General features: G+C 40.9%; 44 protein-coding genes (2 of these 44 only partly in view). 34 read left to right on the top strand and 10 right to left on the bottom strand.

Annotated features, from left to right (window positions below; all coding sequences use genetic code 11):
- From PQ461_RS15895 to PQ461_RS15870, 6 genes are all read right to left on the bottom strand, one after another.
- A protein-coding gene (locus tag PQ461_RS15895; RefSeq protein ID WP_274206518.1) for a RagB/SusD family nutrient uptake outer membrane protein crosses the window boundary here: on the bottom strand, window positions 1-1,109 show its 5' portion. 409 nt of this gene lie to the left of the window's left edge; 1,109 of the gene's 1,518 nt are visible here — the first part of the coding sequence; its start codon is at window positions 1,107-1,109; the stop codon falls past the left edge of the window.
- Between the two features lie 18 nt (window positions 1,110-1,127).
- Entirely contained in the window at window positions 1,128-4,586 is a 3,459-nt protein-coding gene (locus tag PQ461_RS15890; RefSeq protein WP_274206517.1) for a TonB-dependent receptor, read from the bottom strand.
- A 256-nt stretch (window positions 4,587-4,842) separates the two neighbouring features.
- The gene (locus PQ461_RS15885; RefSeq protein ID WP_274206516.1) at window positions 4,843-5,859 is read right to left on the bottom strand and encodes a FecR family protein; all 1,017 of its coding nucleotides are present in this window, start codon (window positions 5,857-5,859) and stop codon (window positions 4,843-4,845) included.
- Between the two features lie 76 nt (window positions 5,860-5,935).
- Window positions 5,936-6,481: an RNA polymerase sigma-70 factor gene (locus PQ461_RS15880; RefSeq protein WP_274206515.1), complete on the bottom strand. Its 546-nt coding sequence runs from the start codon at window positions 6,479-6,481 to the stop codon at window positions 5,936-5,938.
- 305 nt (window positions 6,482-6,786) lie between these two features.
- On the bottom strand, window positions 6,787-7,950 hold the full coding sequence (locus PQ461_RS15875; protein WP_274206514.1) for an aminotransferase class I/II-fold pyridoxal phosphate-dependent enzyme: 1,164 nt from the start codon (window positions 7,948-7,950) through the stop codon (window positions 6,787-6,789).
- A complete protein-coding gene (locus PQ461_RS15870; protein WP_274206513.1) occupies window positions 7,951-9,285 on the bottom strand; it encodes an APC family permease in 1,335 nt (444 codons plus the stop codon).
- Between the two features lie 185 nt (window positions 9,286-9,470).
- Here PQ461_RS15870 and PQ461_RS15865 point away from each other — a divergent pair, with 185 nt between their 5' ends.
- The 14 genes from PQ461_RS15865 to PQ461_RS15800 all read left to right on the top strand — a co-directional run bounded on the left by PQ461_RS15865 (window position 9,471) and on the right by PQ461_RS15800 (window position 33,126).
- Window positions 9,471-10,499 carry a LacI family DNA-binding transcriptional regulator gene (locus PQ461_RS15865; RefSeq protein ID WP_274206512.1) on the top strand — a complete coding sequence of 343 codons (1,029 nt, stop codon included), beginning with the start codon at window positions 9,471-9,473 and terminating at the stop codon, window positions 10,497-10,499.
- Window positions 10,500-10,674: 175 nt separating this feature from the next.
- On the top strand, window positions 10,675-11,343 hold the full coding sequence (locus PQ461_RS15860; protein WP_274206511.1) for a basic secretory protein-like protein: 669 nt from the start codon (window positions 10,675-10,677) through the stop codon (window positions 11,341-11,343).
- A gap of 233 nt (window positions 11,344-11,576) precedes the next feature.
- Window positions 11,577-14,690, top strand: coding sequence for a SusC/RagA family TonB-linked outer membrane protein (locus tag PQ461_RS15855; RefSeq protein ID WP_274206510.1), 3,114 nt, complete (start codon window positions 11,577-11,579; stop codon window positions 14,688-14,690).
- A gap of 11 nt (window positions 14,691-14,701) precedes the next feature.
- A complete protein-coding gene (locus tag PQ461_RS15850) occupies window positions 14,702-16,276 on the top strand; it encodes a SusD/RagB family nutrient-binding outer membrane lipoprotein (protein WP_274206509.1) in 1,575 nt (524 codons plus the stop codon).
- A 16-nt stretch (window positions 16,277-16,292) separates the two neighbouring features.
- Window positions 16,293-17,195, top strand: coding sequence for a DUF1735 domain-containing protein (locus PQ461_RS15845; protein ID WP_274206508.1), 903 nt, complete (start codon window positions 16,293-16,295; stop codon window positions 17,193-17,195).
- Between the two features lie 259 nt (window positions 17,196-17,454).
- Window positions 17,455-23,043 (top strand): MG2 domain-containing protein, encoded by a 5,589-nt coding sequence (locus tag PQ461_RS15840; RefSeq protein WP_274206507.1) that lies wholly within the window; start codon window positions 17,455-17,457, stop codon window positions 23,041-23,043.
- Window positions 23,044-23,047: 4 nt separating this feature from the next.
- Complete coding sequence (gene pbpC / locus PQ461_RS15835; protein WP_274206506.1) at window positions 23,048-25,444, top strand: penicillin-binding protein 1C; 2,397 nt, start codon at window positions 23,048-23,050, stop codon at window positions 25,442-25,444.
- A 106-nt stretch (window positions 25,445-25,550) separates the two neighbouring features.
- Window positions 25,551-26,567 carry a hypothetical protein gene (locus PQ461_RS15830; RefSeq protein WP_274206505.1) on the top strand — a complete coding sequence of 339 codons (1,017 nt, stop codon included), beginning with the start codon at window positions 25,551-25,553 and terminating at the stop codon, window positions 26,565-26,567.
- 59 nt (window positions 26,568-26,626) lie between these two features.
- Window positions 26,627-27,103: a DUF4280 domain-containing protein gene (locus PQ461_RS15825; RefSeq protein WP_274206504.1), complete on the top strand. Its 477-nt coding sequence runs from the start codon at window positions 26,627-26,629 to the stop codon at window positions 27,101-27,103.
- A 4-nt stretch (window positions 27,104-27,107) separates the two neighbouring features.
- On the top strand, window positions 27,108-29,294 hold the full coding sequence (locus PQ461_RS15820) for a hypothetical protein (RefSeq protein WP_274206503.1): 2,187 nt from the start codon (window positions 27,108-27,110) through the stop codon (window positions 29,292-29,294).
- 61 nt (window positions 29,295-29,355) lie between these two features.
- Entirely contained in the window at window positions 29,356-29,853 is a 498-nt protein-coding gene (locus PQ461_RS15815) for a hypothetical protein (RefSeq protein ID WP_274206502.1), read from the top strand.
- Between the two features lie 9 nt (window positions 29,854-29,862).
- On the top strand, window positions 29,863-30,648 hold the full coding sequence (locus PQ461_RS15810; RefSeq protein ID WP_274206501.1) for a hypothetical protein: 786 nt from the start codon (window positions 29,863-29,865) through the stop codon (window positions 30,646-30,648).
- 30 nt (window positions 30,649-30,678) lie between these two features.
- Entirely contained in the window at window positions 30,679-31,233 is a 555-nt protein-coding gene (locus tag PQ461_RS15805; RefSeq protein WP_274206500.1) for a LemA family protein, read from the top strand.
- A gap of 6 nt (window positions 31,234-31,239) precedes the next feature.
- A complete protein-coding gene (locus tag PQ461_RS15800; RefSeq protein ID WP_274206499.1) occupies window positions 31,240-33,126 on the top strand; it encodes a DUF2207 domain-containing protein in 1,887 nt (628 codons plus the stop codon).
- A gap of 71 nt (window positions 33,127-33,197) precedes the next feature.
- Here PQ461_RS15800 and PQ461_RS15795 read toward each other — a convergent pair whose 3' ends face one another.
- Together PQ461_RS15795 and PQ461_RS15790 are read right to left on the bottom strand one after the other, a co-directional pair.
- A complete protein-coding gene (locus tag PQ461_RS15795) occupies window positions 33,198-34,343 on the bottom strand; it encodes a hypothetical protein (RefSeq protein ID WP_274206498.1) in 1,146 nt (381 codons plus the stop codon).
- A gap of 16 nt (window positions 34,344-34,359) precedes the next feature.
- Entirely contained in the window at window positions 34,360-35,253 is an 894-nt protein-coding gene (locus PQ461_RS15790) for a TssN family type VI secretion system protein (protein WP_274206497.1), read from the bottom strand.
- Between the two features lie 110 nt (window positions 35,254-35,363).
- On the opposite strand from PQ461_RS15790, the gene PQ461_RS15785 reads away from it, so the two are divergent.
- The gene (locus PQ461_RS15785; protein ID WP_274206496.1) at window positions 35,364-36,302 is read left to right on the top strand and encodes a type VI secretion system baseplate subunit TssG; all 939 of its coding nucleotides are present in this window, start codon (window positions 35,364-35,366) and stop codon (window positions 36,300-36,302) included.
- Here PQ461_RS15785 and PQ461_RS15780 read toward each other — a convergent pair.
- Both PQ461_RS15780 and PQ461_RS15775 read right to left on the bottom strand, forming a co-directional pair.
- On the bottom strand, window positions 36,291-38,156 hold the full coding sequence (locus PQ461_RS15780; RefSeq protein ID WP_274206495.1) for a type VI secretion system baseplate subunit TssF: 1,866 nt from the start codon (window positions 38,154-38,156) through the stop codon (window positions 36,291-36,293). The two genes, PQ461_RS15785 and PQ461_RS15780, sit on opposite strands and share 12 nt — an antisense overlap.
- A 7-nt stretch (window positions 38,157-38,163) precedes the next feature.
- On the bottom strand, window positions 38,164-38,598 hold the full coding sequence (locus PQ461_RS15775) for a GPW/gp25 family protein (protein ID WP_274206494.1): 435 nt from the start codon (window positions 38,596-38,598) through the stop codon (window positions 38,164-38,166).
- A 206-nt stretch (window positions 38,599-38,804) separates the two neighbouring features.
- On the opposite strand from PQ461_RS15775, the gene PQ461_RS15770 reads away from it, so the two are divergent.
- The 19 genes from PQ461_RS15770 to PQ461_RS15680 form a co-directional block, all read left to right on the top strand.
- A complete protein-coding gene (locus PQ461_RS15770) occupies window positions 38,805-39,320 on the top strand; it encodes a hypothetical protein (protein ID WP_274206493.1) in 516 nt (171 codons plus the stop codon).
- Window positions 39,321-39,326: 6 nt separating this feature from the next.
- Window positions 39,327-39,815, top strand: coding sequence for a type VI secretion system TssO (gene tssO / locus PQ461_RS15765; protein WP_274206492.1), 489 nt, complete (start codon window positions 39,327-39,329; stop codon window positions 39,813-39,815).
- Between the two features lie 30 nt (window positions 39,816-39,845).
- The gene (locus PQ461_RS15760) at window positions 39,846-40,808 is read left to right on the top strand and encodes a PKD domain-containing protein (RefSeq protein ID WP_274206491.1); all 963 of its coding nucleotides are present in this window, start codon (window positions 39,846-39,848) and stop codon (window positions 40,806-40,808) included.
- A 24-nt stretch (window positions 40,809-40,832) separates the two neighbouring features.
- Entirely contained in the window at window positions 40,833-43,208 is a 2,376-nt protein-coding gene (gene tssR, locus PQ461_RS15755; protein ID WP_274206490.1) for a type VI secretion system protein TssR domain-containing protein, read from the top strand.
- Window position 43,209: 1 nt separating this feature from the next.
- Window positions 43,210-45,681, top strand: coding sequence for an ATP-dependent Clp protease ATP-binding subunit (locus tag PQ461_RS15750; protein ID WP_274206489.1), 2,472 nt, complete (start codon window positions 43,210-43,212; stop codon window positions 45,679-45,681).
- A 92-nt stretch (window positions 45,682-45,773) separates the two neighbouring features.
- Entirely contained in the window at window positions 45,774-46,214 is a 441-nt protein-coding gene (locus tag PQ461_RS15745; RefSeq protein WP_274206488.1) for a type VI secretion system contractile sheath small subunit, read from the top strand.
- A gap of 21 nt (window positions 46,215-46,235) precedes the next feature.
- A complete protein-coding gene (locus tag PQ461_RS15740) occupies window positions 46,236-47,618 on the top strand; it encodes a DUF5458 family protein (protein ID WP_274206487.1) in 1,383 nt (460 codons plus the stop codon).
- A gap of 119 nt (window positions 47,619-47,737) precedes the next feature.
- On the top strand, window positions 47,738-48,295 hold the full coding sequence (locus PQ461_RS15735; RefSeq protein ID WP_274206486.1) for an NAD(P)H-dependent oxidoreductase: 558 nt from the start codon (window positions 47,738-47,740) through the stop codon (window positions 48,293-48,295).
- Between the two features lie 127 nt (window positions 48,296-48,422).
- The gene (gene tssD, locus PQ461_RS15730; protein ID WP_274205572.1) at window positions 48,423-48,824 is read left to right on the top strand and encodes a type VI secretion system tube protein TssD; all 402 of its coding nucleotides are present in this window, start codon (window positions 48,423-48,425) and stop codon (window positions 48,822-48,824) included.
- A gap of 51 nt (window positions 48,825-48,875) precedes the next feature.
- Window positions 48,876-49,268, top strand: a complete 393-nt coding sequence (gene tssD / locus PQ461_RS15725; protein WP_274205573.1) for a type VI secretion system tube protein TssD — start codon at window positions 48,876-48,878, stop codon at window positions 49,266-49,268.
- Between the two features lie 28 nt (window positions 49,269-49,296).
- Entirely contained in the window at window positions 49,297-50,238 is a 942-nt protein-coding gene (locus PQ461_RS15720; protein WP_274206485.1) for a hypothetical protein, read from the top strand.
- Window positions 50,239-50,241: 3 nt separating this feature from the next.
- A complete protein-coding gene (locus tag PQ461_RS15715; protein WP_274206484.1) occupies window positions 50,242-50,832 on the top strand; it encodes a hypothetical protein in 591 nt (196 codons plus the stop codon).
- 61 nt (window positions 50,833-50,893) lie between these two features.
- Entirely contained in the window at window positions 50,894-51,448 is a 555-nt protein-coding gene (locus PQ461_RS15710) for a hypothetical protein (protein ID WP_274206483.1), read from the top strand.
- 15 nt (window positions 51,449-51,463) lie between these two features.
- Entirely contained in the window at window positions 51,464-53,203 is a 1,740-nt protein-coding gene (locus tag PQ461_RS15705; RefSeq protein WP_274206482.1) for a type VI secretion system Vgr family protein, read from the top strand.
- Between the two features lie 11 nt (window positions 53,204-53,214).
- Window positions 53,215-54,168, top strand: a complete 954-nt coding sequence (locus PQ461_RS15700; protein WP_274206481.1) for a hypothetical protein — start codon at window positions 53,215-53,217, stop codon at window positions 54,166-54,168.
- Window positions 54,169-54,176: 8 nt separating this feature from the next.
- On the top strand, window positions 54,177-55,619 hold the full coding sequence (locus tag PQ461_RS15695; RefSeq protein WP_274206480.1) for a hypothetical protein: 1,443 nt from the start codon (window positions 54,177-54,179) through the stop codon (window positions 55,617-55,619).
- 6 nt (window positions 55,620-55,625) lie between these two features.
- Window positions 55,626-56,714 carry an Imm5 family immunity protein gene (locus tag PQ461_RS15690; RefSeq protein WP_274206479.1) on the top strand — a complete coding sequence of 363 codons (1,089 nt, stop codon included), beginning with the start codon at window positions 55,626-55,628 and terminating at the stop codon, window positions 56,712-56,714.
- 37 nt (window positions 56,715-56,751) lie between these two features.
- Window positions 56,752-57,468: a PoNi-like cognate immunity protein gene (locus PQ461_RS15685; RefSeq protein WP_274206478.1), complete on the top strand. Its 717-nt coding sequence runs from the start codon at window positions 56,752-56,754 to the stop codon at window positions 57,466-57,468.
- 45 nt (window positions 57,469-57,513) lie between these two features.
- Window positions 57,514-57,671, top strand: partial view of a PoNe immunity protein domain-containing protein gene (locus PQ461_RS15680; protein ID WP_274206477.1) — the 5' end (the start) only. 550 nt of this gene lie beyond the right edge of the window; 158 of the gene's 708 nt are visible here — the first part of the coding sequence; it begins with the start codon at window positions 57,514-57,516; its stop codon lies beyond the right edge, outside the window.

Here is a 57,671-nt window from a genome sequence, read left to right as displayed (position 1 = left end):
TATCCAGTGCCCTGATAGCTTTGCTGATAAGAAGCATTGTTAGCTTTCGCGATGCTGTCGATATTAGCTATGGTGTAAGGGTAACGTGGATCGCCTTTCATGGCAGCAACCAGTTGAGGCGTAATCGGGTTGAAGCCGTAACCACCACCGTAATATAATGGGCCGGTATAGCTTCTTGGGCCAACCATTTGCACATAAATGTTTGATTTAAACTGGTTCCAGTTGCTCCAGGTATAGTTTTGATCGCCGGTGTGTACAATCTCGAAAATTGATTCACTGTTGAACTTCTTAGTCGGATCAAAAATATCACCGTATTTAGCCATCAATTTGTAGCCATAAGTGCTGGTACCGCCTGGTGTGCCGTTTACATCTGCAAACATGGCAGCAGCTTCAGCCCATTTTTTCTCATACAGGTAAACTTTACCTAAAAGGGCTTTAGCAGCACCTTGTGTAGCACGGCCATATTCGGCTGCAGATACCGTTACAGGTAAGTTTGGAATAGCAGCGATCAAGTCGGTTTCTACTTGTTTGTAAACTGCTTCTGGAGCAGCTTGCGGCTGATTGTAAACTTCTGATGTTTGAAGCGGTTTTAAGATCAATGGTACGTTTTTGAAAATACGTACTAAATCAAAGTAATAATGCGCACGCAAAAACTGGCCTTCAGCAGTATAGCGTTTCAAAAGATCAGCGCTTAATCCTGGTACGCTCGGTAATTTTTGCAGCAATACATCTGTACGGTTTACACCTTGAAAGTTTACTGCCCAAAAACCACCCTGAGGACCTTGAGCCGGTGACATGGTGTAATTGTTGATGGCTTGCCAAAGGGGCATATCTGATGAGCTGCCGCCGCCAGCAAAACAATCGTCAGATGCTGCGTTTAATGCACCCAGTGGGTCAGTATAGGTATTATCGATACCGCCGGTTTCAGTAACCAACGGATCATAAGCAGCTACCACGCCGGTTAAAGCCTGGTCGGCATTGGCGTAATAGTTTGATTCTAAAAATTCGCCTTTAGGCTGATTTTCAAGAAATGATTTTTTACATGAAGCAGCTACACCCATTATTCCGATAAGGGAAAACGCTGTATACTTTATATATTTTCTGTTCATCTTCTTAACTAATTAAAATTATAATGTTATATCAAGCCCAACCATAAGTGTACGCGCTTGTGGGTAAACACCCATATCGATACCACCTATGCCAACTGAACCATTGCTGTTAGCGCCGATCTCCGGATCGAAGCCTTTGTAACCGGTAATGGTAAGCAGGTTATTGCTGCTTAAGAATACACGTACTTTTTGTATATCAGCTGCTTTTAACCAGTTTTTAGGAATAGTGTATCCAACCTGCAAAGTTTTAATGCGGAAGTAAGCACCGCTTTGCAGATAGAAGTTTGATGGGTTTTTAAAGTTATTGTTCGGATCTGCGTCAGACAGGCGAGGGTAGTTGCTGCTTGCGTTTGATGGAGACCATGCATTAAGTGCAGCAAGCGGATAGTTAGCTGTATTTAAATCTAAACGACGGTAAGCCTGGTAAATTTTATTACCCCATGCACCCTGACCAAATAACAAGAAATCAAATTGTTTATAGCTGCCTGATAAGTTAACACCATAAGTGAATGTTGGCAGTGGATTGCCTAACCAGGTACGGTCATTAGCATCAATTTTACCATCGCCATTAGTATCCACCCATTTAAAGTCACCCGGTTTAGCGTTTGGTTGTATCAAAGCACCGCTTGCATTGGTGTATGAGTTGATCTCGGCTTGTGACTTAAATGTACCAACCTCCTGGAAGCCATAGAAAGCACCTACCGGGTGTCCAACTTGTGTACGGCCAATCTCGTAAGCTGTACTTTGTACGTTACCTACAGTAAAGTAGTTGATCTGTGTACCAAGGTAAGTTACTTCGTTATGATTGTAAGCAAGGTTACCGCCTACGTTATATTTAAAGTCGCCAATGCGGTTGTTGTATGAAAGGCTAACCTCGATACCTTTGTTTTCCATGTCGCCAATGTTGGCAGATGGCTGTCCGGCAAAACCGGCATAAGCAGGTAACTGAACCTGTTGCAGCATACCTTTGGTTTTTTTCTGATATACGTCTAAGTTAACGCTTAAGTTGTTGAATAAAGTCAGATCTAAACCAATGTCAGCTGTATGGGTTTCTTCCCATTTCAAATCCGGGTTTGAAGGAGCGTTAGGGCTATAACCTACATATAAAGTGTTCGGATTACCAAATACATAGTTACGGCCGCTACCAATGGTTGATAGGTACTGGAATGGGTTAAGCGACATTTCGTTACCCACTACACCATAAGATCCACGGATCTTTAAGAAGTCGATAAATGTATTTTTAGGGAACCAATCTTCACGGGTCATTACGTAACCAATTTCTCCTGAAGGGAAGGTACCGTAAACGTTGTTGCTACCAAATTTCGATGAGCCGTCACGGCGGATAATACCAGTGAATAAATATTTCTGGTCGTAATCGTAAGTAATACGGGCGAATGTTGAAGCCAGTGAATATGGCTGGTTATCATAACCGTTTGCAATTTTGTTAGCATTAACAAGTGCAAAGTTTGGAGAAGCCTCATTAAAAGTATTAACAGGTTCGCCAAGGAAAGTGCCATTTAAGCCAAAACCGCTCTGGCGTTGTGCACTGAAACCAACTAATGCGCTTACATTATGCAGGCCGAATGAGCGTGTATATGAAGCTGTATTATCTAAGTTCCAGGTCAGGTTACTTTCGCTGTCAAGATATTGTGAAGTAGCCGACAGGTTACTTGAGCTGCCGTTTAAATAATAAAGCGGGGTGAATGATTTGCTGCCATAAAATGCTTCTTTTCCACTGATCTGTGAACGTATTTTTAAACCTGCAATAGGTGTAACCTCAACAAATGCGCTACCTAAAAGGTTATGCGAATAGCCAAAGTTGCCAGCTTGATTTTGTGCATAAGCTAACGGGTTAGTGATCTCGTTCTGTACATAGTTAGAGATACCGTAAGGCTGGCCTAAAGCATTTCTTAAAATGTATTTCGCATTTGAAGTGTAAACGCTGGCATTAGGCTGAGCGTTGATATCTGTTACTACAGTTGGCGTAAGCGGGTCAAGGTTTAATGCTGAGCTAAGCGGGCCACCAAATACGCTGTTGGTATTACCTATGCCTTGGTTGCGGGTATAAGTATAGGTGAAGTTTTCACCAACAGTTAACCATTTTTTCAGCTTAAAGCTGGTATTAGTAGTAAAGTTAAACCTTTTGTAGTTCGAAATTTGTGGTAAAACGATACCATCCTGATCTAAGTAACCAAAAGAAGTGTAATAACTTGCATTATCATTTGCACCACTAATGCTTAAGTTATGATTTTGGATAAATGCATTGTTAGCGAAAATAACATCCTGCCAGTTGGTACCTGTACCATATTGAGCAGGATTAGCAAACGGAGCAGTACCGCCATCATTAGTTACCGCCTGGTTTCTTAAAGTAGCGTACTGTGTAGCATTAGCCAGGTCAACCTTTTTTACTGGTGACTGCCAGCCTGTATAGCCATTGTAAGAAATTTTAGCAGGGCCTGTTTTACCTTTTTTAGTGGTTATCAGGATAACGCCGTTTGATGCACGTGAACCGTAGATAGCAGCTGATGCATCTTTCAGTACGTCCATTGACTCGATATCGTTAGGATTGATGTTATCAATACCACCGTTGGTCACAATAACACCATCAATTACGTAAAGAGGGTCGCTATTGTTGATAGAGGTGATACCACGTACACGTACGGTAGGGGCAGCACCCGGAGCACCAGAGCTTTGAACAACGTTTACACCCGGGGTACGGCCTTTTAAGGCATCATCAACACGGGTAATCTGCTGGTTTTCCAGATCAGAAGCCTTAACGCTGCTGATAGCACCTGTTACTGTAGTTCTTTTTTGTGTACCATAACCTACAACTACTACCTCGTTAAGGGTTTTGTTGTCTGCACGCAGGGTAACGTTAATTACTGTTTGGCTGCCTACCGGAATTTCTTGTGAAGCATAGCCTAAAAACGAAACAACAAGCACCGAGTTAGTGCTGTTTACGTTAAGTTTATAAGAACCGTCCACGCCTACAGAAACGCCGTTGGTTGTGCCTTTTTCTACAACCGTTGCACCAATTACAGGTTGGCCTGTTTCGTCGACAATTTTACCGCTTACAGGAATAACTGCGTTGTTAGTAGCAGAACCTTCAGCAGTTAAGTCGATTGTGTTGCCATTTGATTCAGTTGCTGTAGCTGCACCTTTTTTACCTAAGATGATCCTGTCTTTTAATACGGTATAGTCGATGCCGTTATTGGTTAAGACATTATCAAGTACCTTTTTCAAAGGTTGATCTTTGAAATTTACAGATACTTTTTTCGTGACATCTATTGTGTTTGCGCTGTAGATAAACTTTACGTTATCAGCTTTTTGTAAATAGTTAAGTACATCCTGTACGCTGATGCTCTCAACAGACAGATCAACTTTTTTATCAAGGATGTTTTGCGCTTTCAGCGGACTTGCATACGTAACACCGCTAATCATTGCGGTTACAAGTACCTGACTTAGGGTAATCTTCATGATTTTACTCCAGGGAATAGACCTTCGTAAATGAATTTTCATATATTTATATGTTTCTATTTAAAAATGAGACAATTAAAAGCCCTTCACCCTCGGGTGTTCTTTGCTTAGAAGGGACTTTGATTTTATGGCTTAGGAGTGCTGGAACACTTCTAAGCTTTTTTATTTTAAGAGATATGGCTGCATGGCCACACATTGATCATTAGGTTTGTAATTTATTTTTCATTCGGCGTTTATCATTTGGTTAATAATTGATTTATACTAATTGGATTTCATTTTGCTTCATCTCATAATTCACATTCAGCGATTTCTTTAAAGCCTCCAATACTTCGGGCAGGTTAAAGCCCGAAAGGTCGGCAGTAAGCACATACTGATTGAATTTTGCATTTGACACGGTAATGTGTACATGAAACTTTGAATTAAGCACAGGTATAATGGCGCTTAAAGGCTTATTATCGAAAGAAAGATTAACCCTATTCCAGATCTGTAAAGCTGGTTCGTTGCTTTTTGCAAGCGGTTTTAAGGTGTGCTGGGCAGCAAGGTAAACCACCTTTTGATGAGGATAGATCATCACCTCGTCTTTATTGATTTTAAGGTCAGTAAGATTGCCGGTTACTTTATCCTTAATACTTACAGATACTTTGCCGGTAAGTACCGAAACATCAGCCGATGGCTTGTCGTCTCTGTCGCGGATCAAAAAGCTGGTACCCCAAACCTTTGTAATTATTGAACGGCTGCTGATAACAAATGGCTTTTGCGGGTTTTTGGTCACCTCAAAAAAGCATTCGCCCGCCATGGATACCATCCGTGCACTTGTGCTGAAAATTTTAGGGAACGAAAGCTTTGAATGCGGTTTAATCCACACGGCGCTATGGTCTGGCAATACTGATTTGTAAATCTGGTTGGTGTTATTGGTAATCACTACCATGTCTGAATTAACCAGAGCCTGTTGCTTATCAGCAGCATGTTTCTGCTTCAAAGTGATAAACGTTGCGGTACATGCAATAATAACCGCTGCCGCTGCCGAAATTTTGTACCACTTACTTAAACTGCGTACCTTTTGTTCTTTATGATCAGCCGCTTCAATCTTGTCAAGAATGTTTTGATACATCCTTTCTTTAAGTTCGCTCTCTTCATGCACATCAAGGGCCGAGGCATGATCATAATCATGCCCGAATGATTTGTACCATTGCTTAACCAATAGTATTTCATCATCAGAACAGCGTCCGCTGATATACTTTTCCAGTAATTCTACAGGTAAAGATTTATTCATGAAAAGAGAAAATAATTATGGTTTATAAAATACATGACGTGCAAGGCAGGCTTATCCCCTAAATAAAAATGAAAATTTATTTAAGCACCAGTACAACCAGGATCACGAGGTAATGGCTAAGGCCATGGCGCAACCTTTTGATAGCGTTAGTGAGGTGATTTTCAACAGTTTTTTCTGAAATAGAAAGTTGTGCCGAGATCTCTTTATTGGTTTTGTATTGCTTGCGGCTAAGTTCAAATACCGAACGGCATTTTTCAGGTAGCAGGTTTATTTGCGAGTCAATGTTGTAAGTAAGTTCACGATACGCAATTTCATGCTCTGTGGTGTTATCAATTTCGGTATGCCCGGTTTTAAAGCGCTCTGCATACTTTTGCCTTACCGATTCTTTACGGTATAAGTCAATTACAAGATAAGTTAATGAATTATTAAGGTAGCCGCCTATAGTTGATGTAATATTGATCTGATGCCTTTTTAACCAGAAGTTAGCAAAAACATCCTGTACAGCTTCTTCTGCAAGGTCTGTATCTTTCAACCTTTTATAAGCCTCACTGTAAAGCTTTTTCCAATATTGATTATAGATATGGCGGAATGCTTCAAGCTCATCCTTACGGAGCATGTCCATAAGTTCATTTTCAGAAAGCTTGATAAAACCATTCACCATATTAGGCAGATGAAAACTAAATGTTAATTACCTGTTAATGCTATAAGCGAGTGTAAAATTATGGATATTATAATATGCTTAGTGTAACATTTACAATTTTGTAAAAATGAAACGTAAAGTGCTTGTTTTTTAACTATTACATTTATTTATAACCGTTTTTTTGATACAATAACATTAATAATCGGAAGTAACCTATTGGTGTTATTGTGACACATTAACCTATAAAAGAGGTATAAGTAAGCATTATAAAACAAGTAAACCTGTAACTATATCAGGCTTGAAAGTGCCTGGTTAATATCTTGAATTAAGTAAGCAGGTTCTTCAAGGCCAACATACATGCGAATCAACTGGTGCCTGTTGTTGTTAAGGTCATAATCTTTAGCTTTAATACTACAAATGGCCGGTATTACCAAACTTTCGTGCCCTCCCCATGAAACTGCAAGTAAGATATGTTTAAGGTTATTGCAAAAGCTTTCAATCTTATTCAGGTTTGAATCTTTGAGCGTGAAACTGAAAAGTCCCCCACAACCTTTCATCTGCTCTTGTGCAAGTGTCAGCTGCGGAAAGGATGATGAAAATGGCCATGTTATTGATGCTATACCGCTGTGCTCGCTAAGCCATTTTGTAATGACTTTAGTAGTTTCAAAGCTACGGTTCAGCCTTAAGGGTAAGGTGCGCAGGCCGCGTAATAATAACCAGGCCGACTGGGGGGATATGGCTGGCCCCAGATTCATAAATTCGTTTTCAAATATCTTTTTGATCAGCGCTTTACTGCCGGTAAGTACACCCGCCATTACATCAGAGTGGCCGCCGATATATTTTGTGGCAGACTGCGCAACAAGGTCAATCCCGGCCAAAATAGGTTGCTGAAAGAGCGGGCTGCAATAACTGTTATCAATAATGGTGATAATGTTTTTGGATTGAGCTAAATGTGCTATTTTCTTTATATCCTGCAGCTCATAGCTTAAGGTATTAGGGCTTTCCAGAAATATAATGCGGGTTTGCTGTTGTATCGCAGTTTCAAAGTCAGCTGTTTCTGACCCGTTAATTAAAGTTACCTCAACACCAAATCGGGGCAAAAAGTCTTTGAAAAACTTATCAGACCAGCTATAGCTGTTTTCAACCGCCACTATATGGTCTCCTTTTTTTAAGAGCGCAAGCATTGGGACGGTAATAGCCGCAATGCCGCTGCTGAACAGTAAGGCATCCTCGGCACCGTCAAGCGCTGCCAGTTTCTTTCTCAGTATATCAACTGTTGGGTTATTGCCTCGCGAATACAAGTTATTCTCAAACTCATCGGCCATGGCGTTTCTGAGGTCACTTACGGTATTAAAAGCAAAGTTGCTTGATTGAATGATGGGTGGGGATACGGCATTGAAGTATCTGTGTCTGTCTTCTCCTAATTCGTTCAGTATGTATGATAAGTCCATCTAATTATGAAGTGTAATAACCTTTTGGTTGCGTTTGGTAAAATAGTAAATAATCAGCCCGACAAGAAATGATGAAAGGCAGATCAATGCTCCAACGGGGTGTTCAATAAAAATAACCACAGTAACTGCCCAGTAGCATATAATAAATATTAATGGTACCAGCGGGTACCACTTTATACGGAAAACACCTGGAATGTTATCGCTATTTTTTTGTTTTGCTCTTAAAATGAAGATACATAAAGCAGATAAAGAAAGGCCGATTGTATCAAAAAACATCACATAGCTGAGTACTTTTTTAAAAGAGTCAATAAATATCAGCACCAGGATGATAGCAAATACAAAAAAGCTGAGGCCAAATTCCTGTACCTGTGTGCGTTTATTAATCCGTTTAAAAATGTTGGGCAAAATACCGTCTTCGGCCATGGCGTAATAAACCCTGGGGTTGGCCAGTATATTTACATTTACGTAAGCAAGTACCGAGGTGAACATAAGCACCGATACAATTTTATAGCCTGCGCTACCAAGCAGCACTCCGGCCATTGTAGCGGCTAAGGCAGGTTTAAGTTTAAGGTTCTCTATACCTAACACAGAAATGTAGGCATAATTGATGATCATGTACAGGGCAATTACCACCAGCATACCGGTGAAAATTGCTTTGGGCAAATTTTGCCGGGCGTTAATAACATCCCCTCCAAAATTGATAGTTTGCTGGTAACCTCCGTAAGCAAAGAAAATAGCTACCATACTTAACCCTAATGAATTTATCGGGTTTAACTGATTAAGGCTTTGTGCAGGCGCGGTTATATGAACATCTGTTTTAAAAACAGCTAATGAAATAACCAGTATTAAGGCAATCTTGAAAACAGTAAGTACGTTTTGTGTTTTAGCGCTTGCTTTAATGCCTTTTAAGTTAAGCAGATACAGGGCCAGTACAGATGTGATGGTTATAAGGCGTATACCGGTATTATATGCAATATGATGAGGTATTACAAACGGGCTAATATATTGCGCACCGATAATGGTTATGGCTGCCACCGACATAGCATTGCTTATAACAAGTATCCAGTTGATCATGAAAGCAAAGGCAGGGTGAAAACAAAAAGAAAATACTTTATAAAAACCACCTGTGCTGGGATATGCCGAGCCTATTTCTGCAAAAGTTAAGGCTCCGCAAAAACTGACCACACCACCTATAAACCATGCAGCAAAATAAGTATAAGGCTGGTTTAAATAACCGGCAACCTCGGCAGGTGTTGCAAATATACCCATGCCAATCACCAGGCTGATCATGATCATGGACATATCAAGGCGGGTAAGTTTTGGAGAGATATTCATTATTTTACCCGATAATAATAAAAATTGCTGCAACCCAGGTTAACATATTAAATATTACTTAAATATTCATCTGTTATTCGTTTATTAGCGTTCTTAATTATAATAATTTGCCTGTTGGTTAGATTTTAAAATATTTTTTGTGAAAATACGTTTTAAAGCCTGACCTAATATATCCAGATCCCACAATGACTCCGAAAAAAATATCAATTAAAGATATTGCCAAATTAACCAATACTTCCATCACGACTGTCTCTTTCGTGCTTAACGGTAAAGGTAGAACCAGTAAAGAACTTTCGCAGAAAATATTAGAGGTTGCCGCCGAGAACGGTTATGAACCTAACCGTATGGCTGTAGGCTTACGTACAGGCGAATCAAAAGTAATTGGTTTGCTTGTTGAAAATATAGGCGGCCCGTTTTTTGGCGAAGTAGCAAAAGTGATAGAGGAGGAGGCCGAGCGCCGTGGATATGGTATTATTTATTGTAGTACCAATAACAGTATACAAAAAGGTAAAGATGTTATTAAAATGCTGTCGAACCAGTTAGTGGATGGCTATATTATTACTCCACTCAAAGGTTTGGAAAAAGAAGTGCAGGATATAGTAACCACAGGCAGGCCTGTGGTGCTGATCGACGGATATTTTCCTGATCTTGATATTCCGCATGTATTGGTTGATAATATGGGAAGTGTATACCAGGGTGTTGACACATTGATTAAAGGCGGTTACAGTAAAATAGGTTTTGTGACTATTGATTTTGACCTAGTCCAGTTACAAGACCGTTTAAGAGGTTATAAAGAAGCGCTGTCTGACGCCAAAATCAAGTTTGATAAAAAACGTGTACTTACCTTGCCTGCATTAAAGGGGAAAGATGAACAGTTGGCAGCAATTAAAAAGTTCTTAAACGAAACTGGGCTCGATGCTATATTTTTTGCAACCAATTATCTTGGTATAATGGGTTTGCAATGCTTTAAAGAGCTATCAATTAGTGTACCGGAAGACATAGCCGTTGTAACCTTTGATGACGACGAAATCTTTAACCTTTACCCACCAGGTATTACTACGGTGCAACAGCCTGTACAAGAAATTGCTAAATCTGCGGTAGATATTCTCATGGCGCAATTGGAAGACAGAGAGCTAAACCTGGAGCAGGTTAACTTGCAAATACCTTCAAAAATTATAGAAAGGGCTTCTTCTACTCCTAAAAAGAATGGTTAAATAATTATTTTATCAATTCAGCGGCATAAACGGGGATTATTACTGTTGAATTTTGAAAAATTACTTAATTGCAAAAGTTTTTTTATGTTTTTTGGTAAATCGTTTTATCTTTACAAAAAGATAATGTTGATTTTATGCTGAATAAGCAACAACAGCGTCGATACTACTAATAAACATGAAGAAAGTATTTTACCTGCTACTATTAAGCGTGGCATTTGCTCATTTTGCCAAAGCTCAAGACCCCGAAGTGATTAAAAAGAAGGGCTATACATTAACTGTAATTAATCAGGATCCAAATTTCAGCCAGGACTTAAAGGACAAACTAATCAGTACATTCTGGATTGTGTATCCAAAGCTGGCGAAAGCGTATAACTCAAAAACTTCTAAGCATGTTACCTTTATAATAGATACCACTTATAATGGGGTAGCTGCAACCGCAAATGACCGCGTAACTTTCAGTGCAAAATACATGACTGCCCATCCGCAGGATATTGACGTTGTTACGCACGAAGTAATGCACATTGTACAGGCCTACGGCGATACAAACGGCCCTAGCTGGTTAACCGAAGGCATAGCAGATTATGCACGCTATAAGTTCGGCGTAAATAATGCAGCTGCCAAATGGGCTTTGCCGCCATATAAATCTACTCAAAGCTATGAAAACAGTTACCGCATTACGGCGCGTTTCCTGGCCTGGATTGAAGCCAAAATAAAGCCGGGGGCAGTGAAGGCGCTGGATAGCAAAATGCGTGATCGTGCTTTTACAGATGGCACCTGGACAGAGGTGACCGGCAAGTCTTTAGGTGAACTTTGGTCGGCTTACACAGCAGATCCTGCTTTATAATAGTATTTCTGAATTGTAAGGGTGCCTGGCACCCACTTATCACATCTTATAAGTTGAATCGTTAAGTTAAAATTGATAAAACGTTTAATCATTTGAAATGAATGATTGTTGGTTTACTGCCATCAAATTGTTAAAAATCATTAGATAAAACGTTTTATTTTAAAAAGGAGGTCTAATGTAAATATCTAATCGCTTCAAATATTTCTTTCTAACTATTAACTAAACTCACTATAATGAATAAATTTTTACGAAAATGCTTATGGTTTCTGGGCTTTATTTCGGCAGCTGCCAATGCCCAGAACGTACGTATTACCGGTAAGGTAATAGCCAGGGAAGATGGCTCTGCACTTCCTGGCGTAACAGTTGCTGTAAGAGGAACAAGTACAGGTACTGTTACAAATGCTCAAGGTATATATTCCCTAAATGTACCTTCAAAAAATACCACTGTTTCATTTAGCTTTATTGGCTATATCAGAAAAGATACCACCGCAGCACATGGTAACAATCTTAATGTTACTCTTTCTCCGGATAGCAAACAACTGCAGGAAGTTGTTGTAACCACAGCTTTAGGTATTAAGCGTAAAGCAAAAGAGCTTGGTTATGCCACTCAAACAGTTAGCGCAAAAGATTTGACACTCAGTAAGCCAACTAACGTTGCTCAGGGTTTATCTGGTAAGGTGGCTGGTTTGCAAATTACACAAGCTAATAACCAGATTGATGCGGGCGACCAGATCCGCGTTGTTTTGCGTGGTAACCGTTCTTTTGTTGGTAACAACCAGGCACTATTAGTTGTTGATGGTGTTACCACATCTCTGAATTACCTTAACTCATTAAACCCTAATGATGTAGAGAGCGTTAACGTATTAAAAGGTGCCACTGCGGCGGCATTATATGGTTCAGAAGCTTCAAATGGTGTAATCATTGTAACTACTAAAAGAGGAAACACTGATGGTGGGGGTTCTTTTACCTTTACCAATACTACGATGTTAAACAAACTATCGTACTTTCCTAAGTTACAGTCTACATTTGGCGGTGGTACTAACCAGGATGCTTTTGGTTTCCCGCAATTTACTCCATATGAAAACCAGAACTTTGGTGACCGGTTTGACGGTAGCACCAGGGCTATTGGCCGTCCGTTAGCTGATGGAACCAGCCAGATGGTCGTATACCAAAATCTGCCAGATGAAAAGAAAAAATTCTTTGATACTGGTTTGGATGTTCAAAATGATGTTACTTATTCAGGTGGCGACAAAAACGGATCATTGTTTGCAAACGTCCAGCACCTTGATTCTAAAGGCACCACACCTGGTGATAAGGCCAACAGGACTTCTATCCGTTTAAACGGCATGCGTAATTATAAAGACGTATTAACGATTAATTTCAATTTCGATTATACTCAACGTAATTACGATAAGTCTTACAACCAGGTTTATAACAACGTTATTAATACACCTGCTGAAATTCCATTAACCCAGTATAAAGACCTGAATTCGCTTTGGGGTAATCCAAATAACTTTTATAATGATTATTACCAAAGCCCTTACTTTGGTTTGCAAGATCAAAGACAAAAAGAGCGTAAAGACCAGGTATTAGGTAATTTATCATTAGGCTACAAAGCTACTTCATGGTTAGATTTATTGGTACGTGGTGGTATAAGTACAACTTACCAGTATGATAAATATACACAAGCGGCATTTACTTATTCAGATTTTGCAAAAGCAAGCGGTAAGTCTATTGCAGTAAATGATATTCTTTCGTCAACAAGTGCCAACAACCAGTACCTTACACGTTACAACGGTGATTTCCTGGCTACATTCCATAAAAATGTTAAAGATTTCAGCCTTAGAGCTATTGCTGGTGCGCAGTTAATTGATGACCAGAAGCAATACATGAGTGTTGGTGCCGGCACCTTGGTTATCCCTAACTTTTACAATGTAGGTAACGTTTCAGGTATACCTTCTGCTGGTGAAAGTATGTTACGTTACCGAACCTTCGGTTTATTTGGCGACTTAACTGTAGGATATAAAGATTGGTTATTCTTACATGGTTCAGGCCGCCAGGATAAAGACTCAAGGTTAGCACGTGGTAACAGGCAATTCTTTTACCCGGCTGTAGATGCATCTTTTGTTTTTACAGATGCTATCCCTGCACTTAAAAACAATCACATCCTGTCATCTGGTAAGTTAAGAGCAGGTATCTCTAAAGTATACACTGTACAGTTAGACCCATATCAGCTACAGTCAACATTTGGTGTAGGCGGTGGTTTCCCTTATGGTAATGTGGCAGGTTTCTCTGTAGGAAATACAGTTTATGACCCAACTTTAAAGCCTGAAAAATCGATACAAAAAGAGATTGGTTTAGATTTAGGCTTCCTGGATAACCGCATCACTTTAGAAACGTCTGCCTATACAGGTGTAACTTCAGATCAGGAGATCAAAACAGGTATTAACATATCAAACACTACAGGCTTTAGTTCTGCAGTAATTAATACAGGCTCTGGCCGTACAAGTGGTATAGAGGTTGCAATTGCTGCATCTCCGGTTATCTCACTTAGCAACGGTTTCCGTTGGAATGTAAGCGTTAACTATTCTTATAATACTAACAAAGTACTTTCGGTTTACCAGGGACTTGACCGTATCAGCATTGGTAACTTCAACTACATTGTGCAAGGCTTACCTTATCCTCAGTTAGTGGGTAGCGATTATGCAAGAGACCCGCAAGGCCGTGTGATTGTAAGTCCTGTAACAGGTTTACCAAGTCAGGCTAATACAAACGTTATATTCGGACAGTCTAACCCTAAAAACATTTTAGGTCTAACTACCAGTTTCCAATTTAAAGGCTTCACGTTGGCCGGTACTGCCGAGCTACGTTCAGGTGCATATTTTTATAACGATTTTGCCGGTACACTTGATTTCTCTGGTATTAGCTATACTTCTGCAGAAACTGGCCGTCAACGCTTTGTATATCCAAATTCAGTTATTCAAACAGCACCAGGCGTGTATGTTCCCAATACCAATATTACTACTAACAGCGGTAGCGGCGATTTTTGGGCTAATGCTATCCGCACTGGTATTAACTCAAACTATGTTACCAGTGCAGATTTTATTAAGATCCGTGAATTGTCATTATCATATGACGTACCTGCAAGATATTTGAGAGGCCAGAAAGTTATCAAAAAAGCAAGCATTGGCTTAGTTGGCCGTAACCTGTTTATGTTCAGGCCTAAATCAAACATTTATACAGACCCTGAGATAAATGCCCAAACAGACAATGCGCAAGGTGTGAGCAACCTTAATCAAACTCCGCCAACACGTCTATATGGTTTCACCGCAAGCATTGGATTTTAATTAAGAGCAAAATGAGAAAATTATATACATTATCAGCCTTAGCGCTAACGTTGGCGTTGGGAGCTTGTAAGAAGGATTATTTCGATATCAATACCAATCCAAATAATGCGACAAGTGCAACGCCGGGATTAGTATTAACTAACGCATTAAATACCACAGCCAGGGTTACCACCGGTTCTTACGACTTTTATCGCTTTGCGGGTCCGTGGCTTGGTTATTGGAACTTTAGCGGTGCGTATTCTGGTTTCCTTGAAGAGCGCAGCTATAATATCACTTCAAACTACGCAGGAGCAACAAGCCCATGGGCAAACCTTTATGATAATCTTGAAGATTACAATTACCTTGAGCAACAAGGCAAAGCTTTAGGCAAACCATACTTTGTAGCTTTTGCTAAAACGATGAAGGCATTTGACTATGCTTACCTGGTTGATTTTTTCAATGATGTGCCATACACACAAGCATTACAGTCAACTAAAATAATTCGTCCGCAGTATGATAAGGGCCAGGCTATATATGAAGATCTGTCAAAACAGTTAGATAGTGCTGTCGTGCTACTTAAGTCGTCAACTGTTGCAAGTTCTGATAAGGCTTATGATATTATTTATGGATCAGATTTAACCAAGTGGGGTAAATTAGCCAATACCATCAGGTTAAGGTTATTACTTCGCCAAAGTGAAATGCCGGGCCGTGAAGCTTATATTAAAGCTGAAGTTGCAAAGATTATTGCAAATGGTTACGGGTTTATAGGCGCAGGCGAAACAGCTAATGTACAGCCAGGTTATTCAAATACTGATGGCAAACAGAATCCGTTTTATGCCAACTTCGGTTATAATGCTTCAGGAAATCAACAAGGCGGACATCAATATTACCTTGCAGCACAATACGGGTTATATTTTTATATAAACAACGGTGACCCGCGTTATACAAGATTTTACACAACTATTAACGATGGGGCTGGCACTACTTATGAAGCTCATCCTTTTGGCCCTACAGCTACCGATGCGGAAAAGCCACAATTTATTTCAGCAATTGGCCCGGCACTTACGTTAAATCCAGATTCTACAAAAGGGCAGGATCTTTTTGGTGCAAGCAAGCCGCAGCCATTAATAACAGATTTTGAAAGTTTGTTTTTACAAGCCGAAGCTGCTCAACGTGGCTGGATAACTGGAACGGCAGAAACTTTTTATGCTGCTGCTGTAACACAATCTTTTATAAAAGTTGGCCTTACTGCTGCTGATGCAACTACTTATATGACCGAACAACCTGTTGCAAACTGGAATGATCCGGATAATGTTGGTACAGGTGTAAGTGCCGAAGGAACGTCTTATGATAAAAAGTTAATTCTAATTATCAGACAGAAATGGGCTGCTTTAAATGGCTTTAATGATATTGAAGCATGGTCAGATTACCGCCGTTTAGGTTTACCGGCTGACATTCCTATTTCAAACAACCCGGCTGCTACAACACGTAAAATTCCGGTTAGAATGCCGTATCCACAAAGCGAGTATAATTACAATTCACAAAATGTAATTGCTGAAGGTACAATCAACCAGTTTACTTCAAGGGTTTTCTGGGATGTTAAATAATTCAAAAGTTTTAATCATGACAAAGAAGAAATTATTAATAGGAACTGTGCCATTTCTGCTGGCCCTGGCGTTGGTATCCTGCAAAGACAGGTACGTGCAGCCTGATTTTACCAAAGTTCCGCCAATTATAGAGTTGCCTGTAGCAAGCCTTGCTGGTGATGGCAGTGGTAATTCAATGAATTTTGGTTTAACCATAGGGCCAAGTGTAGATAGCTATATCTATGTTAACTATGCTGCACCAAACCCTAACACCAGCGATGTTACAGTTACTATGGCTGTTGACGACGCTGTATTGAAAAAATACAATTCAGTTCGCGACAGTGATAACCAAATCAGCTCTCTTCCTGCGGGATCGTACACAGCTCCAACAAAAATTACAATACCGGCAGGTGCAGGTAAGGTTCAATATCATGTGAAATTTAACACTACCTTATTTGATCCTGCTAAAACTTACGGCTTGCCGTTAAAAATTGTTGACGGTGGCGGAAACACAGTAAGCGGTAATTATGGTACGCTGGTAATGGTTGTTAATGCTAAAAACATTTACGATGGGACTTACACTATGAAAGGAACCATTACACGTAACTCTGCAACCGGGCCGGATACCAATTTAGGTGGTGTCATTAAATCGGGCGTTACTACACAACTTGCCACACTTTCTGCAACTGCCAACTCTTTCAGCCAGTATTGGAGAGATGGAAGCAGTGTTGGAGGTATTGACGGATTAAGATTATCGGTAGATCCAACAACAAATAAAGTGACCGTATCATCAACAGGCAATGCTACTCTGAAAAATACTCCGGGTTACAACAGCCATTATGATCCGGCTACTAAAACATTCTATTTAGCTTTTGATTGGGGTACTGCTCCAAGCACAAGGTTAGCGGTAGATACATTGGTATACTCTGGTTCAAGATAACAATCAAAGAGGCTGCCTCAAAAGGGCAGCCTTTTCTTAAACCTTAGTGTATAAATTCTTTGCGTTTTGTTTAATATGCGAGTGCCGGGTCAGTGAATAGTTAAAAATAAATCATCGTTCTTTAATCCACCGGCCTCGTTTTTTAATTCTACTTAGTTTTCGGTATATGTAATAAAGTTTAAAACATATTTAAAGTATTTTACTTTACATCGTTTAAAGTTTCATACTTTTAAATAGTTTATTAAAACTTTACCTACCTATGCAATCCTCTTCCTCATTTATCAACCGGCGCAATATTGTTATTGCCGCAGTGGTTGTTGCAATTGCCATTACCGCTATTTTCATTCTTTCAAGGCACAAAAAGAAAAACTACGATCGCGATTTTAGCAAATACATCCAATCTTACACGGCTGGTGTAATTTCGCGCGCAGGTACCATCCGCATCAAATTTGCCGACCAGGTACAGGTAACACATTCGCAAAATGAAGAAATCAAGAAAAGTCTTTTTGATATTTCACCATCTGTAAATGGGAAGGCGTATTGGATAGATGCGCAAACCATCGAGTTCAGGCCGGAGAAGGAACTTGAGCCCGACAAAAAATACGAAGTTGATTTTGCCTTAGGCGACCTGGTTAAAGTAGATGACAAGCTGGAGCATTTTACCTTTGGCCTGCAAACTATAAAACCGGACTTTACCGTGAGCTTTGATGGCTTGCAATCTGCCACCGCAACTTCGCTTGATAAAATGAAATTTACCGGCAGTGTACAAACCGCTGATGTTGAAGATGCAAAGAAAGTTGAAAAAATGCTTTCAGCTAATTATACATCGCCTGTAAGCGTAACCTGGCATCATAATAAAATAAATAAAACCCACCAGTTTGTTATTAATAATCTTAAGCGTGCAAATGGCGCTGCATCAAAGTTGCAGGTCAAATGGGATGGGGATGCGATTGATGTAGATAAGAAGGGGGCTGAAGATATTGATGTGCCTGCTGTAGGCGATTTTAAATTGTTGCAGATAAAAGCGGTACAAGATCAGGATCAGTACGTGCTTTACCAGTTCTCGAACCCGATAAAAGTTGGACAGGAACTGCGCGGCCTTATTGGCTTGAATAATGTAAATGACCTTGCTTATACTATTGAAGGCAGCCAGATCAAAATGTATGGCCCCGAGCATTTGGAAGGCAATTACACAGCCGTTGCTAATGAAGGTATAGAAGATATTGTTAACAAAAAGATAACAAAGACCTATACCGCAAATGTGTTTTTTGAAAACCGCCTGCCTAAGGTAACTATACCGGGCAAAGGGGTGATCTTGCCTGATTCGGGCAAGCTGATGATGCCCTTTGAGGCAACTAACCTTAGTGCTGTTGACGTAACTATTATAAAGGTTTATGAAAATAATGTGCCGCAGTATTTTCAAAATAACGGTTTCGATGGCGAGAACCAGTTAAGGCAGGTAGGCAGGCCGGTAGTGCAGAAAACCATTCGCCTTGATGACGACAAGGGGCTTAACCTGAAAAAGAAAAACCGATTTATGCTGGATATTGACCACCTGATGCGCACCGAACCTGGGGCAATCTACAGGGTGGTGATAGGTTTCAGGAAATCATACTCTTTATATAATTGCAGCGCCGGAGGTGGTACAACAGGCAATAGTAATAGCGACAGTGAGTATTACGACGATGAAGGCGGTAGTTCAGGTAATGCAACAGGCATAGACGAAGATGATGAGTTTTGGCAGCGGTATGACAATTATTATCCGGACGGCTACAATTGGTCTGAACGTGATGATGTTTGTTCAGAATCATACTACACCAAAGATAAATGGGCAACCCGTAATATTATAGCGTCAAACATAGGCCTTATTACCAAGCGTGGTAACGATAACAGCATGCTGATTGCTGTTACCAATATATTGGATGCACAGCCGATGAGCGGCGTTACACTGCAACTGCTCGATTATCAGAAACAGGTGTTGTGGCAAGGTACCTCTGACGGTGACGGTTTTGCAAAACTGGTATTAAAGAGAAAGCCATATTTACTGATCGCTAAAAAAGACGACGAACGCGGCTACCTGAAACTGGATGATGGAAGCGCACTGCCTTTGTCGCGTTTTGATGTAGGCGGCGAGCAAATTCAAAATGGGCTGAAGGGCTTTATTTATGGAGAAAGAGGCGTGTGGCGTCCCGGCGACTCCATTTTCGTTTCGTTTATTCTTGAAGATAAACTGAAAACCTTACCGCCAGATCATCCGGTCGAGTTTGAGTTTTATAATCCACAGGGGCAGTTATACAAAAAAATGGTGCGCACCACCTCTGTTGATGGCTTTTACTCATTCCGCACGGCTACCACTACCAGCGCCCCAACCGGTAACTGGAATGTGAAAATAAAAGTAGGCGGAGCGATATTTGAAAAAGGCATTAAGGTAGAAACCATTATGCCAAACCGGCTTAAATTAAGTCTGAACTTTGGCAACCAGACAGAACTTACCAAAGGGCATACCACAGGTTTGTTAAATGCAAAATGGCTGTTCGGTGGTACGGCTCAAAATTTAAAGGCAAAGGTAGATGCTTTCCTTTCGCCGCAGACAACTGCTTTTAAAGGCTTTGATGGCTATGTGTTTGATGATCCTACACAATCTTTCGGTACACAAACGCAAAATGTATTTGATGGTAAGCTGGATGAAAATGGTAATGCCAATATTGATGCGGACATCAATCTTGAAAAACAGGCGCCGGGACAGTTACGCGCTAACTTCCTGGTAAAGGTATTTGAGCCGGGCGGAAATTTCAGCATTAACCAGGTATCAATGCCTTATAATATCTTCAATGGTTATGTAGGTATAAAGGTTCCGCAGGGAAGTGCATTAAGCGGGATGCTAACCACAGATGCCGATCACATCATTGATATAGCAGATGTAAATACCAAAGGCCAGTTATTTGGCGGTAGCCGTAAGGTTAATGTGGAGCTATATAAAGTGCAATGGCGCTGGTGGTGGGATGAAACCGGTAATGAGCTAAGCAACTTCACCCAAAACCAGTATAATAAGCTGATCACCACTGAAACGGTACAGCTAAATAATGGCCGAGGCAAGTGGAAGCTACGTGTTCCGCAGGCAGACTGGGGGCGGTACCTGATCAGGGTGACCGATCCGGAAACCGGGCACACCACCGGCAAACTAATCTATATCGACTGGCCAAACTGGGCCGAACGCCTGCAGCAGGATAACCCTACCGAAGCAGCCATGCTTTCTTTTACATCAGATAAAAAGAGCTACAAGGTTGGCGAAGAAGGAACACTTACCATACCAACAAGCAGCAACGGCAGAGCTTTGGTAAGCTTTGAAAATGGTAGCAAGATTGTTAAAACGGTTTGGATAGATACCCGCAAAGGTCAAACACAATATAAGTTTAAGGTAGATGAAGATATGGCGCCAAACGTTTTTATTAACGTTACGCTGCTGCAGCACCATAACCAAACCGTGAATGACCTGCCGATAAGGATGTATGGTGCTATACCGATAACCGTTGAAAATCCGGAGACCGTGCTTAAACCGGTAATCAGTATGCCGGATAAGATCCGTCCGGAAACTACGTCATCAATTACGGTTTCCGAAGCATCCGGAAAGGAAATGACCTACACCATTGCCATTGTTGACGAAGGTATACTTGATCTTACCAATTTTAAAACGCCAGACCCGCACGAGGCATTTTATGCCCGCGAAGCTTTGGGCGTTAAAACCTGGGATTTGTTTGATTATGTGATCGGTGCATTTGGCGGCGGTTTAGAGCGTATTCTTAGTATTGGCGGCGACCAGGCTTTAGGTAATAATAAAAATACAACAGTTAACAGGTTTAAACCGGTTGTTAAATATTTAGGGCCATTCCACTTAAATAAAGGCGAAACCCAAACCAAGCGTTTTACCTTGCCGCAATACATCGGCTCTGTAAGGGCAATGGTTATAGCCGGGCATAATGGAAGCTATGGTTTTGCTGAAAAAGCTGTAGCGGTTAAAAAGCCTTTGATGATATTGGCAACCTTGCCGCGCGTACTTGGCCCGTCAGAAAAGTTTGAACTGCCGGTTACGGTTTTCGCCATGGAAAATAACATCAAAAACGTAACTGTACAGGTACAATCAAACGCATTTACATCTACAGGCGGCAACACCCAAACACTAACATTTACAAAACCCGGAGATCAGCTGGCAACCTTTAACCTGGATGTGAAAGATTTTGTGGGAGTAGGTAAGGTACGTATCATAGCTAAAAGCGGCGGCGAAACCGCCGTACAGGATGTGGAGATGGAGATACGGAACCCTAATCCACCAATTGTACGTACCATTGTTAAAGAGTTAAAGGCAGGCGAAACCTGGGATGCTGCTTATTCGCCGGTTGGTATGACGGGTACTAACAAGGCAACTCTTGAGGTAAGCGCCATCCCGCCGATTAATCTTTCTAAGCGACTGGGTTATTTATTGGAGTATCCATATGGTTGTGTAGAGCAAACCACATCGGCCGGTTTCCCACAATTATATTTAAATCAACTGATAGACCTTAGTCAGAAACAGAAAGCCAACCTTGAGCGCAATTTGCGGGCAACGGTTGCAAGGCTGGGTGGTTTCCAGGTACCAGGCGGCGGATTAAGCTACTGGCCAAACGGCGGCGAGCCCGACGAATGGGGAACCAATTATGCGGGGCATTTTATGTTGATGGCACAAGCTAAAGGGTATACCTTACCGGTAGGCTTTTTGGAGAACTGGAAAAAATACCAGCGTCAAAAGGCATTAAACTGGACGCCTGATTCGCGCAGTTTCTATGGTGCAGACCTAACCCAATCATACAGATTATATCTGCTGGCATTAGCGGGTGCGCCTGAATTAGGTGCCATGAACAGGCTGAAAGAGTTTAAGTACATCAGCGTATCGGCCAAGTGGAGACTGGCTGCTACTTATAAACTTGCCGGCCAGCCCGAGGTTGCTTCTCAGCTTATCAGTGGTTTGCCTACGCAGGTAAAACCATATGACCAGCTGGATTATACCTATGGTTCAGACGAACGCGACCAGGCTATGATCCTGGAAACACTTACTTTAATGGGCCGCCGAAAGGCTGCATCTGATGTGTTGCGCTCCGTAGCGGCGCACCTGTCTGAAGACCGTTGGTACAGTACACAAACTACTGCTTATGCCTTGCTGGCCATAGCCCAGTATTGCGGTCAGAATAATTCTCCGTACAAATTGCAGTTTAATTACCAGGCCAATGGTAATAAAGGCAATGTGGCCTCGCCGTCTTATATCTGGCAGGCACCGCTTCCGGCAAACGGCGGCAAGATGGTTGTAAAGAACAGCGGCAGCAATTATTTGTATGTACGCCTTGTTCAGCAGGGTACGCCTTTGCCAGGGCAGGAGCAGGAAGCTGGTAATGATCCGAGCGTTCTGCAAATGCAGGTAAATTACCTGAGCATGAAAGGCCAGCCGATTGATGTTGCCAGCCTGAAACAAGGCACCGACTTTGTTGCACAGGTAACCATTAAAAATCCGGTTGGTAATGGCAATTACCGCAACATGGCGCTATCGCAAATATTCCCATCCGGATGGGAGATCTTAAATACCCGCATGCTGAATAACGATGAAGTATTTAAATCCTCACCGTCTGACTATCGCGATATTCGTGATGACAGGGTTTATACTTACTTTGGCTTAGATGAAGATACGCAGGTAACCTATTATGTAATGCTTACAGCAGCATATACCGGTCATTATTACCTGCCGGGTGTGTATTGCGAAGCCATGTATAAATCATCAATTAACGCATTGCAAAAAGGCAGATGGGTAGAAGTTGTGAAGTGATGAAATGAGTTTTTTAAAACGCTTATGGGCAAGCAGAACTTTCCGTATTACAGGCGGGGTTTTGTTTGCCCTTTTCCTGGTCTTTTTATTTTGTCTGCCGCGGCGCTTATTCAATGCGCCTACCTCATACGTATTGAATGACAGGCAGGGCCGTTTATTGGGTGCATCAATTGCAACAGATGGGCAATGGCGCTTTCCGTATGATGCCGCAGTGCCCGAAAAATTTAAGCAATGCATTATCGCCTTTGAAGATAAACGTTTCGAGCATCATTTCGGGGTCGACCTTTTAGCATTTGCGCGTGCATTGCGTCAAAATCTGCGGTCAAAGCACGTTACCAGCGGCGGCAGCACCATTACCATGCAGGTGATCAGGCTGGCAACGCATCATCCGCGCAACATGTGGTATAAATTTGTAGAAATGGTAATGGCTACCCGGTTAGAGCTTACCAATAGTAAAGCGAAGATTATGGCACTTTATGCCAGCAACGCGCCGTTCGGTAGTAATGTGGTAGGGCTTGATGCGGCTTCGTGGCGGTATTTCGGGCGAAGCCCGGATAAACTTTCGTGGGGAGAGATGGCCGCATTAGCAGTATTACCCAATTCACCATCGCTGGTACACCCCGGTAAAAACCGGCAGATATTGTTAAGCAAGCGCAACAGGTTGTTAGATAAATTATGCAGAACCGGAGTTATTGACAGCAGTACTGCTGACCTTGCCAAGTTAGAACCCGTACCTGATAAACCTGTCGCATTGCCTTCTTATGCCCCGCACATGCTGGCACGTATTATAGCAGACCATAAACAAGCCGACAAAACAGATACCCGTGTTAACAGTACCTTAAGGCTGGAGCTGCAACAGCAGGTTACACAAATCATAGAGAGGCATCATACCGTACTCAGCGCTAATCATATCAATAATATTGCAGCCATTGTGCTGGATGTGGAAACCGGTGCCACTCTGGCCTATGCAGGTAACGTCTATCACCCCGAAGACCCATCGCTGGAAAGCAGCGTGGATGTAATTGATGCGCCGCGTAGTCCCGGCAGTACGCTTAAGCCTTTATTATATGCCGCTATGCTGCACGACGGGCAGTTGCTGCCTAACAGCATTGTACCCGATATACCTACGCAGATAGCAGGCTACCAGCCCGAAAACTTTGATTTAGGCTATGATGGTGCTGTACCCGCTTCAAGGGCATTAGCCCGGTCGTTAAATGTACCGGCCGTTAAGATGCTGCAAAAATACAGATATGAGCGTTTTTATGATTTTCTGAAAAAAGCCGGTACAACAACGCTTAAGCAACCTGCCGATTTTTATGGCTTATCACTGATACTGGGCGGGGGTGAAAGTACGCTTTGGGAGCTGGCCGGTATGTATGCAGATATGGCAAGGGTGCTAAACCATTATCCAAAATATAACGGCAAATACAATCCGGATGATTATCATGAACCGGTTTATCAAACAGTACATCGTGGCACCCCGCAATTAGAGAAATCGGGCTTGCTCGATGCAGGGTCTATTTACTATACGCTGGAAGCAATGGGAGAGGTAATGCGGCCCGGCGAGGAAATGCTTTGGCAGCAGTTTGGTTCTACACAGCGCGTGGCCTGGAAAACAGGTACAAGTTTTGGTTTCAGAGATGGCTGGGCTATTGGCATTACACCTAAATATGTGGTGGGCGTATGGGTGGGTAACACAACAGGCGAAGGCCGCCCCGGTTTAACCGGTATTAATACCGCCGCCCCGGTGCTATTTGAAATTTTCAGGCTGCTGCCTGTTACCCGCGACTGGTTTGATAAGCCTTATGAAGACATGGTAAAGGTGGAGGTGTGTAAACAAAGCGGTTACAGGGCAGGCAGGTATTGTAATGATAAAGAAGCCATGTGGATACCTGTTCCCGGGTTAAAATCCCCGGTTTGCCCTTATCATCAGCTGGTACACCTCGATAAAACAAAAAGCTGGCAGGTAACTGCAGACTGTGTTCCGGCGGACGAGATCGTAAACCAAAGCTGGTTTGTGCTGCCGCCATCAATGGAGTATTATTATAAAAGCAGGAACTACCAGTACCATAGTTTACCACCATTTAAAAATGGCTGCGGTGAAGATGAAGGTAACCCGATGGAGCTGATCTATCCGAAGAGTGGTGCAAAAGTTTATGTGCCCTTAGAGGCAGATGGTACCCGTGGCCGGATGATTTGCAATGCAGCACACCGGCAATATGGTACTAAGATTTTCTGGCATCTGGACGATCAATATTTAGGCGAAACCAAAGATTTTCATCAGATGGCCATAAGCCCACCGCCCGGCGAACATTTACTTACACTTGTTGATGCAGGCGGAAACACGCTTAAAATAAAGTTCACTGTTTTAGAAAAAGACAAGCAGCCCGCCGACCGTTAACTTAACGAAATGTGCTTCGCTACAACTATGATAAATTAAGTTGCAGCAAACAGTAACAGGTTTCTGGTTGTTACCAATCATTAGCCGAAACACAATATATCTAACTATGCAGCTCCAGGAAGAGAAAGCCAATTCTCAAAACCGAGTACTTTTATCTTCGGATTATACGCTTCCCTACAAAGCTAAACCCGAAAATTATCCTATAAAATATGGTGTCGTTTTTACTGTAAATAACGGCGAAGTAAGCAATGAAATAAAATATGAGTTAGAAATAACTCAGCTTAAATCTGCACCACAGGGTACCGGGCACTTTATGATTGATCGTGTAGGTGATATCTATATAAATGGTATTACGCCCGATCTGCTGGCTGAGCAGTTAGCTTATGAAGCCGGAAAGGTTTTTTATCCGTTGAATATTGAAACAGATCGAAACGGGAAATTTACAAGGGTTACAAATTATAAGGACATTCATAAAAGGTGGTTGGCTAAAAGGGAATACCTGATTGAATATTTTATTGGTGATGCCGCTTTAAAATATATTAAACTGATGGATGAGGCTATGAGCGGTGAAGCCCGTGTAAATACCACCATGTCGAAAGATCCGTTTATAAGTGTTTATTTTAATGGTTTGTATAAATCTTATTCACCGAGATTGACTGTAAATAAAGATGTCATGCTTCCGTTTACAGGCACGGCTTTACAGGCTGCCTATGCGGCACAACAAATTATAAATGCCGAATTAAACAGTTTTGGTGCCATTGAGATTAGCCACAGCGGTAAGCTTAATGACGACCGCTCTGTAGAAGATTTTGAGCAGGGGCTTAACTTTTCCCTAAGCAAACTTGAGCAGCCTGATTCTGCTTCGGCCACAGGTGAATATGAGAGCCTTTACGTTGTTAACCCGCAATACAATCTGATTGAAGCCGCTATTTCAAATTGGACATTACAGTTAATCGAAACAAAATCATTTAATTTAAAGTTATTTCAGGTAAACTTAGTTAACAGTACGAACAAAAATATTACAACAAATAAGCAGCATATTTTAGTGGAAAATACATCAAAAGATGATAAGCAGGGAGGTGGTATTTTTTCAAAGTTCATGGAATCTTTGTTCGGAAAATAATATAATTTCTGCTGTGGAGTTCTATATAGATGCTTATTTGATTAACTAAACCGCTCAAAATGGCCGAAAAACATTTAGTTGTACAAGGTGCAGTTTGCCAATGTAAATTTGGCACCACCCCTGATAAATTAAAGGTTAATACGCACACGCAAGAGTTTGTGAACGATAAGGATGGCGTAAAGAAACCTGTGGCCAGTACAAAAGATATTGGCACTACTTTCGAGAAAAATAATTTCGGGTCTTGTTCTAAAAAAAATAATAATCCCTGCACGGTAAATATTACCGAGTGGAAGGGGTTTTATGACCATACCGTACTTACCAACGGAGGTAAAATATTATTGGAAGACAGCAGCGGTACCTGTGCCGTTGGCGGCCCCGAATCTGTTAAGTTTATTAATCACGGGCAAATTGCCCAGGTAGGCCAGCAAAATTTTAATAACGCACAGCCGGAGGTAATGCAGTCGCTTAATCCGGCAGTTGATAGTAAACAGGTAACCGAACCTGAGTTTAATGCAGATGGTATAACCTTATCTTAAAGCCATGCCGGAAACCGGAGTAAAAAAAATAAAATTTGCCGGCGGAACTACTTACATGACAGGTAATAATTCCCTTATTGTAGTTCCTGCCCAGGAGAAAACTAAATTTGAAGTTGCAGAGTGGTACCCCGGCACTCCGCAGGCTCAAAAAAATAATGTAACCTGGTTATTAAAAGATGTTAAGCGTAATAATGTCATTCTGAAATTTAATGGCATTGCGGGGGTATTGATTAACATCAATAAAAAATATAGTGGCCAGGCTGTGTTTTTGCTCGAAGCATCTTCATCTGCTAATGCAGCCAACATTCACCATAGTGGTATACTGATAAGAGGTTATTGTAAGCCGCTTATTGCCAGTTCGCAATGGCGCACCACGCGCGATGGTGATAATATTAAAAACGGCGATCCTATAAGTTATGGTGATCCGGTATTTTTGCACCTTGAAACCGAAGGCTTAAACGGCAGCACATTGTCAGTTGAGTTATACAATCAGCAATTGGGCGACGATAAAAAGGTTTATACCTATAATAACGTGCTTTGTATAAATGGCGAAGTGAATTTGCTAATACGTAACACATTTGCCTGGAGGGGTAAGATAGATTGGTTGCAACCAATTGAAAACTTTTACATTAAGGTAAAACTGGGCAATGCTTATATTAAAGACTCGCGCAACCAGGACTTACATGCTGTATACCTTAAAGTGCAAAACAAGGTCAGTAATAAAAAAATTGAGCCGCCTTTAAATCTCAGCCCTGTAAAATTAGGTAAGCAGGAAGTAAATGATAAGCGGTATGAACTATGCCGGTATACGGCGATTACCATTACCGAGGATAGTCGGACCCTGAAAGTATTTAGTGAGAAACCGCCTGTGCCTGCAAAACTAAAGGATTTTGAGATAGTGGCAGGCGAAGCTCATAATATTAAAAAGATCAGTGTTGCATTAGAAGATTATCATACAGAAAAGTGCCTGGTAAAAAACAGTACGCACAAAAAAAATGTGGCTAAAGTTACAAAAGACGACAAGCCACAGCCAGATCTTACCATAAAAGGCGGTAAAGTAGAATTACAGTTAATGGCAGATATTTCTAACGCCATTAATGTTAATCCATTTATGTACATCTGGCCGCCGATGATAAAACCGCAGGTTTATCAATTATCATTAGATAGCTGCCGTTATACACGCAAGCTCAATTTTTTAGTTTATCCTGATATTAAATGGGAACTGGAATTTAAGTGGAACCACGATGCGCCATTTGCATTTAAATACTCTAATAAATTAAACCAGTATGAATTAAAAGAGGCACGTGAAAAGGCGATAGGTTCAGCAGTAGATGCAGGTATGGCTGATGCCTGGGGAGAAATGGCCCAAAGCTTCGAGCTCTCTTTAAAGGCAAAGTGGGATAAGGAAAAGCAGAGTGTTGAATATGGTAAAAAGATTTGTGAAAAAATTGGCAAAACCTTAGCCACTTTTGTAAAGATTAAACAATTAGTAGCTGATATTACCACCGAGGTAAGTAACAGGACTCCTTTTTCATTAACTATAAAATCGCCCGCTATAGCTGCATCTATAGGCTGGTACCGGGATGAACAAACAGATGGTGATGTAAGTAAGGCCGCTACTATTGTTGAATTAAAGTTTGGCGCTGATCCGTTGATTGGCGCAGAATTTAAAATTGACCTGATCCAGGCAGGTGCCGAATTTATATCGCCAGCTATAGGTCGGATCATCACATGGCTTAGGGAGCACTCGAAAAAACACCTTGACCTGGAGTTTTCTTTAACACTGAGCGGTGATATTAAAATAAGCGGAGAAACGCAAATAAACGTTAATGAGCCTAAACTTACTCAGGGTAAAGTATCAGCTTTAGGTGTAATAACTGTTGATCTATTGCTTAAAGCGCATGCTAAAGGTGAGTTTACAGCCATTGGCATACAAGGTGCGGCTGAAGGTGAGGCAAGCGCTAAGGCATCAACAGGTGTAACTGGCGGAGTAGATGTTGGCGCTGATCAAAAAGGCATATATATTTTACCACGTGCCGAATTTGCAGGCGTTATTGTTACTATAGTCTTAAAAGGAAGTATTAAGTATGGCGTTATGAAAAAAACATTTGATAAAAGCCCGGATCCTTTAACCGTGCTTAAACCTGCAAGTGTGAAATTTAATAAAGACAACTTCTATATAAATCACTAAACTTATGAACCGATATATTTTTGCACTAATTTGTTTATTCATTATTAATGTTAACTGTACTATGGCTCCGCAAAAAGTAGATTTGGCTGCTGTTAAATTTGATGAAAATGCTGAAACGCTACTTAAAGGCATACCTGTAGAGAAAGTAAGCGGAGAACATGGCATTGTACATTACAAGGTTAAAGATAGATCTAAAATTACCTATGCAGGTGCAAATATGGAATTTGCGGTAAAGGTTGGTGCCCAAAATAATATTGTTTCATCAATATATGCCGAAACAGAGAAAACGGCAGCTACAAACCTGGTGCTTAAATCACTTATTGCACATTATAAACAGCCCACAGCTAAATTACAAGACAATGGTGATACCCGTGCTTATTACTGGCAAACACCAACATTGTTTATACGCTTTATGTCAAGCGAGGTAACCTCACCCAAAGATGGTAAACAAGTGTCTTCATTCGTTAGTATTGCAACACTATCAGCACTGAAAAATGGCGTTGAGCCAGATCTTGTAAACGCTCAGAAATTTTTGCAAAGCAATAAACAGTCTAAGTAACAAATAACTATGCCGATACTTCATCAGCCATATTACGTAATTGATTTTAAAGGGGTAGCCTGCAAGTTTGATATTTTAATAAACGATATGCCCGCTTACAGTTATGATGATACAGGTACGCTAACCAGCCAGGTGCCTATAAATCAGCTGATTTTACACAGCGGTACACAAAGCCTTTCCTACGTAATGCGGCCAATGGCCGGTACGCATCATTTAAGCGAAAACAGCAGTTTAGAGATTAAGGTAGCGGTAGCCGAAGTTTTAAACTTACGCCAGTCAACCGTTATTGCCGAGTTTAAGCCTGTTAAAATAGAAACACAAACACCTATGTTAGAGTTAAAACAACAGTTTAGTTTTAAAGCAGAGGTGCCTTATCAATTAATGGGCTGGTCGGCAGGTATGGCTTTAAATCATGATCCTGCTATACGGTCAGACCTTAATCAGGCTTACGCACGTATCAGGCAAATCCTGCTGAATAAAGATTATGCTGCATTCCGTAAGTTATATGAAGTTAAGCTAAGCGAGGTTGACAAAGCAATTTACTCCAACGCAAAAGAATCTGAAGATGACTGGCAGGAGATGATTGATTATATATCACAGCCGGGCATGGAGGTAAAGTTTGATGATAAATCTGCACAAATGCATTTTTATGGAGGTGGTAAAGTGGTTACATTAATCAAACCTAATCATGAACCTGCTTTATACTTCGAAAATGTGAAAGAAAAAGAGGAGTATCAACTGCCGTTTTTGTTTTACAGAAAAGCACCTGGCTTGCCACTTACAGTAATCAGATAATCTCTCATACATATAAAAAATCTTCTGCTTATGATGTTCATATACGTTCTTCTTGGTTTCGTTGTAATCATCGCCATTATTATTGTAGGTATCTATAATAATCTGGTACGTAAACGCACACAGATGCAGGAGGGTTGGAGCGGTATCGATGTGCTTTTAAAAAAGCGGCATGACCTTATCCCTAACCTGGTAAATACAGTTAAGGGCTATGCCACGCATGAAAAAGAATTGCTTGAACAGGTAACAACATTGCGCACACAGGCCATACAATCAGCCAATATTGATCAAAAGGCCAGTGTCGAAAACGAGTTAAGCCGTGCTTTGGGTAAGCTTGTGGTTTCAGTAGAAAATTACCCTGATCTGAAGGCAAATGAAAATTTCCGCGATTTACAAGCCCAGCTCAACGCTATAGAAAATGATATCGAACTATCAAGAAGGTATTACAACGGTACCGTACGCGAAAACAATGTAGCTATTGAAACCTTTCCGGGAAATATAGTTGCAGGAAGGTTCCATTTCGAGAAAGGCGCCTTCTTTAATCTGGATAACCAGCAGGAAAGAGAAAACCCAACCGTTACATTTTAATTGCCGATGCGTAGAATACTACAAATATTCCTTTGCCTGCTGTCTGTGCAGGTAATGGCCCAGTCTGATACAACGCGCGAGCGTATTATTAATTTCCATTCAGACATACACATTGATACCACAGGATTGGTTACCGTGGCAGAGCATATTCGTGTGCATGCCAATGGTAATGCCATAAAACATGGTATTGTAAGATTTATACCGCTTTATCGTAAAGATGTTTTAGGGAACCAAAAGAAAGTTGATTTTAAAATTGTATCAGTAAAACAGGACGATAAAACCGTTGATTACAAAGCCGAAGAAGAAGATAATAACCGCAAAATATATGTAGGAGACCCATTTAATGAACTTACACCGGGTGATTACGATTATACCATTGTTTATGAAAGTCATGGCCACGTGGGTTTCTTTGATAACTATGACGAATTGTATTGGAACGTTACCGGTAATAAGTGGGACTTTGAGATAGAAAAGGCTTCTGCTACTATCTGGCCGCCAGGCAGTTCGGTTTCTGGAAATACATCCTGCTACACCGGCATGGAAGGTTCAAAAGCGCAGGATTGCCAAAACAGTGTAAATGCTGATCACTCCGTTACATTTACAACAAACCATAGCCTGGCACCGGGCGAAGGGTTTACTATTGCAGTTGCTTTCACCAGCGGTATCATTAAAAGGCCGGGTAAGCTGCAGCAATTATATAACGACTATTTAGGCATTATTGCGGGTGTTTTGCTGGTGATAATTGCGGCAGTAGTATATTATACTTTGTGGAGCAAATATGGGCGTGATGTACAAAAGCCAACCGTTATACCAAGTTTCAGGGTGCCTTATGATTGGTCGCCGGCTGTATTGCGCTATGTTTATAAAAAAAGTGCCGACAATAAAGCTACCGCCGCCGCCATGATTAACATGGCGATTAAAAAGACCATCAAAATAGATGGCGATGAAAAAAAGCAGGGCGTATATACTTTTAATAAGTTAACTAATGACCGCAGCAAACTTGCTGACGAAGAACAAACCCTGTTTAATGGTTTGTTTGAAGATGGAGATAGCATAAGTACCGCTAAATCAAATGCAACTACGTTTTTTAATGCCCGTAAGTTGTTTACTAAAAGCATTGAGGCTCAATTGAAGTTAAGTGATTATTATGTAAGTAATCTTAAACAGGCTATTCTGTCAGGTGTAGGCTCTGTTATTGCCTTGATCATCTACTTCATAGCAGCAGGTTATACCTCTGCATTAATGATGCTGTTCTTTTTACCTTTTATTTGCTTCGGCTCCCTCGCTTTGGTGTATGGGCTTCGTAATGTAAAAGGAGGAAATAAATCGGGGTTAATCCTGATGATTTTTGGAGCGTTGTTCGGCGGTATTCCTTTGTTTTCCATGATCAATATCAGCATCGCATTGCCCCCTATACCCGTAATTGTGGCCTTTAGTATTTTAGCATTATACCTGCTTTATATTTTCAACATAGGCAGGTATACAGCTTTAGGTGCACAGGCGCAGAGTATGATAGAAGGGTTTAAAATGTACCTTAAAACAGCTGAAGAAAACCGGCTGAACATACTTAACGCGCCTGAGCGTACACCGGAAGTTTTTGAAAGATTTTTGCCATATGCCGTAGCGCTTGATGTTGAAAATGACTGGGCTGCAAAATTTGAAAGTATTTTGAGTGCAGCGAACTACGATCCTGACTGGTATAACGACCAGCGCGGGTACCATGTATTCGTCAACCATATCCCAACCACGTTCTATAATGCCGTAAATATTTTACCTGTTTCTGAATCCGGTTCTTCGAGCGGCTCATCGGGAAGTTCGAGCTGGAGTTCGGGTAGTGATGGCGGTGGTTCATCCGGTGGCGGCGGAGGTGGCGGAGGCGGAGGTGGCTGGTAGCCACAAAAACCGTTATAAATTAAGAAAGGGCCTGTAACTTACAGGCCCTTTCTTGTTAGGTGTTGATTTATTTAGTCTAACAATGTCCAGGTGCGTTTTGCTTGTACAGCCTGCACCACTTGCTGCTCGGCAACCACAATGTTTTCTTTGCGTTGGCCAATATATTCAAGGGTGCTTAATTTGTTCCATAAAGCAATCAGCACGCGCATAAACTCGTCAACCGTTGTAAGCGAGCTGCGTATATCATGATGATTGTAAACAATCTCAATCAGGCGTGCTAACAGCTCTTCAAAGTTGCCCGGCGTTACATCTTTCCATTCATAAAAATATTTAAGCAGCTCTTCGCGTTCGGCACCGGCAATGCTTTTAATAGAACTGAAAAAGATATGCGCCATTTCAGAGAAATATCCTACTAAAACTATCGGGGGCTGGTTAAAAGCAATGTTGCGGTACGAAAAATAGATCCTTGCAACATAGTCCAGCATTTTGTCGCAAAGCATTTTTACATTTTTACCGATAGGAGATATCGAATCTTTTGAGGTAATCTTATCAATAATACGGAAAGAGAGTAGCTGAAATTCATTCAGTTGATTGCTGAAGATCTCGTAATACTTAATCACTTCAGGGTGACTTAATACACTTGTACAAGGCGGAATGTAATCATAAGCGATTTGTATGCCTGCTTTGCTTTTTGTGAATTTGCCTACTTCCAGATAGTTGTTATTTTTTGAATTGATCTGCGATGCAGGCAACACGGTGATGCTATAGCCGCTTTCCACTTCCGGATAGCGCAAAGGTGTTTCTTCGGCATCAGGCTTGCCCGATGCTACACGCTCATGCGGGTTTACGGTCAGTATCACAAAATAAGTTTCAACGGCATCCGGCGCTGTTTCTGCACTGAAGTAATGATCAAAGGTATATTCCTGTCCTAAAGAGGTAGGTGATATACTGATGCGGTACCCTTCGGCAGTTACGGCATTACACTGCTTAATTTTTACCTGTAGGTTATTAGAGGCGCGCTCTGCAATTACAATATCAAGCGATGTTTTTTCACCATTAAATGGTGGCAAAAGACCGAAGTTCTGATTATTTAAACTGATAGAGTTGCCGTCGCGTGCAATATCCTGTATAAAGTTATCGGTTTTAACAAAATGGTCGCTTGAGATCTTCATCCCATCAACCCAGTTAACGGCTTTGTATTTTAAAGGAATGATCATGCTAAAAATCTTTTAATTATAAATAAACGGCTTCGTCGCCTGTGCGTTCAGGTGCATTAACAACCTCAGATACCCTTTTTGCAAAAATGGCATACTTCTCAGTGATCTTGTTTTGCTCTATGTCCAAATCAGGGTCAATGAAATTGCGCTGCGCAAAAAACGTTGGCTTAATGTAGAATATCCACTTAAATGATTCGCCTGTTTCCAGTTGATATTCAATTGGTGATTGCGGGAATTTAAGATTGTAATCGTCAATAAACTTCTGGAACCATTGGCCAAAGTTCATGTTTCTTGGCGCTTTGGCTTTTACTTTAAGCGGCTCGCTGTCGTCAGTGTTTTTGTACATGTTTACTTCCAACACCAGCAGGCGGTCAAAGTCCAGGTGTTCCATGTTGATATCATCCGGGTAAAGCGGATACTGCCAAACCTTGTAAATCTCAAGCGGAATATTAAGATAAGCGATGTACGCCCACCAGAACATCATGGGTAGCAAAAATACCAATACCGATGTGGAGGCCCATAGCCCATATTCAAGATCATTAAGCCAGTCAAATCCCAGCTTAAACAGAAACATGCCCAGCAGGCAGCAAATTAAGCTGCAAATAAAAAAGAAAGCTTTGCGGTCAATCAGTTCTTTTTCATAGTGTGTGCCGGCTAACCAGACAAACACAATGCCTATGATCAGATAATATATCTGGCAGCAGATATACCCCCACGGCATAAACTGAAGGTCAAGAAATCCTAAGAGACCAGGTATGCCTAAAACAATACCCGTTAGCAGCATTGTTACAATAAGGCGTTTGTTGTTAATAATCTGGTTCTTTTTGTTAATAATAGCCATTATTGCGGTGGTGGCCACAAAAATTACCGGAAACAGCAGATAGCGGATAAAAAACGATTTAACGTCCATATTAAATTTAGGTCTGTAAAAAATGCTCTTTAAATTTTTTTGAACATTGTTTAATCAATTACCAATAAATAGGGTTATTGTTTTATAAAAAGCATATTGATAGTACTATTATGGCAGCTAAAAAACCTAATCTTATTGATACTGACTTTAAAGCCGCAGCATTTGCTGCAAGCTTAATTGACCGCGGTGCAGCCGATACAGAACAAATAATGATCTTGCCCAAAGGCCCGATGAAGCGAGCCTATGCAAAAGAGATAGCAGAAGTGTCTGCTTATCAGTCTGAATACAGAAACCGTACCATGACCCTGATTGAGGTTAACCGCGAAGGTTTGTACGATATGCTGCCCGAAGGACTGTTTCATAAACCACCGGCTTCGAGTGTAATGATCACCGAAGAAGAAATGGTGAAAGACATTAAAGAACGACGGGAGCAGGAAAAAAATGCCCGCTTGTTTTTTGCGCCTTTTGAGGCCGAGCTTAACCGTTTACGCACACTGATAGAGCTGTATGAAATACGCCTTGATAAAAAGACCGAATATAATGAGCTGGTAAATATTTTTTTAACGGAGTGGAAAGAGTTTAAGTGTTTTACCAACAGGCAAATGATCATACTGATGCATGTACTGCCTGTGATACACGAACAACGGAACAACCTGCCCTTTATCAGTGATGTATTAAGCATTATGTTCGATGTTGATTTCAGGCTCGAATATCACATGACCATCAATAGTACACTTGCTGCACAAAGCGCATTATTGGAAACCCGTATAGGAAGCGGTACGCTTGGTGTAAACTTTATTGCTGGCAGCGTTTATGAACCCGAAGAAGAACTGCTGATCACCATAGGGCCTGTTACATCGGGTCAGATGCTTACTTTTTTACCCGGCACTGCCGCCGCCGAAGCACTGGAGGTGCTGCTTAATTACCTGGTACCGCTTGGCACAGCCACTACTACCAAATTTGAGGTAGACCCGGATTACCAGAAGTTTGTTTTAGGCCTTGGCGAAGACAATGCCTGCATGGGCTTTACCACTTATTTAGGCAACTGACCGGTTGTTTAAATATATCCTATAGTTGGAGTTGATCACACTTCTGTTTTCAAGTTTAGAAAGCAGCAGGCCCAACAGCGTATCCCATTCTGCATCTGATAGCTTAACAGCAGTTGAAGGCTTTATATGAATGTCTATTGTTTTACGGAAACCCTCTTTAGGGTTGCTTGAAACCGTTACACCCTTACTTATTTTAACATCGGTAATTTTGTTGCCCAGCTCGTAATGGCAAAAACTAACCAGATCGGCCTGCGTAACTATACGGTCTTTTGTAGTTAAACCATATTTGTAGGCTTGTATACGTTCTGTTGCGCCAAGGTTATTCCTGCCGCCCAGGGTTGATGTCATTAACCTTAAACTTTCGGCTTTCAGTTTTAACATTTCAAACTGCTGCAGGCGTAAACCACGGCGCAGGTTGTTGGCCTTGGCGGCGAGCGTTGTCCAGTACTGCAGGTAAAGCATTACCGCTTTTTCGGCAGGTTTTACAATCAGATAATTGAACGACTGCTGGTCGCTGTCTTTAGCCGTGTTGGCTTTTCGCTCAATTAAGGCCAGGTTTTGTTCAAGTGTTTTTAAAACGCCGTTTAAAAAGTCGTTTCCATAGCTTGCAAAAGCTGCTTTTTCATCACGCAGTAATTCAAACAGGTAAGATATCAGCTGTTGTGCGCTGCGGTCGTCAAAGCGTTCGGCACCGCCATTACGTATCGAATAGCTTCCTTCCTGGCTTTTGCCTGCCTGGGTATATGGTATTTCTGTATAATGCACATTACGGTCATCATGCAGGCTGTTTACGGATAAGAAATGATTGTTTTGTGCCGGTTTGATCGGGATGATGTAGTTCACATCATTAAGGCGGTACTTTTGCTCGTGCAAGCGCCTGTTAATGACCGGGAAACAATTTACCGCTATTTGCAACTCGTCAATGATCTGCGGTGAAATTGCTGCCGGGAAAGTAAGCTTTATCCAAACACAGGTTTTTAATTTGCTGATATCTGCTGCATTAAACAGCTGCGTAAACTCATCTGGAAATGCACGCTTATGTAAGCTTATGTTTTTAAGCCGCTCGTCTGTAAAGCTGATAAACCTGTCCTGGTAGTATTGTTTAATGTCGCGGGTGATCAGGTTTATAATGTTCTGCTCATAAAAAACAGGTTTGTTGTTGCCATCCAGGTCTTCTTTATAAATTAAGCCTGGCGCTGTTTCCATCTCCGTGTTATCTAAGTAACATTTAACAACAGAGAGAAGCTTATAAAAGTCATCATTTGCCGAGTAAGATGGCCATTCGGTAAAAATAGACAGGTTTTGCAGGGTGTTTAAATTGGGGGCACAATCTATACCAAGCCACAAGGTGTTTGACTCGGGATAGGCATCAGACCGGGTATTCAGTAATACATTCTTATGCTGATCATAATATTCGTACAGGTGTGTACCGTTGCAGGTGTACCTTATCTCGGCATTGTAAAGATCTATCTCACCTGCGGGCGAGAAAAATACATCGGTATTATCACCCTCGCGCGAGCCTGAGGTATTTGTGACCGGCTGACGATAAAAGAACTGGTTCTTAACGGTGAGCCTTTCTGTGTTTTCTACAGGCTGCCCTTTTAGTACGGCATGTGCAGGCAGGGCAGAAGTAAGGTAATCAGATGCCAGTATGCGCGATATTTTATTAAGGATCCTGTTCTCCAGGTTTTTTACATCATTTGAAACGTTAAACAATTCAGTACTTAAAGCTTCTACTAAAAGCTTTACCATCGGATCCATATCGTTTACATTGGTAAGGCCCCAATAGTCAACGGCATTGCGCAGCATGCGCGCCCTTATTTCTTCTTTGCTGTTAAATAGTGTAGTAGTCATATAGTGTTTAGGCAGATAGCGGACTTAAAAAGAGGGCAGTTGAAAAAAAATAGTTTTCACCTGTTTTCTGAACTTTTGCCCTTATTACAATTTCAACTTGTTTTTTGATCTCGGTTACGTTTCTTAAAGGATAAAATTTGGTGACCTCTTTAATGTGTACATCGATGTTGACATCATAAATACGCTTTTCGTATTTGTTGATAGAGCGTAATAATGATTGGCGCAACTTTTCTTCCCATGTACTTTCACTCACAATCAGCTCAAAATCCAGGTCCCATATCTCGCAGCCAAAGTCAGGCATGTAACGGTGTTCGCCGTAACGGGTGAAAATTATCAGCTCGAGATATTGCGAAATTGATGCGCCAATGTCCTGTTTATCAAGGTCATTTCCCTGAAATATATTGCTTATCCGAAAGGGTTTTTTGTAGAGGGGTACAGCCATCGGTTTATTAAATGTGAAATAATTGCATTAAGTTTTAATAATCTGTAAACAAAAATTTCTCAAAATAGTTGTTAATGCGTTGTGTAGGTTAAAAAGTTATTTGTACAAGCAATTACAGATAGCTTTTGGGTCTAAACCTTATTTGGCAAATACCCGCTCGTGCTGAGGATTTTATAAGATACTTAAGCTTTTAAACAAGATAATAAATGAAGCCGGTAAATAGCCGCGATTTGCGGAATGCGTACGTTAGTTTTATTGCATACTTTGTCACATTATTGCTTTTTAGCATTTTAACAGTCTACTTTTTCTTTGTTACTGCTAACAAAGAGGTAGTGCTGCTAAACAAGAAAGTTAAAGAGTCTGAAAGGCTGATATCTGTACGAAATGATATCAACAATAACTTTGATATCATCCTGCTGCGTTTACAGCAATTATCGCAGTACACCAAAATGAATTCGGCAGAGTTAAACAACCAAAGCCTGCTGCTGAATGATATTCAGGAAAGTAACCTGAAGATACAGGCCCGTCTTCAGCAAAACCCACTCCCTTTAAAAAGTTTTGAACTATATAAAAAGCTGAGCGATAACATCAGTACAGCTGCAAATATCAAGGATTCGCTGTTTACGACCAGATTCCAGATAGAAAGCCTGCGTTCGCAGCTCGAATCATGCAACAAAACAAATAATACTGCTATAAACAAGCTTAGAGGTTTTTCAAGATAATAAGTTATGATGAAGTTTAGCTTAAAAGAACGCCGCGAAAAATTCTTTTTCTTTCTGGTGCTCTTTCTTTTCACCGCAGGGGTATTGTGTACTGCTATATTCTACAATTATGGCAACGATACTGATATTTCAAAAAATGAATTTGCAAAACGCCTGCAGGAAGAAAATCAGTTTGAAAGTACGGTTGCCCAGGCACAGCCAACCATTGATACTACTTACACGCACATTGTTAAGTTTAACCCAAATGTGCAGGCGCTTTTTCTTGAAAACGATATTAAAAATGCCATTACCGCTGTAAGGTCATATTATAACAGCCACCCTTATGATAGCCGGTATAAGTGCTTTATATACGCGTCAAAAATACATGAGAGCCTTTTTTACGATAAGCGCGAATTGCGGGGCAATTACAATGATATAGCCCGTCTTAATAAACTTTTAGATGACTGTAAATTATCAACCCGACAACTGCAACAGAGCCTGGGATCCAGGCAATAATCCGATCCTTTAATTAAAACAACTTAACCTATGCAAGATGATTACAACAACGGCAGGCCGGTAAACACCAACAGGCAAAACTATTTGTTACTGTATATAATAGTTGGTATCCTGTTATTGGCCGGGCTTATCTTTCTTTTCAAAAGCTCGCTTTTTGAAAAAAGAACTATTAACGCCAAAATTTTAAAAGACGAAATTTATTTAAATGAGGACCTCGTGTACTCTGATAACACCAGCGGTGCAAAGGCATGGAGGTGGGAATTTGGTAACGGCGATCATTCAACCACACAAAACGGTACCTATCGCTTTAAAAAGCCGGGTGCGTACATTGTAAGGGTTACGGTTGATGGCCAGTTGCAGCAGCAATTCCCAATTGATGTAAAAGATACAGTGGCTACCCCTGTAAAAGATACCTTGCTCACGATAAACGGGCCAACCCAGGGTATAGTTAATGAAGAGGTAAGGCTCGAGGCGCAAGGCTCGGCACGCATTTATGAATGGTCATTCGGCGAGACAGGCCGCGTAGATGTTAAGGGGCCTACTGCCTTGTACACCTATCATAACCCGGGTACTTACTTTGTAAAACTGAATACAGATAACACCAGCCACCCGGTATTCCATAAAATACTCATCACCAACCCCGACTCAACCGTAAATGCAATTGTTACACCCGGAGAAGGAGAGCGCAAGGTGGTGGATGATATCCGCGCGCATTTACAGGCTATTGCCAACGGCGCCGATTTTAACAGCCAGTACTATTACCTGGTGAACAGGTATTTCTGCGGCGACGAAAAAGTGACCGTTAATCTTGAAGCAAACGGTGAACAGAAACAGACCGACTTTTATTCGTACTGTATGCGCCTCACCTTTGGTGGCGGTATCAGTATTGATGAAGCGCAGGTTACCCTGAAGCCAAAATCAAGCTGCTCAAGTTTGCTTACTGTTAAACAACATTCAACCACCGCAGGGCCGGGTATAAAACGTACTAAATAATTCAGCTACTATCGTATTTCTGCTATGAAAAATATAACCTATCTCTTCGCAGCCTTTATAAGTGTCACTTTTGTTGCCAATGCACAGTCGCCTGTGTCTATCAGCAAAAAGGTTGCAACACTACCATCTGCCTATCAAAAACCAGAATATCAAACCAGCGTTAGTGACGATGGAAAATCAACTGATCTGCCATGGATCGTTTTCTCTGACCGTGATGAAAATGATACTTACACAGCTCCGGGCGGTTCGCTTGTAATGAAAAAGCTTAAGTTTATGGAGCCGTTCTATGTAAGCCAGGAAAAGAACGGATACCTAAAACTGATCAAATACCAGCCAGGTATGGTACAGGGCCGTAAACTGATCAATAAAAAATCGGCACAAAGCTACGGCTGGATCAGCAAATCAAAGGTATTGCTGTGGCAATCTGCTTATGTGAACCGTAAAAACGGCTTCCCTAATAAAGCCGTAACTATCGTGTCTGGCAAGGGGCCGCTGATTAACCCGGAGGTTTATTATGACCGTACCGACTCTTTAAATGTGTTTACCTCGCCCGAGATGAACCATAAAAAAACAAAGGTGGCTATCAACCAGCTGTTATATGTTTATAAAAAGTCTGCTGATGGTCGCAATTTACTTGTAGGGTCTGACGGGCAGCTAATACCTGACAGCGCTGCACGCAGTATCTATGGTTGGGTACCTGCTGATGCAGTACACCTATGGGGCGACCGTTTATATATTGGCTCTGTTAAAAACGACATTGATGCTGACGACTCTGTTTCGGCAGCTATTAATCAGTCGTTGCGTTTTGTCGGACCCGGAACCCGTTTTGTTTTTGATCCGTTAATTGACCCGGACCAACCTGTTTTAAGGAGCCTTCCGGTTGTTGATTATACAGGAGCAGGAAATAATGCAGGTAACATACAGGTAGGTTTAGCTACAGATGTTTACGATAAATCGCATAACAGCATTATCAACATCAAAGGCGGTCACTTATCTTATAATGATTACCTGGCCATCCGTAAAAATATCCGTAAAATTAACGTAGTGTTTGTTGTAGATGGCGGTAGTGCCATGCGTAACTATTTTTCGGGGCTTACCGGTACCATACAGTCGTTTGAAAATGTGTTTAGCAACTACAATATGGGCAACCGCATCAATTATGCAGCGGTGGTTTATCGCAGCCAGAACAACTGCTCTGTAGGAGGTGTTAACCAGCAGCCTTTCAGTAGAGATTACAGACAGGTTGTCCGTTTTCTTGACAAGGAGGCTGCTGTTACAGCAAACTGTATCCCTTCAGTAAGCAGCCAGCCGGTATTTGACGGACTGCGTACTTCTTTAAATCTTTTTAAAGGCCACAAAAATGAAACTAATTTAATTGTGCTGATTGGCAGTACAGGTAATAGCGTTTACGATGCTGATACCATGAACGATCTGTCTTATCAGATTGCCGCAGCCGATGCGCGTATTTTAGCTATACAGGTTTACAGTGATTATAATCCGATCTACAACGATTTTGTAATTCAGTCACGTAAGTTGGTATCTCAATCAGCAGCGTTGCTTGCAGAACGTAAGAAGAGCAGAATGGTAGTAGGTGAAGGTTTAAGTAACAGTCAGCAATTCAATACCTCACTTTCTGATTCAATTTCCTTTTACCTGGACTATCCTAAAAATAGTTTGATACAGGGTGCGGTCATCTTCCCGCCAAAAGGTGTGGTTAAAACCAATCAATTGATGGAGGCATCATTAAAACGTTTGATGATGGAAACACAGACAGACATCAAGATGCAAACCCGTTCGCTTGATAGCGCTTTCCGCTTAACAGGCCGCGAACACAAATATGTGGTTCCGGTGGTGATGTCGCAATTCGGGCAACCTGTACCAGATTCATTAGGTGATAACCTGCCGCATAATGGCTTTAAATATTATATGGTTGCCGACCTGCCTGCCAACTTTGTGAAAGAGCACCCACAGCAATTGCAATACCTGACCATTTTGAACGAGCAGGAATACAAGCAATTGTCAGATATTCTTTCTATGATGATCGGCGAAAACCTGCAACAGGATGCAGGCAGTTACCGGAAAAAACTGTTTAAAAATTATGTGAGTATCGTTCAGAAAAACCTGGATCTTGATATCCCTAAATCAGACATTAAACAAATGCTGCTGAGCGATTATGTGCAGAAAGTGACCGGTTTAATACCGCCATCAGCGCCTCAGTTTGGTACTTATAAGGTGGTTGACCTGAAACATGAGGGCGATATGCCGCAATCAGCATTTGAAGGATATATCAATTACTTGATCCGTTGTCGTAACAACATCAGGCAAAAAGCGCTTATACAGCAGCACTTTACCTCTAACGGTAAAACATATTATTACGTAACACAAAGCAACTGGCAATAATATGAGCGTTATCAATCTAAGTGACTCTGTAAAAACAGCTGTAAGGGTAGCGCAATCTCTTGCAAAAGAATATCATCACCGCGAGTTCGGGCCTGCGCACTTACTGAAAGGTTTGATGCACCAGGAAGTGGGGCTGAAAAGTTTCCTGAGCTCCATTGGTAAAGACGCGGCCTATGTGAATGACTGGGCCGACGTTCGGATAGAAGACTATCCGCAATCGATCACCGTGCCGGATGAAATGCTTGGAAACGATGCTGTGAAGCAGGTTTTTGAAGAAGCAGACAATGTGCGCATCAAATTAGGTTTAGATAGCATTACGCCTGTGTGTGTATTGGTTGCTTTGTCAAAACCTAACGTAGGTTTTGATGCTAATCAGCTAAAGTCATTCCCTGTAAAGGAAAAAGAGATACTGGATCTTTACCTTAATAATGAGCAGGTACAACATGCCGTATCGCCTTCAGATGAGGGAGGGGCAGGTGCGCAGGCCGGCAATGCAAAGTCGACCGGGGCATTATTCAAGTATTGTATTGACCGTACTGATTTGGCAAGGCAGGGTAAGGTTGATCCCATTATTGGCCGCGACCGTGAAACGCGCATGGTAATGGAGATATTAAGCCGTCGTAATAAGCCAAATGTGATTATCACCGGTGATGCAGGTGTGGGTAAAACTGCGCTGGTTGATGGTTTTGCTTTGGATATTGTAAATAACCAGGTGCCGCAATCGTTATTAAATGTTAACCTTTTCGAACTTGATTTGGGTTCATTAATTGCCGGTGCATCATACAAAGGGGAAATTGAAGACCGCCTGAAAAACATTCTGCGCGAGATAAAGCAATATGACAAAGCCATTTTGTTTATTGATGAGATTCACACCTTGTTAGATAATAAGGGGCCGATTGGCGGCGGCGTAGGCAACTTGCTAAAACCCGAGCTTGCCCGTGGAGAAATAACAGTTATCGGTGCCACAACTATTGATGAATACCGTAAGATCATAGAGCCGGAACAGGCATTCAGCCGCCGCTTTGAGGTGTTGCAGGTGAATGAACCTGATATTGATACCGCCATTAAAATGCTGGAGCGGCTGGTGCCTTATTATGAGGAACATCATACCCTTAAGATTGAGAACGAAGCTGTGCAGGATTGTGTGCGATTAGCTAAGCGCTATATGAAAGACCGCAGGCTGCCCGATTCGGCGTTTGACCTGATGGATCGTACGATGGCAGCAATCAGGCTGATGAATGATACATCAGAAATGACACTTACCGAACTTGATCAGAAGCTTGAAGAAGTGCAGCAAGAGCCAACAGTGGCTGATTATAAGTGGTTGTATAACCTGATGCAGAATAAAACCAGTGCGGTACTTTTAGGTAAACTGGAAGACGAGACACAGGTAAACGCGTTTGAAACGGTTGAAGAGTTTCAGGAGTACTTTAACAGAAACCTTCCGCAGTTGAAAGAACTGGCTAAAGAAAAGAAAAACGAAGTTGATAAGCAGGACGTAGCAGCCATTATATCCTATAAAACCGGCATACCAATGGGCAAGATACAAGCCCAGGAAAAAGAAAGGCTTTTAAATATGGAAGCCTTCCTGAAAAAACGTGTGGTAGGTCAGGATCAGGCATTAAAGGCAGTTGCCGATGCGATACTTGAATCGCGGAGCGGGCTTAACAAAAAAGGCCAACCTATTGGTTCGTTCTTTTTACTTGGGCCTACCGGTACTGGTAAAACAGAGTTGGCAAAATCGATAGCGGACTTTTTATTCAATGATGAAAAAGCCATGATCCGCTTTGATATGTCTGAGTTTAAAGAAGAGCATTCGGCGGCATTGCTTTACGGCGCTCCTCCGGGATATGTAGGGTATGAAGAAGGTGGCTTGTTGGTAAACAAAATACGCCAGCAGCCTTATGCAGTGCTCCTGTTTGACGAGATTGAAAAAGCACATCCTTCTGTGTTCGATATATTTTTACAGATATTGGACGAAGGTCACATGCATGATCGTTTAGGCAAAGAAGGCGACTTCTCTAATTCGCTGATCTTATTTACATCAAACATCGGCAGCGAATGGATAGCATCTCAATTAAGTGAAGGTCACCTGCCAACATCAAACCAGTTAATGGAGGTAATGGCGAGGCATTTCAGGCCCGAATTTTTGGCGCGTTTGTCTGAAATTGTGCCATTTGCCCCAATCTCTGAAGAAAACGTTGTCCGCATTTTTGATATTCAGCTTAAAAGCCTTGTTGAGTCGCTTAGCAAAATGGGAATCGGGTTTGATATTAGTGAAGAAGCAAAATCAATGCTCGCGCTGGGTGGCTTTACGCCCAAATACGGTGCAAGGCAATTGTCTGGTGTTATCCGTAACAGGTTAAGGCGGCCTATTTCAAAATATATCATATCCGGCGAGCTTAAAAAAGGACATACCATCAGTGTTATTAAAAAGCAGGACACAGAAGAGCTTGAATGGTTAATTAATTAACCTTTAAGTATTTAAAACAAACAATGTGTAAAACATATTAATTAAAATACAGTTAATTAACAATATTAGAAGCTACACAACATCTCTATACTATGTTTAACTATGAAATTGGAGGGAACGAACGTAAAGTTGATACCTCAGAAGCATTTGGTGAGATAGCTCCCAACAAAACCTTATTTATTCAGAAACTTACTGACAACGAGCCTTTGAGGCCGGAAAAAGTTGAAGGTTTAAAAACCGTTGAAGAAGTTTTTGAACATTACAAACCCAACGTTAACGTTGCGCTTGACAAGCAGGACGGATCAACCGTTACTGAAAATCTTAAGTTTAAAAACCTCGGAGATTTCAGTGTAAAAAGCCTTGTACAGCAAAGCAATTACCTGCGTAAACTTAACATTGAGCGCGAAATGTATTTAAGCATCATTAAGCAGCTTAAAACAAATAAAACGCTTAAAGCAACGCTTGATAATGAGGAAACAAGAGGTGCGTTTATTGATGCACTGAAAAATTTTGTAAAAGAGCTTGAACAGTAACCTAACCTAAACACCACTACCATGTCAACACAAAACGAACAATACGCAAATGATGCGACACAAGGTTACCAGCAAGCCGAAAGGCCGGCTGCAGAGCAGTTAACCTTAGCTCAAAGCCTTGAAAAACTTTCACGCGTTGGAGGTTTCGATCTGCTTGAAACAACAGTAGATGGCCTGCAGAACCTTAATCCTGAGCGTAAGGCACGTAAGCAAATCTTTTTAACAGATGATGAAAAGAAAGCTGAACGTGAAGAGTTAAAGCAAAAACTCAATCAGTGGATTGAGGCGCTTGAAACCGGTGGTTCTGTTAGCGAAATGATTGAGAAAAGCACAGAAAAACTGGAGTCGGCAGAAGAGAACCTGAATCAAAATATTAACACTGTGCTGCAAAGCACCCGCGAGCTGGAACAGGCTTACCGTTCACTGCATTTATTCTATAAAAATACAGAAAGCGATAAGCTGAAAAATGTGGTGGTTATGAATGCAGGCCTTGATCAGTTGAAAGAGCTGGATAACCCGCGTTTTATAGAATATGTTTCAGATGAGCTGAAGCAGAATTATGACCGCCTGGATCTTCGTCAAAACTATTCTATCATGGTAATACCAGGCTACCTTGGCTCAAACAAGGTGGTAGAGCGTTGGTCGAAAATAGCACATGAAAACAAAGTAATGCTTGTTACCGACTTTGCCGATCTTGATCAGCCGGATGACGTGATTGATCTATTTACCTCAGCCAACCTAACAGGTGGCGACGGATTTAAAGCAAATACCATCATGACCTGTAATTGGCTTGTTGGCCGTGGCAAAGTAGCCGAAGTTGGTGAAGAGGATGACCTGCATGTACCAGGCTCGGCAGCCTTGGCTGGTAAAATGTACCAGACGCTGATGTCGCAGGTAACGGCCGGTAAAAAACACGGTGCAGTAAACGAGGTTGATGGCGTGCGCTTTGATCTAAAAAAGAGCGAAATATCACACCTTGAGCGTATTGGTTTAGTCCCAATGGTTAACGAATATGGTAAGGTAATGGCTTTCTCGGCTAAAACCTTATTCAACGGCGATAACATCGGTTTACAAACTTATTCAGTTGTACGTGTATTCGATTATATCACCAAAGTATTGTTCGACTTTTTGAACAGACGTGCTTTTGAAAACTGGAACTCAAAAACAGAGCAGGACCTGCGTTCGCAGATCGTTAAGTTTTTGGATGGTATCCAGGGGCCTGACCGTTTAATCGAACGTTTTAAGATCTTACGTTTCGAGCGTGACGAAGTTCAGAAAGACAGAATACACCTGGATATTAACATCACCCCTTATTTCCCTGCTAAGAGCTTTGTTGTAAAGCTTGACGGACATAAAGGCGATGATGACAACGCTGTGTGGAATACAGAGTATAAAGCACAATAAAACATTTTTACGGCTTCATTGCTTAACATAGCAATGAAGCCGTATTTATATCATATAAACCCAGCTTTAACAATAAATTTATTTATTGTTAACTACACTGTTTATTTTTATCCCGAAAAATGAAACAGGTAGTTATCATAAATGCTGATTTTAATAAAGGCGAACCCACTCGGACGTTAATAGAAACCTATACAAAAGGTGCGCGCCAGGCGCAGGCTGTATTAAAAGAGATCATCATTGCTGATCTTAAATTTAATCCTAATAAGTTACTACCTTTTAGCGTAAACGAACCGGAACCCGATTTGCTGGATGCTATTGAGAAGATTAAATGGGCCAATCACATTGTTATCTTTTGTCCCGTTTATAAAGATTCTATCAACTTTAAAATAAAAGGTTTCTTCGATCGTATTTTTATGCCTGACCAGGTTTTTGTTGGCAGGTATGATAATTTTAGCGGACGCTCTGCCCGTATTATCTCTATACTTGATGAACCTTCCTGGAAAGACTGGCGTATTAATCAGCGACCAACCTACCTGGCTATTAAGCGCAGCGTATTAGAAAAGCGCAATGTTAATCCGGTACATACCAGTACCATTGGTTATTTTCAATCCCTTGATAATACCTATGCCAACAAGTGGCTAAAAAAGCTGCATGATTTTGGCGAAAAATTGATCTAAAAAAATAATTAAAGATTAATTTTTATTTCGACAAACAATATAATGATAGGTTTGTAGTTAAATGTAAGTAAGCTCAAAGGTGAGCTTAAGAAACTTTATTACATATTAACCTTTAAAATTTATCGTTATGGCTTTCAAAGCAAGATTAAATTTTTCGGGCAAAGAGTACGATGTGCTGAATTGCTCGTATGCCTTAAATCGCGATGTAGACTCCAAAGGACGCCCGTCTTCAGGAGTATATGGAGGCACCATTGACATCGAAGTAGAGTCAACAGAAGACACTTCGATCATCGAAGCGATGGTCAACAACCAGTACAAACCCGTTACCGGAACACTGCTGATCAAAAAATCAGAAGAAGATGCAAAAATGAAAGAACTGTCATTTGAAGACGGTTACATTGTGAAGTACTCGGAAGGGCTGGACATTACCGGCGAAACCCCGATGAGCTACAAATTCACTATTTCTGCACGTAAGCTGAAACTGGGCAATGCCGAACATGTGAACGACTGGCCAGGCCGCACCAATTAATTAAGGGGTGAATAAAGCACCCAATCGTATTACTTTCTAAATTTTACTACTATGGCTTTCAAAGCAAGAATCAATATAGGCTCAAAAGAATTTGATGTGCTGCAATGCAGCTATGCCCTAAGCAGGGACGTTGACGCTAAAGGCCGCCCTTCATCAGGCGTATACGGCGGTACGATCCAGGTTGAAGTAGAATCAACCGAAGATACCTCGGTGATCGAATCGATGGTGAACAACCAGTACAAACCACTGAACGGAACGATCACCTTCAAAAAGTCGGAAGAAGACGCCAAGATGAAGGAACTGACGTTTACAGAAGGTTACATCATCCAGTACAACGAAGGCTTATCGATTGTGGGTAATGCCCCAATGTCATTAAGCTTTGTGATCTCGGCCCGTACCTTAAAGATCGGCAATGCCGAACACGAGAACGACTGGCCGAAATAAAAAAACATTCCACTACTACCAAAACCTTATGGAGGAGATAGTTACTATCTCCTCCTTTTTCCCATTAGTCCTTATTATTATGCTTAGAAAGAAAAGGATAATTAAGCCGGGAGCTAAGACCACTACCAAGAAAAAGGTATCCGTAACCCCAACGGCTATGGAGTACATCAATCTTTTCAATACGTGTGTTATAAAAAAAGAAAAAATAGCACAGGTGGATAAGATCATTGATGATAAGATAGTAGCCAACCGGTCGCGATATGAACAAATTTCATTATTAGTACGTGGTGGTAATTCAAATAGCGGTTTGTTTGGAAATAATCCGCTGTTTCAGCCGTCCAATCCATTTTATAAATGGTTTACCCCAACATCACGCCTGCTGTCAGGCAGCCTGGTATCCAATAATTATATTTTAAAACAGCCTTCTTTTAAGCGTGGTGACGGATCTATTTTGCGGCAAAGCAACTTTACCGATAATTCAGATAAGTTCGGATTAAACCGCGATCCGTTTAGTGTGGGTTTCTTTAATAGCTCATCGGTTCCCTGGTACTTTATAGCATGCGTGCATTATATGGAGTGCGGCTTTAGTTTTAAAAAGCACCTGCACAACGGCGATCCGCTAACAGGCTATACCGTACACGTGCCTGCACACCGGCCCAAAGTAGGACATGCTCCACCCTTTACTTTTGAGGAAAGCGCAGTTGATGCTATTAAATTGATGAAGTATGACCAGGTAACCAATTGGAGCCTGCCTTACATATTGCTTAAACTTGAAGGTTATAATGGTTTTGGATATAATCGTAAGGGAATAAAATCACCTTATCTGTGGAGCTTCTCTAATCACTATACAAAGGGCAAGTATGTAAAAGACGGGGTCTTTGATGCAAATGCAGTTTCTACACAAATGGGTGCGGCAGTTATATTAAAAAGGATGGAAGAACGTGGCCTTATAACTATCCCCAGAAATTAGATTATGCAGTTAAACGCACACATATATCTTTTTGCCACGGCAATAATGCTGGGTAACAATGGGTGCGAAAGTAAACATGACAAAAGTATTACTGCTAAAATTAATGATGCAGATGTAAAAAAATCCCGTGAAACTACAGCCGGTTTAAGAGATGAACAGTTATTCCGGTCGTTTTTAAATGATTTTAAAAGAGCTATTAAAAATAAGGATACAGGTACTATCAATAAACTTACCTGTTTTCCAATACACAATCTGCATCCATGTTACTTGCCAACTGAAGGCGAAACACGCTCTACCGACACCATAGGAATAATGCCTGCCGCGTTTGGTAAGCTAAATAAACAGGTGTTTGATGATGAAACATCATGGTTAGCAGATATGCCGGCAGATAGCCTTTACTTGTATGAAAGCAAGAATGATAGCAAAGGGCTTCCGCTGGAAAATATTGCAGATCATAAAACATCCATTTATGAGTACAATGTAGTTTATGCCCGGGGAAAAACAGGCGGTAATAAAAGTTTATACTTTGGAAAAGTAAAAGGATTATATAAACTGATTTGGATTGAGTGCGACGGAAACGTAAACGGACATTAGCATTAGTAGTTAAATAGCCATGCAATTTAAAAAACATATATATCTTTTTGCAACAGCACTAATGCTGCAGATTATTTGCGGGTGTAATAACGAACCTGCGAAAGCTACCAATGCGCCTGTGCATAAGTCTGCTGTTGTAAATAGTGAAAGGGTAAAAACGACGGATGAGCAATTGTTCCGGTCGTTTTTGGCTGGCTTTAAACGTGCGGTTAAAGCAAATAATAAAACCATTTTGAAAGCGATGTTCTACTTTCCGTTGCAAACTAATCCGCAATGGTCAAACGAGGATCTGAAAAATAGCCACATAGATCCTAAAACAGGTTTAATTAATTCAGCAGAATTTGATAGTTATTACCAGGATATTTTTACCAAAGATGCCATAAGGCTTATTCCTGTCAGTAAAGAGGATGATCTTTCTGAAATAGATAAAACCACAACCGAAGATTATTATAAGACATTAATACCCCTAACCGATAAGGGAAGCACTTTGTATGAGCTAACAAAGCAATACACGCAAGACAATGGGCAGGAAACTTCTTTTGGCTTTGTATTCGGTAAAATAAAAGGAAGCTACAAAGTTATAAGTTATTACAGGCCCTGGCCATTAAAGGGCTAACCTAAACATTTAATTATGGAAACAAAGATTAAAATAGATATCAGCATTGAGGGTACACCTATTTTGCATTTCTCTTCATTTAACCTGGAACAGCGTTTTAATGAACATCAAACGTTTCAGCTTCGGTTTAATCACGATCAGATCGAGAATACCAATAAAGTAACCATTGAGAAATCCAAAGAATTTATTGGCAAAAATCTCACTGTTCAATTTGGCAGAGGGGAAGAAACTGAACATCAGTTTGTGGGAAAGATCACCCGCGTAGAAATAGCGCAAAGTCATGGTTTTCAAGGGGATATCGTAATTAGCGGTTATAGCCCGACCATACTCATAGACCGTGGGCCAGATTTGGGATCATATTTGAATAAAGACCTGAAAACGATCATTCAGCAGGCAACTGCCGATACCCCAAGTAATGACCTGAGTTTTAATATCAATCCATCATACACTTCACCGATAGATTATATTATCCAATATCGCGAAAGTGACTTTGATTTTATTAATCGCCTTTCGGCCGAGTACCACGAATGGTTTTATTATGACGGTGTAAAACTAAACTTCGGTAAACCATCAAAGCTGGATGAGGTTGCCCTTGTATATGGCCGAGATTTGCACAGTCTGCAATATGGCATGCAGATAGCCCCGCTTAAGTATAAAAAATTCTCTTACCATTCTCCTCAAGACCAACTGCTGGTGGCTCAGCCTGCCGATGCAAGCGGAAGTAACCCAGATCTGTCGCATGCGATATCGGCATCAAACCAGGTCTATAGCAAGCAGTATAACGAACCTTTGGACGTACGCGTAAATAATCAAAAGGAGATAGACACCTTTGTTAATGATGAGCATAAGGCCATTGTATCTGAATTGCTGAATATTATGGGCAACGGCGATAACCCGCAGGTTAAACTGGGCAGTATCGTAAGTATTAGTACCAGTATGCGTGCAGATACCGGTTTTGAAGTGCAGGATTTTGGGAAATTTCTGGTAACAGCCGTTTACCACCAGTTAGACGGTGTGGGTCACTATCAAAATACTTTTGAAGGTGTATCTGCCGACAGTGAGAAGTTAGCTGTGCGCAATGCCGAAAAACCCTTGCCCGATATGCAGTTAGCCACTGTGCTTGAAAATGACGACCCTAAAAAGCAGGGCAGGATAAAGGTACAGTTTAAATGGCAGTGTACCTGTAATGATCCTACTGAGTGGCTAAGAGTAGTAAGCCCTAATGCCGGCAGTGGTGATACCGGTAAAAACCGGGGCTTTCTGGTAGTGCCCGAGGTTGGCGACCAGGTGATCATTGCTTTTGAAGAAGGTAACATTGCGCGCCCTGTGGTAATGGGTAGCGTTTACCATAGCAATAATGTAGATAGCGGAGGTTTTACCAATAGTAACATCAAAGGCATGACATCACGAAAGGGGAGCCACCTCACTTTTGATGATGGTGCACATGCGCTAAGCCTTGCTACATCTGGTGCTAATATTGTTAATGTACATGAGCAGCAAGGGGCTATTCAGGCTACAGCAGCACAAACCATATCACACCAAACAGGGGATAACTTAATTACGATAAAAAATAAGGATGGGTCTATCACACTTAAATCAAAAACTACAATAGTTATCGAAACAGGGGATAGTTCTATAACCCTCAATACAGACGGTACCATTAGCATTAAGGGTAAAATATTTAATGTGGAAGCCGCAAATAATCATATTAAGGGAGAAAGCAAACTTGATGGCGGTAATGTATTTATCAACTAAACTTTAAAGCTATGTTCAATATTTTTAACGGCGAGAACGAAAAACAGCTCAGCATAAAGAGCAAGTTTACCGAGCGGTACAGGGTATTACAACATTCGGCCATTACTATGGGTAGCCTGGTAATAGATACCAGTAATGAATGCCGTTGGGATATAAGAGTGATAGACATTACAGAAAATTACTACCACATTGAGTTGTTGACATTAGATAATGTGCTAACTAATACTAACAATGAAAATATCAGGGAACTAAGCTTGTTAAATAATGCATTTAAGAAAATGTATAATGAGCTGAATTTCTTTGTAGACAAAAAAGGAACCTTAATAAAGCTGCTGAATCTGGATGTTATCAAAAGGAAATGGCAACAGGTGAAAGCCGAAATGCAGGCTATTCAGGATAAATATCCGAGCATTAATGGCCTCATTAACTTAAATGAGGAAATATTTGCGAGTGACGATAAGATATTAGAAGCAGTTAGAAATAATGAGTTTTTTGAAATATATTTCTATCAGTTCTGGGGAAGAAACATAAATGGCAATTCTTCTGCAATTAAGAAAAGCTTGTTTATGCAGGCAGAGGTAGACTGGCGCTATCAGCTGTCGCAAATAGATGCTCCTGATAATCACAGCCTCAGCTTAAACAGTACAGGTACGCCTGTACACCGCATTGATAGTACCTGGTTAACTAAAGCTTACGGAAGTTTTCCTATTACAACAGCCACTGATTTAAAGCCTGCCTTTGCAGAAACTGCAAACTACCTATTGGATAATGCTACAGGTAAAATATTAAAGGGGACAGTTATTAAAGAAGAGATAGCACATCCGCAGCTGTTACATTCAAAAGTAGAATTTATAATATTAGCTGATAGTTTTGAAAATGCTGATAAAACAGCGCGAGAACCAAATAACACACACAAAGAACCACACGTTAATAGTACCCCTGCCAGATCGTTTTTTGTTGATTAGATGTAGTTATGGGACAAAAGATAGCAACGGAAGAAGACTACTGGATGTGTACGCAAGGCATTATGCCTGCGCGTATGCAAAGTGTCCAACTTACGGTTAAACAGAAGGATGGTAAAAAGTATTTGTTAAAGACAGATACCGCTACTGCTTCTGTAGGCGATTTTGTTTGTAAATGGATGATGCTGATAATGGCAGCCATTGCAGCAATAGTAACCGTAGCAATAGTAGCCACAGGCGGTGCAGCATTGGGTGCCATTGTAGTGGCGGGTGCTATTGCCGGCGCAGCCGGTGCCGCAGTGGGCTCAATTGCAGGCGCACTTGTATGCGGGCAAAAAGCAGCATTGATCCGCACATGGACTGTTGAAAAAAATAACCTGGTAATAGGCGGCCAAAAAACGCTGACTACAGGCAGTGTAATGAAATGCCCTATTTTTGGGGCCGAAATAAGGCAGGCACCTAACGTTAAAAACTGGTGGCAGGCATTATTGGTTGGTGTTGGTAACTTTGGCACAACCGTAGTAGAAGGAGCGCTGGGCGGCGCACTCATTGGTACAATAGGCGCGTTATTTGCCGGTGCTGCAACTATTGCAGTGCCTACATTAGGTAGTATATGGGCAAATATAGCAGGTTCTTTTACGGGTATTGGTTTAGCCGTAAGAGGTGTATTTGGGGCAAACCAGGCCTCCAACGACTGGGCAACCGGAAGAGCCAATACAGCAAGTGATGCGGCACAAAGCTTTGGCGAAGGAGCAATACCCGAAGCAGGAAGTATTAAAAGAATAGCTACAGGGCAGGCACAACCAACCGATGCTTTATTATTGTTATACTTTTTGCACCTTAAAACACCGGTTAAAGAACCTCAGCCAAAAGAAGAGCCTGCAAAAGAGGATGAAGGAAAGACAAAAGACGAACCAGATGCTCAAGCACCAAAACCTGCAAATGAACCCGAAGCAGTTAAACCAGGTGAAGATGGTAAGGCATATGAAGAGGGTAACCTTGAAGGTAAAATTTCTGAATCACAAACTGCTAGAGACAGGGCTATAGATGAGTACAACCAGCTTGGAAAAAATTTTGAATCTAAAACGGTTGCTACTGATGGTATTAAAGCTGTCAGTGGTTGGAAAGAATCACCTGGTGGATATACAGATGTACCTCCTAAAAAAGTTAAATCTTATTCTGATGAAATCGGTCATTCTCCTAAAAAAGCAGGGGCAATGGATCAGATTAAACAAGGTGGATTTGATGGTAAGTATAATAGTTCGCATGCAGAGAAAAAGGTTCTTGTTAATAGTCCTAATGAACCTGTAGGAGTGTCAAGACCAATGTGTGTAGATTGCCAATCCTTTGCCCAAAAACAAGCTATTGCTACCGGCAAAGAAGTAATTGTTAGTGATCCAGAAGGCACACGTATTTTTAATCCTGATGGCACAGTAGAATTTATTCCAAAATAAAATTAAATGATACCTATAGAAAAAATCAACCATTATAAAGCAATCATTGAGGCTAACCCGATACATCATTTTGCAAGGGTTAGCAGAAATGAGTTTCTTGCCGGATTGGATAAGAAACAAGCGTTTATTTTAGTGCTTAACACCGCAATTAATACGTTTAACCAGGTCTATTCTATTCATATTGATGAAAAACGTATGGCCGATCTTGTTGATCTTTTAAAAGTATTTATAGCAGGTGCTAAAAGTAAGGAAGAAGTTCTTAAAGACCTTCACTTAATGCATACCTATCTTGAAAACAGATTGGGAGAAGATAATTTTGAATCCGTTTATTCAGGATTATCAATCGTTTTTGCAGGATATGAAATACTTAAAGACAGCTTAACTTCAAATCCTATAGACGAATTTAATGACGAACCGGAAAGCTGGTCTTCGTCCTTTTATGCTTCATTAGCATTTAATGGTGGAGCCGAGGATTTAGAGAACATTAATCCCCAAAAAAACAAACTTTTCTGGCTGGCTTTTTTAGATAATGGATCCAAAGAGAGCGATTCAACTGAACTTTTATCAATAAAAATTGCAAATGATTCTTTTAACTCGTCTAAAGAAATCCCACTTCGTAAACAAACGACAAACTTGACAGAGGAGGAAATAAAACTCAGAGAACCCATCAACTCTTTTTTTCTTGACCTGTTACAAAAAGAGCAATTTAGTGAACTAAAATTAGAATGTTATATAATAGCTAATCAATCTTCAAATGTTGCTTTTTACAAAAAATCTGCGTCGGCTAATTATGAGAAATACGATAATACGAAGCTGTATTTAATGTTAAAAAAGAACGATATAGTTAGCATATTACGTCAACTGCGTGAAGTAATGTATCAAAAGTCGCCTAATGAGGGTGCATGGTATCAATTAACTATTGTATTATCTCAAATAACAGCCCCTGTTTATCAGTTTAGCTATGATGACAAGTTGGAATTTTTTAATACCTGGATTGACGAGCAGGTTTTTGCAGAAGATTTTGTCATGCATAAAAGATCTGATGAGTATACACCTGGTTGGTTAGGAAATATAGTTAAGCTGTATTCTAAGTAAAATAGGCTCGAATACTTTGGTTTTTAATAAATTCTAAATGATAAATATAATTAGAGATAAAATTAAAGACGAAGCGTATTTCAATAACTATGTTGGTAGTACAACCGATAGAAAACGTAATTATATAACACGAATAGAAGGATTAGATGATCCTAAGCAGGGTTTTATAAACAGTAGTACTACACTTGACTTATTTTCAAGGAATATCTTAATTGCGAAATACTCACAAGGAGAAGATATAGAAAAGTTGATTGGTGATTTTAAAGAGTCTGTTAAATGGTTTGAGCTAACATACAATTCAACCGCATTCTATGTTCAAATGTTATGGATGCTATCAATCGGGATCCTATTAAAAATTGAACAAAGCGAATTTGATAAACTTGTTGAACTTGTTAAAAAGGATGATCCCAATGATTATATCATTGACTTTCTAATCAATTCAAGGTATAACTGGGGTAAGCAAAGTAGCGATGTGAAGTTTGAAACGCCCTATAAAGCACTTGTTGATGTAATAACCCTTGCTCAAACAGACAAACAGCGATCGGTAGAACGATTAAAACAATACCTTGACAAAGAATGGTATAAAGGGCATTCAGATGCAGGCTGGTACGACAGTCATAAAAACAAACATAATACTTATGCGGGTTACTGGTCATGGGAGAGCGGGGCGTTGGTAATTGTATTAGGCTTGGACGATAGCAGCTTAAAAGACCAGCAATACTATCCTTATGATATGGTGCATTGGAATAGGTAGTTTGAATAATGGGCACCCATATGCTAATAGGCATAAGCAAATCATATGTTAAGAGACAATTTAAAAGATGTAAATTATTTCGAAGAATATATTAACTATCAAACTGAAAGAATAAAAAAGTTTGAAGCCTTAGTGGGAAAAGTAATATTGGAAAAAGGAACAGAAGATCGAGGAGCATTAAATGGCTTATATTCTTTACAAAA

The organism is Mucilaginibacter sp. KACC 22063 (genome assembly GCF_028736115.1).
Lineage (GTDB): Bacteria > Bacteroidota > Bacteroidia > Sphingobacteriales > Sphingobacteriaceae > Mucilaginibacter.
This window is presented reverse-complemented; position numbering and strand designations above follow the sequence as displayed.

Coding starts and splice junctions, on each gene's coding strand:
- PQ461_RS15890 (WP_274206517.1), bottom strand. CDS start 4,586: ATGAAGATTACCCTAAGTCAGGTACTTGTAACCGCAATGATTAGCGGT.
- PQ461_RS15885 (WP_274206516.1), bottom strand. CDS start 5,859: ATGAATAAATCTTTACCTGTAGAATTACTGGAAAAGTATATCAGCGGA.
- PQ461_RS15880 (WP_274206515.1), bottom strand. CDS start 6,481: ATGGACATGCTCCGTAAGGATGAGCTTGAAGCATTCCGCCATATCTAT.
- PQ461_RS15875 (WP_274206514.1), bottom strand. CDS start 7,950: ATGGACTTATCATACATACTGAACGAATTAGGAGAAGACAGACACAGA.
- PQ461_RS15870 (WP_274206513.1), bottom strand. CDS start 9,285: ATGAATATCTCTCCAAAACTTACCCGCCTTGATATGTCCATGATCATG.
- PQ461_RS15865 (WP_274206512.1), top strand. CDS start 9,471: ATGACTCCGAAAAAAATATCAATTAAAGATATTGCCAAATTAACCAAT.
- PQ461_RS15860 (WP_274206511.1), top strand. CDS start 10,675: ATGAAGAAAGTATTTTACCTGCTACTATTAAGCGTGGCATTTGCTCAT.
- PQ461_RS15855 (WP_274206510.1), top strand. CDS start 11,577: ATGAATAAATTTTTACGAAAATGCTTATGGTTTCTGGGCTTTATTTCG.
- PQ461_RS15850 (WP_274206509.1), top strand. CDS start 14,702: ATGAGAAAATTATATACATTATCAGCCTTAGCGCTAACGTTGGCGTTG.
- PQ461_RS15845 (WP_274206508.1), top strand. CDS start 16,293: ATGACAAAGAAGAAATTATTAATAGGAACTGTGCCATTTCTGCTGGCC.
- PQ461_RS15840 (WP_274206507.1), top strand. CDS start 17,455: ATGCAATCCTCTTCCTCATTTATCAACCGGCGCAATATTGTTATTGCC.
- pbpC (WP_274206506.1), top strand. CDS start 23,048: ATGAGTTTTTTAAAACGCTTATGGGCAAGCAGAACTTTCCGTATTACA.
- PQ461_RS15830 (WP_274206505.1), top strand. CDS start 25,551: ATGCAGCTCCAGGAAGAGAAAGCCAATTCTCAAAACCGAGTACTTTTA.
- PQ461_RS15825 (WP_274206504.1), top strand. CDS start 26,627: ATGGCCGAAAAACATTTAGTTGTACAAGGTGCAGTTTGCCAATGTAAA.
- PQ461_RS15820 (WP_274206503.1), top strand. CDS start 27,108: ATGCCGGAAACCGGAGTAAAAAAAATAAAATTTGCCGGCGGAACTACT.
- PQ461_RS15815 (WP_274206502.1), top strand. CDS start 29,356: ATGGCTCCGCAAAAAGTAGATTTGGCTGCTGTTAAATTTGATGAAAAT.
- PQ461_RS15810 (WP_274206501.1), top strand. CDS start 29,863: ATGCCGATACTTCATCAGCCATATTACGTAATTGATTTTAAAGGGGTA.
- PQ461_RS15805 (WP_274206500.1), top strand. CDS start 30,679: ATGATGTTCATATACGTTCTTCTTGGTTTCGTTGTAATCATCGCCATT.
- PQ461_RS15800 (WP_274206499.1), top strand. CDS start 31,240: ATGCGTAGAATACTACAAATATTCCTTTGCCTGCTGTCTGTGCAGGTA.
- PQ461_RS15795 (WP_274206498.1), bottom strand. CDS start 34,343: ATGATCATTCCTTTAAAATACAAAGCCGTTAACTGGGTTGATGGGATG.
- PQ461_RS15790 (WP_274206497.1), bottom strand. CDS start 35,253: ATGGACGTTAAATCGTTTTTTATCCGCTATCTGCTGTTTCCGGTAATT.
- PQ461_RS15785 (WP_274206496.1), top strand. CDS start 35,364: ATGGCAGCTAAAAAACCTAATCTTATTGATACTGACTTTAAAGCCGCA.
- PQ461_RS15780 (WP_274206495.1), bottom strand. CDS start 38,156: ATGACTACTACACTATTTAACAGCAAAGAAGAAATAAGGGCGCGCATG.
- PQ461_RS15775 (WP_274206494.1), bottom strand. CDS start 38,598: ATGGCTGTACCCCTCTACAAAAAACCCTTTCGGATAAGCAATATATTT.
- PQ461_RS15770 (WP_274206493.1), top strand. CDS start 38,805: ATGAAGCCGGTAAATAGCCGCGATTTGCGGAATGCGTACGTTAGTTTT.
- tssO (WP_274206492.1), top strand. CDS start 39,327: ATGATGAAGTTTAGCTTAAAAGAACGCCGCGAAAAATTCTTTTTCTTT.
- PQ461_RS15760 (WP_274206491.1), top strand. CDS start 39,846: ATGCAAGATGATTACAACAACGGCAGGCCGGTAAACACCAACAGGCAA.
- tssR (WP_274206490.1), top strand. CDS start 40,833: ATGAAAAATATAACCTATCTCTTCGCAGCCTTTATAAGTGTCACTTTT.
- PQ461_RS15750 (WP_274206489.1), top strand. CDS start 43,210: ATGAGCGTTATCAATCTAAGTGACTCTGTAAAAACAGCTGTAAGGGTA.
- PQ461_RS15745 (WP_274206488.1), top strand. CDS start 45,774: ATGTTTAACTATGAAATTGGAGGGAACGAACGTAAAGTTGATACCTCA.
- PQ461_RS15740 (WP_274206487.1), top strand. CDS start 46,236: ATGTCAACACAAAACGAACAATACGCAAATGATGCGACACAAGGTTAC.
- PQ461_RS15735 (WP_274206486.1), top strand. CDS start 47,738: ATGAAACAGGTAGTTATCATAAATGCTGATTTTAATAAAGGCGAACCC.
- tssD (WP_274205572.1), top strand. CDS start 48,423: ATGGCTTTCAAAGCAAGATTAAATTTTTCGGGCAAAGAGTACGATGTG.
- tssD (WP_274205573.1), top strand. CDS start 48,876: ATGGCTTTCAAAGCAAGAATCAATATAGGCTCAAAAGAATTTGATGTG.
- PQ461_RS15720 (WP_274206485.1), top strand. CDS start 49,297: ATGGAGGAGATAGTTACTATCTCCTCCTTTTTCCCATTAGTCCTTATT.
- PQ461_RS15715 (WP_274206484.1), top strand. CDS start 50,242: ATGCAGTTAAACGCACACATATATCTTTTTGCCACGGCAATAATGCTG.
- PQ461_RS15710 (WP_274206483.1), top strand. CDS start 50,894: ATGCTGCAGATTATTTGCGGGTGTAATAACGAACCTGCGAAAGCTACC.
- PQ461_RS15705 (WP_274206482.1), top strand. CDS start 51,464: ATGGAAACAAAGATTAAAATAGATATCAGCATTGAGGGTACACCTATT.
- PQ461_RS15700 (WP_274206481.1), top strand. CDS start 53,215: ATGTTCAATATTTTTAACGGCGAGAACGAAAAACAGCTCAGCATAAAG.
- PQ461_RS15695 (WP_274206480.1), top strand. CDS start 54,177: ATGGGACAAAAGATAGCAACGGAAGAAGACTACTGGATGTGTACGCAA.
- PQ461_RS15690 (WP_274206479.1), top strand. CDS start 55,626: ATGATACCTATAGAAAAAATCAACCATTATAAAGCAATCATTGAGGCT.
- PQ461_RS15685 (WP_274206478.1), top strand. CDS start 56,752: ATGATAAATATAATTAGAGATAAAATTAAAGACGAAGCGTATTTCAAT.